The organism is Ancylomarina sp., from assembly GCF_041555295.1.
Lineage (GTDB): Bacteria > Bacteroidota > Bacteroidia > Bacteroidales > Marinifilaceae > Ancylomarina.
On record NZ_JBFFKR010000006.1, the window covers coordinates 1 to 41,219 of the forward strand.

The 41,219-nt window shown below is 36.1% G+C and carries 36 protein-coding genes and 1 pseudogene; 7 read left to right on the plus strand and 30 right to left on the minus strand.

What is annotated here, in order from left to right; translation table 11 throughout:
• Window positions 1–1,063 (plus strand): annotated as a pseudogene (locus tag ABY905_RS01195) (translational GTPase TypA); the annotation flags it as partial.
• A gap of 97 nt (window positions 1,064–1,160) precedes the next feature.
• On the opposite strand, the gene ABY905_RS01200 reads toward ABY905_RS01195, so the two are convergent.
• Window positions 1,161–1,562 carry a T9SS type A sorting domain-containing protein gene (locus ABY905_RS01200; protein WP_372639584.1) on the minus strand — a complete coding sequence of 134 codons (402 nt, stop codon included), beginning with the start codon at window positions 1,560–1,562 and terminating at the stop codon, window positions 1,161–1,163.
• A 226-nt stretch (window positions 1,563–1,788) separates the two neighbouring features.
• On the opposite strand from ABY905_RS01200, the gene radC reads away from it, so the two are divergent.
• Window positions 1,789–2,484 carry a DNA repair protein RadC gene (gene radC / locus ABY905_RS01205; RefSeq protein ID WP_372639585.1) on the plus strand — a complete coding sequence of 232 codons (696 nt, stop codon included), beginning with the start codon at window positions 1,789–1,791 and terminating at the stop codon, window positions 2,482–2,484.
• A gap of 10 nt (window positions 2,485–2,494) precedes the next feature.
• On the opposite strand, the gene ABY905_RS01210 is transcribed toward radC, so the two are convergent.
• The 8 genes from ABY905_RS01210 to ABY905_RS01245 all read right to left on the minus strand — a co-directional run bounded on the left by ABY905_RS01210 (window position 2,495) and on the right by ABY905_RS01245 (window position 14,803).
• Window positions 2,495–3,187: an OmpW family outer membrane protein gene (locus tag ABY905_RS01210; protein ID WP_372639586.1), complete on the minus strand. Its 693-nt coding sequence runs from the start codon at window positions 3,185–3,187 to the stop codon at window positions 2,495–2,497.
• Window positions 3,188–3,280: 93 nt separating this feature from the next.
• Window positions 3,281–4,471, minus strand: coding sequence for a glycine C-acetyltransferase (gene kbl / locus ABY905_RS01215; RefSeq protein ID WP_372639587.1), 1,191 nt, complete (start codon window positions 4,469–4,471; stop codon window positions 3,281–3,283).
• A gap of 196 nt (window positions 4,472–4,667) precedes the next feature.
• Window positions 4,668–5,507: an endonuclease I family protein gene (locus ABY905_RS01220; protein WP_372639588.1), complete on the minus strand. Its 840-nt coding sequence runs from the start codon at window positions 5,505–5,507 to the stop codon at window positions 4,668–4,670.
• Window positions 5,508–5,553: 46 nt separating this feature from the next.
• Window positions 5,554–6,399, minus strand: a complete 846-nt coding sequence (locus tag ABY905_RS01225; protein ID WP_372639590.1) for an endonuclease I family protein — start codon at window positions 6,397–6,399, stop codon at window positions 5,554–5,556.
• 87 nt (window positions 6,400–6,486) lie between these two features.
• On the minus strand, window positions 6,487–8,136 hold the full coding sequence (locus tag ABY905_RS01230; protein ID WP_372639592.1) for a DUF5689 domain-containing protein: 1,650 nt from the start codon (window positions 8,134–8,136) through the stop codon (window positions 6,487–6,489).
• A 369-nt stretch (window positions 8,137–8,505) separates the two neighbouring features.
• Window positions 8,506–10,464, minus strand: a complete 1,959-nt coding sequence (locus tag ABY905_RS01235; RefSeq protein ID WP_372639594.1) for a DUF5689 domain-containing protein — start codon at window positions 10,462–10,464, stop codon at window positions 8,506–8,508.
• A gap of 80 nt (window positions 10,465–10,544) precedes the next feature.
• Complete coding sequence (locus ABY905_RS01240) at window positions 10,545–11,948, minus strand: DUF5689 domain-containing protein (protein ID WP_372639596.1); 1,404 nt, start codon at window positions 11,946–11,948, stop codon at window positions 10,545–10,547.
• A 26-nt stretch (window positions 11,949–11,974) separates the two neighbouring features.
• Window positions 11,975–14,803 carry a carboxypeptidase regulatory-like domain-containing protein gene (locus ABY905_RS01245; RefSeq protein WP_372639598.1) on the minus strand — a complete coding sequence of 943 codons (2,829 nt, stop codon included), beginning with the start codon at window positions 14,801–14,803 and terminating at the stop codon, window positions 11,975–11,977.
• Between the two features lie 614 nt (window positions 14,804–15,417).
• Between ABY905_RS01245 and ABY905_RS01250 the strand changes: the two genes are divergently transcribed.
• A complete protein-coding gene (locus tag ABY905_RS01250; RefSeq protein ID WP_372639600.1) occupies window positions 15,418–16,461 on the plus strand; it encodes an endonuclease/exonuclease/phosphatase family protein in 1,044 nt (347 codons plus the stop codon).
• Window positions 16,462–16,578: 117 nt separating this feature from the next.
• Here ABY905_RS01250 and frr read toward each other — a convergent pair whose 3' ends face one another.
• The 16 genes from frr to ABY905_RS01330 form a co-directional block, all read right to left on the minus strand.
• The gene (gene frr / locus ABY905_RS01255) at window positions 16,579–17,142 is read right to left on the minus strand and encodes a ribosome recycling factor (RefSeq protein WP_372639602.1); all 564 of its coding nucleotides are present in this window, start codon (window positions 17,140–17,142) and stop codon (window positions 16,579–16,581) included.
• 186 nt (window positions 17,143–17,328) lie between these two features.
• The gene (gene pyrH, locus ABY905_RS01260) at window positions 17,329–18,039 is read right to left on the minus strand and encodes a UMP kinase (RefSeq protein WP_372639604.1); all 711 of its coding nucleotides are present in this window, start codon (window positions 18,037–18,039) and stop codon (window positions 17,329–17,331) included.
• 190 nt (window positions 18,040–18,229) lie between these two features.
• Window positions 18,230–19,054 carry a translation elongation factor Ts gene (tsf, locus tag ABY905_RS01265; RefSeq protein WP_372639606.1) on the minus strand — a complete coding sequence of 275 codons (825 nt, stop codon included), beginning with the start codon at window positions 19,052–19,054 and terminating at the stop codon, window positions 18,230–18,232.
• A gap of 26 nt (window positions 19,055–19,080) precedes the next feature.
• Window positions 19,081–19,938: a 30S ribosomal protein S2 gene (gene rpsB / locus ABY905_RS01270; protein ID WP_372639608.1), complete on the minus strand. Its 858-nt coding sequence runs from the start codon at window positions 19,936–19,938 to the stop codon at window positions 19,081–19,083.
• Between the two features lie 113 nt (window positions 19,939–20,051).
• Window positions 20,052–20,438, minus strand: a complete 387-nt coding sequence (gene rpsI / locus ABY905_RS01275; RefSeq protein ID WP_372639611.1) for a 30S ribosomal protein S9 — start codon at window positions 20,436–20,438, stop codon at window positions 20,052–20,054.
• 5 nt (window positions 20,439–20,443) lie between these two features.
• Window positions 20,444–20,899 carry a 50S ribosomal protein L13 gene (gene rplM, locus ABY905_RS01280; protein WP_372639613.1) on the minus strand — a complete coding sequence of 152 codons (456 nt, stop codon included), beginning with the start codon at window positions 20,897–20,899 and terminating at the stop codon, window positions 20,444–20,446.
• 414 nt (window positions 20,900–21,313) lie between these two features.
• Window positions 21,314–22,501: a hypothetical protein gene (locus ABY905_RS01285; protein ID WP_372639615.1), complete on the minus strand. Its 1,188-nt coding sequence runs from the start codon at window positions 22,499–22,501 to the stop codon at window positions 21,314–21,316.
• A 249-nt stretch (window positions 22,502–22,750) separates the two neighbouring features.
• Window positions 22,751–23,626, minus strand: coding sequence for an ATP synthase F1 subunit gamma (gene atpG, locus ABY905_RS01290; RefSeq protein WP_372639617.1), 876 nt, complete (start codon window positions 23,624–23,626; stop codon window positions 22,751–22,753).
• Window positions 23,627–23,698: 72 nt separating this feature from the next.
• Window positions 23,699–25,300 carry a F0F1 ATP synthase subunit alpha gene (atpA, locus tag ABY905_RS01295; protein ID WP_372639619.1) on the minus strand — a complete coding sequence of 534 codons (1,602 nt, stop codon included), beginning with the start codon at window positions 25,298–25,300 and terminating at the stop codon, window positions 23,699–23,701.
• Window positions 25,301–25,454: 154 nt separating this feature from the next.
• Window positions 25,455–25,988: an ATP synthase F1 subunit delta gene (atpH, locus tag ABY905_RS01300; RefSeq protein ID WP_372639621.1), complete on the minus strand. Its 534-nt coding sequence runs from the start codon at window positions 25,986–25,988 to the stop codon at window positions 25,455–25,457.
• 54 nt (window positions 25,989–26,042) lie between these two features.
• Window positions 26,043–26,537: a F0F1 ATP synthase subunit B gene (atpF, locus tag ABY905_RS01305; RefSeq protein ID WP_372639623.1), complete on the minus strand. Its 495-nt coding sequence runs from the start codon at window positions 26,535–26,537 to the stop codon at window positions 26,043–26,045.
• 110 nt (window positions 26,538–26,647) lie between these two features.
• Window positions 26,648–26,905, minus strand: a complete 258-nt coding sequence (gene atpE / locus ABY905_RS01310; protein ID WP_156190146.1) for an ATP synthase F0 subunit C — start codon at window positions 26,903–26,905, stop codon at window positions 26,648–26,650.
• A 60-nt stretch (window positions 26,906–26,965) separates the two neighbouring features.
• On the minus strand, window positions 26,966–28,054 hold the full coding sequence (gene atpB / locus ABY905_RS01315; RefSeq protein WP_372639625.1) for a F0F1 ATP synthase subunit A: 1,089 nt from the start codon (window positions 28,052–28,054) through the stop codon (window positions 26,966–26,968).
• 730 nt (window positions 28,055–28,784) lie between these two features.
• A complete protein-coding gene (locus ABY905_RS01320) occupies window positions 28,785–29,030 on the minus strand; it encodes an AtpZ/AtpI family protein (RefSeq protein ID WP_372639627.1) in 246 nt (81 codons plus the stop codon).
• The gene (locus ABY905_RS01325; RefSeq protein ID WP_372639630.1) at window positions 29,008–29,385 is read right to left on the minus strand and encodes a polymer-forming cytoskeletal protein; all 378 of its coding nucleotides are present in this window, start codon (window positions 29,383–29,385) and stop codon (window positions 29,008–29,010) included. The genes ABY905_RS01320 and ABY905_RS01325 overlap by 23 nt, the downstream gene beginning before the upstream one ends.
• A gap of 389 nt (window positions 29,386–29,774) precedes the next feature.
• Window positions 29,775–30,392: a glutathione peroxidase gene (locus ABY905_RS01330; RefSeq protein ID WP_372639632.1), complete on the minus strand. Its 618-nt coding sequence runs from the start codon at window positions 30,390–30,392 to the stop codon at window positions 29,775–29,777.
• Between the two features lie 217 nt (window positions 30,393–30,609).
• Between ABY905_RS01330 and hemN the strand changes: the two genes are divergently transcribed.
• The 3 genes from hemN to ABY905_RS01345 all read left to right on the plus strand — a co-directional run bounded on the left by hemN (window position 30,610) and on the right by ABY905_RS01345 (window position 34,308).
• On the plus strand, window positions 30,610–31,974 hold the full coding sequence (gene hemN, locus ABY905_RS01335; RefSeq protein WP_372639634.1) for an oxygen-independent coproporphyrinogen III oxidase: 1,365 nt from the start codon (window positions 30,610–30,612) through the stop codon (window positions 31,972–31,974).
• A 51-nt stretch (window positions 31,975–32,025) separates the two neighbouring features.
• On the plus strand, window positions 32,026–33,375 hold the full coding sequence (locus ABY905_RS01340; RefSeq protein ID WP_372639636.1) for a YihY/virulence factor BrkB family protein: 1,350 nt from the start codon (window positions 32,026–32,028) through the stop codon (window positions 33,373–33,375).
• Between the two features lie 150 nt (window positions 33,376–33,525).
• Window positions 33,526–34,308 (plus strand): hypothetical protein, encoded by a 783-nt coding sequence (locus ABY905_RS01345; protein ID WP_372639638.1) that lies wholly within the window; start codon window positions 33,526–33,528, stop codon window positions 34,306–34,308.
• Window positions 34,309–34,363: 55 nt separating this feature from the next.
• Here ABY905_RS01345 and ABY905_RS01350 read toward each other — a convergent pair whose 3' ends face one another.
• The 4 genes from ABY905_RS01350 to ABY905_RS01365 all read right to left on the minus strand — a co-directional run bounded on the left by ABY905_RS01350 (window position 34,364) and on the right by ABY905_RS01365 (window position 38,140).
• Window positions 34,364–35,380 (minus strand): branched-chain amino acid aminotransferase, encoded by a 1,017-nt coding sequence (locus ABY905_RS01350; protein WP_372639640.1) that lies wholly within the window; start codon window positions 35,378–35,380, stop codon window positions 34,364–34,366.
• A 126-nt stretch (window positions 35,381–35,506) separates the two neighbouring features.
• The gene (locus tag ABY905_RS01355; protein WP_372639642.1) at window positions 35,507–36,307 is read right to left on the minus strand and encodes a DUF2797 domain-containing protein; all 801 of its coding nucleotides are present in this window, start codon (window positions 36,305–36,307) and stop codon (window positions 35,507–35,509) included.
• Between the two features lie 24 nt (window positions 36,308–36,331).
• Window positions 36,332–36,841 (minus strand): peroxiredoxin family protein, encoded by a 510-nt coding sequence (locus tag ABY905_RS01360; protein WP_372639644.1) that lies wholly within the window; start codon window positions 36,839–36,841, stop codon window positions 36,332–36,334.
• Window positions 36,842–36,883: 42 nt separating this feature from the next.
• On the minus strand, window positions 36,884–38,140 hold the full coding sequence (locus tag ABY905_RS01365; RefSeq protein WP_372639646.1) for a peptidase U32 family protein: 1,257 nt from the start codon (window positions 38,138–38,140) through the stop codon (window positions 36,884–36,886).
• A 671-nt stretch (window positions 38,141–38,811) separates the two neighbouring features.
• On the opposite strand from ABY905_RS01365, the gene ABY905_RS01370 reads away from it, so the two are divergent.
• The gene (locus ABY905_RS01370; protein ID WP_372639648.1) at window positions 38,812–40,086 is read left to right on the plus strand and encodes a KamA family radical SAM protein; all 1,275 of its coding nucleotides are present in this window, start codon (window positions 38,812–38,814) and stop codon (window positions 40,084–40,086) included.
• A gap of 83 nt (window positions 40,087–40,169) precedes the next feature.
• On the opposite strand, the gene ABY905_RS01375 is transcribed toward ABY905_RS01370, so the two are convergent.
• Window positions 40,170–40,805 (minus strand): DEAD/DEAH box helicase, encoded by a 636-nt coding sequence (locus ABY905_RS01375; protein WP_372639650.1) that lies wholly within the window; start codon window positions 40,803–40,805, stop codon window positions 40,170–40,172.
• Window positions 40,806–41,219 lie beyond the last annotated feature (414 nt).

Here is a 41,219-nt window from a genome sequence, read left to right on the forward strand (position 1 = left end):
AAAACAAAAAATTAAGGAACTTCACGTCTTTACCGGTCTTGGTAAAGAGAGAGTACAATCAGTAGCTTCAGGTGAAATTTGTGCACTAGTAGGTATCGATGGTTTTGATATTGGAGATTCAATTTGTGATGTAGAGAATCCGGAGCCTTTAAAGCCAATTGCTATTGATGAGCCAACAATGAGTATGTTATTTACCATTAATAATTCTCCTTTCTACGGACAAGATGGTAAATATGTAACTTCTCGTCACCTAATTGACCGATTGACTAAAGAGCTGGAAAAAAATCTTGCTCTTAGAGTTGAGCCAACTGAATCTGCAGATTCATATATCGTATTCGGACGTGGTGTGCTTCACTTGTCTGTATTGATCGAAACAATGCGTCGTGAAGGTTACGAGATTCAAGTTGGTCAACCACAAGTAATCATCAAAAATATTGATGGTGAAAAATGTGAGCCAATCGAGATTTTATATATCGACCTTCCGGAAGATGTTTCAGGGAAAGCGATTGAGATTGTAACTCAGCGTAAAGGTGAAATGTTGACTATGGAACGTAAGAATGAACGTATTCACCTTGAGTTCCAAATTCCATCACGTGGTATTATTGGTTTAAGAAATCAAATGTTGACTGCTACTGCTGGTGAAGCTGTAATTTCACATCGTTTCTTAGAATATATGCCACACAAAGGTGTTATTCCTGGACGTATTAATGGTTCATTAATCGCTATGGAAACAGGATTGACATTTGCTTATGCCTTGAACAAATTACAGGATAGAGGAACTTTCTTTGTTGCTCCTACTACTGAAATTTATGAAGGACAAGTAATTGGAGAAAACAACCGTGCTGGCGACTTAGTTATAAATGTTACTAAAACTAAGAAACTAACCAACATGAGAACTTCAGGTACTGATGAAAAGGTGAGACTGTCTCCTCCAATCATTCACTCTCTTGAAGAAGCGTTAGAATATATCCAACACGACGAGTATGTTGAGGTTACACCGAACAATATCCGTTTAAGAAAAATCCATCTTAAAGAAACAGACCGTAAAAGATCTGGAAAATAATAAGACTTTAAGTTTAGATATAAAAAGAGCCTTTGAGAAATCAAAGGCTCTTTTCTGTTTATATGGGGGTTTGACTATTATTAAACTAATAATCAATCTACTTCTTCACTAACTTACGAGCAACTCGCTTGCCATCATTCATATCAAAATTAATCAGGTACATACCTTTCGCCAAATGACTTAGATTAATATTTTTCTTAGGTGTTTTGATATCGATCAGAGTTTTTCCTGTTAAACTAATCACCCGAACACGAATCACATTTTCTTGATTTATAAGATTTACAATATCTTTTACAGGATTGGGATAAAAGCTCGGCTCTTTCTTTGTGATATCGTCCAACTGATCCGCAGGTGTACTTATAATATAAAACCCGTTAGTATTGTTATTATCGCAAAAAGGAGAATACACAAGAGTATCTGCTTTTACAAAGGGAATCGATGTGAAAAGCAGAGCAAACAATAAGAAGATATATTTTTTTACGAGTAAAAGTCTCAGCATATGTTTCTTTTTTGAATACAATTCAAACTGTCCAACAAAATAGCTAGTATATAGATATCTTTTGCAAGATAATAATTTAAAGCCGAGCATCTCTACAAAAATATTATTTCCCATTTTTTATTATTCGACCGATTTTCATAACGAGTTGGTAAATAGGATTATTTAATTTAAAAACATTAAATTTAGTAGCCTGTTTCTTCACATAACCCGTTAATTATATCCTGTAATGAGTGAATATAAAAGTCTTAGTATAAAAAATTGGGCCTTAGAAGATCGTCCTCGCGAGAAGATGATGTATAAAGGCTCAAAGAGCCTATCTACTGTCGAATTATTAGCTATTATCATTGGTAGTGGTAATCGGAATCAATCGGCTGTAGAAGTGGCTAAAATACTCTTGGCAGAGAATCAGAACGACCTAAACGAGCTTGCTAAGAAATCGATTCGAGATTTAATGAAAACACCAGGGATAGGTTCGGCTAAGGCCATTGGTATTATTGCTGCCCTAGAGTTGGGCAGCCGACAAAAATCATTTCCCTCCAAACAAAAACTGAAAATCACCAGTAGTATGGATGCCTACGAAAGACTACAACCCTATGTAGAGAACCTAAGCCATGAAGAATTCTGGGTCATATATCTCAACCGAGGAAATAAAATACTAGAAATTAAGAATGTATCATCGGGTGGTATTACAGGAACTGTATTCGATATGAGACTGGTTTTTAAGGATGCTATTCTACTTGAATCAACCAATATTATCTTATGTCACAATCATCCATCAGGTAATCTAACACCATCTGAAGCAGACAAGGATTTGACCACTAAAACAAAGGAAGCAGGAAAATTAATGAGTATCGAAGTGCTTGACCATCTCATTATTGCTGATCAAGGTTATTACAGCTTTGCAGATGAAGGGCTTTTATAATTATTAATTGCTAGAAGCGATAGTACAGACCCACAGTAAGTGAGGTAGAAGAAATCTTATCGAATCCCAAATATCTGTATTTTTGCGTATCAGAGAGTTCAATATCCTTATCAACAATGGGTTTCACCTTCTTTTTTTCAAGTTTCTCTTCAAAATTGGGGATATAGGTCAATTTCAAATTGACATCCACAGCCAGTTTCTTACTCAAGTTGTACATGAAACCAACATTTGGCATTAATCCAATTTTATTAGTCGATACTGTGTATTCAGATTTTATAGGCGTGTAGGTATTCGTTGGAGTCGATTCAACATGATTCCTGTAAAGAAAATAACCAAACCCTAACGAAGCGTAAGGTCTGAAATCTAAATCATAAGCCTGAATAAAATAGGTCGCTGTAAAGACAATAGGGATAATCTGGTAGTTGACATCATTCTTGACACGGGTATCACCTGCCCAGAGATCATCATTCTGACCAAAATTCATATAGCCTAGAGAAAGTCCCACAGCTAATTTCTGATTCAAGAGCATTTTAGCGTTTAAACTCAAATCAGTTCCAAGACTACTCTCATCGGCAAAATCGCCCATAGGTTTCACCACTCCCGCATTTAAACCAACAATAAACCGATCGTCTTTATTGTAATACTGGGCAGTAAGTGAACAGGAAAAAAATAGACCTATGAATGCAAGCAGTAAAGTTCTCATGGCTTTGTTATATAAAAGCTGTCAGGTTTAATAGGCGGGATTAAAATAAACCTGACAGGTTAATATATGACCTGTCAGGTTTTATAATAGAGCTTATTCAATCACTTTTAGTTCTTTACCCACTTTAATGAAAGCAGCTAAAGCTTTATCAAGATGCTCTTGAGTGTGAGCAGCCGATAGTTGAATTCTAATACGAGCTTTATCCTTAGGAACAACAGGGAAATAGAAGCCAATTACATAAATACCTTCTTCAAGTAATTTTGCCGCAAACTGCTGAGACAAAACTGCATCGTAAAGCATAAGTGCATTAATTGCAGATTCCGAAGGCTTCACATCGAAACCGGCTTCTCGAAGTTTTGCTGAAAAATACTGAGCATTACTCATCACCTTATCTCTTAAGTCGGTTGAAGCCGATAGCATATCGAATACAGCGATTGAAGCGCCTACGATAGCAGGAGATAGTGAATTTGAGAACAAATATGGACGAGAACGCTGACGTAACATATCAATTACCTCTTTTTTACCTGTAGTGAAACCACCTAATCCACCACCAAGTGCTTTTCCTAAAGTTGATGTGATGATATCAACACGGTCCATACAATTGTGATGTTCGTGAGTACCACGTCCTGTTTTACCAATAAATCCTGAAGCATGGCTATCGTCAACCATTACCAAAGCATTATACTTATCGGCTAGATCGCAAATTTCGTTTAGTTTAGCGATATCGCCATCCATAGAGAAAACACCATCAGTTACAATAATTCTGAAACGCTGAGCTTGAGAAACCTTCAATTGAGCTTCCAAATCAGCCATATCGGCATGTTTGAAACGGTAACGAGCAGATTTGCTCAAACGTACCCCATCGATAATCGAAGCATGGTTCAATTCATCAGAAATAATGGCATCTTCTTTTCCAAAAAGAGGTTCGAAAACCCCACCATTGGCATCGAAAGCTGCTGCGTAAAGAATGGTATCTTCAGTACCGAAGAATGTCGCAATCTTTTGCTCTAACTCTTTATGAATATCGGTAGTTCCGCAAATGAAACGCACCGATGACATACCGTAACCATGAGAATCAAGACCTTTTTTAGCGCCTTCGATTACTGCAGGATGAGATGATAATCCCAAATAGTTATTGGCACAAAAGTTTAAAACTTCGTCACCAGCATTCACCTTAATCTCAGCTCCCTGAGCCGAAGTGATGATTCTTTCATTTTTGTACAAGCCCGATTCTTTAATCGATTCGATCTCTTCAGCCAAAAATTCTTTGAATTTACCGTACATAAGTATTAGTTGTTTAGATATAATTGTTCAAATAAAAGATTACAAATTTATAATTTTATGCTTTAATATAATATTTAAATTCGAACCAAAATTACAATAAAAAATCAGCTCAGAATTAAATCCCGAGCTGATTTTAAACATTTTAATTAAGAATAAAAAAAAGCCCTGATGTCGGAAAAGACAATAGGGCCATATTTTACCAAATATATTCAACCAATTCTGGATGATCGATAAATGGATTTCGATTACCCTGAATCTCAAAAATAGTTTGATTACGTTTCTTCTCAAAGGCATCAACAGGATCTTGCTTGTGCCATTTGAACAGAGTAGTCAACTTGCCAATATAAGGCTGTGTATAGTCACCTGATATATAATCATTCAATTCCAAATCGGGGTTGCCATTTTCACCTTCGTATCGCACCGCCATATAAAACATCATACGAGCCACATCGCCTTTTACGGCATCGCGAGGCTCCCAAGTAGATGAAGTATAATAACAGCCCGTAGCTTCGCTGTGTTGGCTCCCTCCCTCACCAAAATACTTGGTTGAGCGTGCTGTATTCACGCTACGGTCGGCTGGTCGTAAATGATGAATATCGGTAGAAGCAGGCTTAGAAGTGTTTGGAGAACCCCCAAAACCGCGTGATTTGGCCCAAACATGCTCACGATTCCAAGCATCATTATCATTCTGTCCATGATCTTTATACGTCTTTGCTTGTGATCGACCTGTATAAAGTAAAATCACATTATTGGGATTATTAGGATCTTCATCGGTTTCGTCCAAAGCATCCCAAACATCAAAACTAGACGAAGTATAAGGTAGCACCTTATTACCGTCAATCAGATCATGAAGTTCTGATTTTAAATCATCAGAATTAACCCCATCAATCAATTTATAATACGAATTATAAGCTGATGGATTTTCAATTTCAATTGTTCCTGATTTATTGGATTTTGGTTCACCAGGTGCATCGTCAGATGTGGTACAAGAAAATACAAAAGTCGCAATTAAAAGGTATAGTAATATTCTGCGCATGCTTTGTCAGTATTAATTCATGGTGGTTATTGACAGATAAATATTTTTAATTATCTGCAACAAAAATATAATTGGCAAAATCTGGAAAATCGATAAAAGGATTTCGATTGCCCTGAATCGTATAAATGGTTTCGTTACGTTTTGTTTCGAAAGCATCAACAGGATCTAATTTATTCCACTCCAACAGGGTAGATAAAACCCCATGATCAGGAGACTTATCATCAACTGGGGCATTTGTCAATTCTAAATCCAATCCGCCTTCAGCTTCATAACGAACAGCCATATAAAACATCATACGAGCAATGTCACCTTTTACGGCGGCGCGAGGCTCCCACGAGTCGGAATCTGTTTTGCAATCCTTGGCTTCGCTATGAAAGTTTCCACCATTGTCGAACCACTTGTTCCCACGAGCCGAGTTTACTGTTTTATCAGCAGGACGTAGATGATGCAAATCGGTTCCTGCTCCACGTGAGGTTCCAAAATCACCTCTCGATTTAGCCCAAACATGCTCTCTATTCCAATAATCGTTTTGGTTGTTCTGCGCCTTACTGGCTTTAGGTATTGATGTACCCAAATAAAGCAAAATCACATTATCCGAATTATTAGGATCTTCGTCAGTTTGCTCCAAGGCACGCCACACATCCATATCCGAACTGTTGTCGGTATATTCAAGCTCGGTATGTCCCTTAATCAGATTGTGTAGAACCGTTTTCAAACCTGCCTGCCCGTATCCGGTTACCGACTTGTAATAGCCATTATGAGGCGTATTAAAATCAACTGGTTTAGTTTCATCGGGTATAGTTACCTCAGGTTTTGTTTCAATATCACTGTCGCTTTTGCTACATGAGAAGGCAAATGTTGCGATAAGAAGGAATAATAATATTTTGCGCATAAGTATATCAGTAAATGGTTAGTGATTTTCAGTTGTCAGATATCGGTTATCAAACTGACAACCGATAACGGATAAGCTATATCATCTTTAATTCTTCCAGGTGGCTGTTTTTTTATCGCCGAAAATGTATTTTACCAATTCTGGATGATCGATAAATGGATTACGGTTATTCTGAATGCCATAAATCACATTATTTCTTCTGATTTCGTATGGATCAACAGGATCCAATTCGTTCCACTTTAACAAATCGACCAATTTACCATGACGTTCAGCTTTTCCTTGTCCGCCTAATTCGTCAACTGTGAAACCATAACGAACGGCCATATAAAAGATTGAACGAGCCACATCGCCTTTAGCACTCAATGGGGGCTCGTAGAAAGATCCGTTCTTCGTTCTTGGTCCACTTACATTGGCAAAGTCTAAAGCAGCCCTATTCCCATTCTCACGAGCATCTGAAGCTCTTAGGTGATGGCCATCGGTTCCAGGTCCAGCAGAAGTTCCAAAATCGCCATGTGACTTAGCCCAAACGTGCTCTCGGTTCCAACCCGTACTACCACTAACATGAGCTGATTTAGAAATTCCCTGTTCCTTATAGATTTGCCATACTTGAGATGCATTATCAGGATTTTGATCTCCTGATTCACACATATCCCAAACATCAGTTGATGAACTTGTGTATGGTAGTTTTTTAGCTCCTGAAGAAATAATGCTTTGTATTTGGCTTTTTAATTGAGCGCCCGATAGTGTCGAAGCTGAAGTATAATAATTATCAGGAACACGAACCGACATCATATGTTGTCCTTCTGATACCTGGCTCACATAATCCTTAGGCGTATATTTGACGATGATTTTACCATTGGCATCCACGTCAGCGGTCAGGTAATTTGTATGATCTTCGCCAGTATTGTTATCTCCTCCGCTATCGCCACCACCAACACGTTCACCAGTTAAAACAACATCCGACAAGCTACGAATAACAAGTTCATAAGTACCATTAACTTTTGTAAGGATACCAACAACCGAACCATTGCCTGTAGGGATTTTAGTATCACCAAAATCAGCCGTTTTTCTGATATCTAAACTCAGAGTATTCTCATCCTTATCGATAAGCGTTCGTATAGCATCAGTAGCATCATCGCCAAAATTCTTTTCTAAATCGGCATCAATAAATTGCACGGCATTAACTTTGATTAATGATAAAATCATATCGTCATTGATATCCGAAATAGCTGTCAACTTTGATTCTACTGAAAGGATGTCATCAGCCTTAACAATAAAGTCGAAAATTGAATTTCTATCTATAGCTCTCAATATGGTATTGCCATTTTCTACCAGGGTTTTGGCGCCTAAAATATCTTTGCCTAAAGAGAGTCCCTTACATTTTACGAATACTTTTTGACCAATCTTTAAAGAACGTCCCAATTCTTCATCAGCCAATAATATCTCGATACCCGAAAAATCGGCATTTGCCTTTGTATCGTTAATCACTATACTTTCGTAGATATTTTTTTCGTAGTCGCTCGAAATCACCTTGCCTTCAATCACCAAATCTTGAGTAATCGAGAAAAAGTCCTCGCTCCCTAACAAATCTTTAAGATCAGAAATTGTAGTATTCGACACCAGCTCAACAGGTACAATTGGTGTTGGATCAATTGGCTCTTTGTTGCTATCGCTATCCGAGTCGCAGGCATTCAAAAAGATGGATAGAAAAAATAATAGATAAAGTGCTTTTTTCATAGGGTTATAATTCTAAGTTTTATTCCCGATTTATCGGGAGAAGTCGCCAAATCAGCATCTTCCTGTGTGGAAAACTCTATACATGGCTCGTTTCATTTTATAAGTATCAAAATCCCAGAATATGGGATGAGTAATTGGTATCCAGATAAATATCGGGACACTAGAAAATTCATTCAGTAAATTTCAATAGAGTTGAGAGTAGCATACTGAACAGTACACTCTTGCTTATAAAATGGTGAAACAAAAATAGATAAAATCACCTGATTTTCAAGGAATCTCTAAGCTAATTGATTGTTAAAAAAACAGCAGAAACAAAAAAAGCATCCCCTAAGGGATGCTTTTTAAAATATTTTAAAGAATTAACTTCAATTAGTTCATGGTATGAGAACCCAAATTTGTTGCATATTCTTTATCATTAACTTCCCACTCAGCTGTATCCCAAGTTGCAGTAGGTCCAGTTACAGTAGCTTTTCTTACAAGAGTATGATCAGCAGTTGCAGTCGTGATATCACCAATTGCCCAGGCAGATCCAGGATCAACACCTTCAACACCAAATACATCAATAATAGTTTCACCTTTTATCAAAGCAATAGCATCATCACCATTAAAATAAGTAGCAGTTGTAAATTCTACAGAAGCTGTTTTTCCTTCTGGCAAAGTTAAAGCTGCACTAGAATTAGCTATTAGGAATGTTCCGCCGTTAGGAAGAGTTCCAGCAAGGACAATAGCTGTTTTCTCAGCAAAAGTCGATCCATTTGAAGCTACTTTAATAGAATAACCAGCAAGATCTACATCAGCACCAGTTCCATTATAGATTTCTAAGTACTTATTATTTGATCCTCCTTCAAGGTATTCCGAAATAAATAAGTCAGTTGCAGCGCTACCAGTGTAAGTTCCTGCATTGATCCCAGCAGTTCCTTCGCCTTCTCCTTCTCCTTCACCGCCTTCAGTTGTACCTTCGCCACGAATACCAATACTAGACCAGTAATCCTTATCTTTCACAATCCACTCATCAGTAGCTGTTGTCCAATCAGGATTTCCTGCTGTTACTGCTTCTTTACGAATGATAGTATGATCTGTAGCAGCTTCTGCAACACCGGCAACAGTCCATTTTTCTTGAGTTCCCTGAACACCGATTACGTCACATAAACTCCAACCTGCATCAACTTTCTTGAACAAACCTACTGCATCGTCACCATTAAAGTGAACTGGAGATGGGTAAGATAAAGTCAAGTTTGCTTTTGCGATAACTGAAGCATCTAATTGATCAGTAGCAATTACATACATTGCCTTATCAGCAAGAGTTCCTGTCAATTCAAGAACATCACCCCACTCACCACCATTAGGTGCAGTACGAACAGTGTAGTTAGCTAAATCAATATCAGCACCTGTTGCATTGTAAATCTCTAGATATTTATTGTTTGAAGAACCTTCTGCATACTCAGAGAAATAAACTTTTTCTCCAGTAGTTGCATCTGGCTCACCAGCTACAGCAAAACGCTCACCTGTCATAACAACTTCGTTAATGTCACGAATATATAACTGGTAATCGTTATTGTACTTACTAATAATAGCAGTTATAGAACCTTTACCTTGAGCAACAGCTGTTTCAGCAAAAGCAGCATACTGTGATGATCTAACAATGATAGATTCTTCACCTTCATTAACTAAAGTTCTGTTAGCAGCACTATAAATAGTACCGTCAGATTTCATATCGATACCATAGTTTTTAGTAAGATCTGCATCTACAAACTGAACAGCATCAATTGTAACTAAAGTATTCAAAAGCGCATCTGTTATTTCTGAAATAGCTATAGCCTTAGGAGTAACATCAGCACCACCTTCAGCTTTTACTAGAATACCTTTCAAATCTTCATTAGAAATAAGACCTACAGTATAATCAGCATCTGCACCCTTACCAATAATAATAGCACCATGAGATATCCCAATATGAAGTCCTTTAGCTTTTACAATCACTTTTTGACCAATTGTAAATTCCTTATAAAAGCTATCACCTTCATCAGCTTTATTAACACTCATTACAACACCGAATTCACCATTCTGGATGATTAACTTGCGGTAAAAGTTACTTGATTCTGTATCATTAGAAATAACAATACCATCAAAAATAAAATCTTCAGTAATTTCAACAGCAGAAGCATTCGCCAAAGCTTGAAGCTCAGCCATTGTTTTGTTCACTACAGGCAATTCTGGAGTAGGATCAACAGGATCTGGATCAATCGGTGAATCATTATCACTGCTACATGAAGTCATAGAAACAGAAAGTCCCATGATCAAAGCAAAAAATAAGTAATGTAATTTTCTCATTTTACAGTTCTTTGTTAGTTAGTAAATAGTTATAAAAATAAATAAGCAAGCCATTGAAATGACTTGCTTATGTAATAATTCTATTTTTTAAAAACACGAATATTGTCAACTAAATATCCTGTTGTTTTAGTTGTTGTTCCATTGTATTTAATAGCAATATGAATCTTACCTAGTAATGGTAACTCAACATCTTCAGAGTTGACAAAATTATATGCTTTGGTATCTTTTACTGCTTTGTTTGAAACACCAAGAGTTTTCCATGTCGCAGCTTCAACATTGCTGCCATCAAAATCTTCAGAATATAAAATCTCAATTGGAGACTCATCATCGTGTGCCCAATGATGCTGAGCAGTAGATAATGCAAAATATTTCTGAGTAGATGCATCAATCTGAGGAGTCACCAACCACGAAATCATTTCTGCATCACCTGTATTGTAATTAGAACAACTCGCATAGATATTTTCTGAAAATTTATCTTTCTGAACAAACCAAGTATGAGATCCCTTCTCGTCGTAATTTAACCAATCCGTTTTTTCAAAATTCACGCTTTGAGCATGACTTGTGAAATCTAACTTAAAATCGTACTCATAACCTGCACCTATCATTTCCACATCGCTCATTCGATTAATAACAAACTGAGCTGCTCCATTGTGATAGCTTAATACACCAGAAACATTAAAAAATCCTTCGGGTATAATCTCGTGTGCAAACTTTGAATAGTTAGATGTAAACAGAGGAAGGTTTCTTCCATTTGAGTCAACCATATTTACAGTTGTTTTAAATGGGAAAGCGGGATTATGTAGATCGCCTATAACTCCCCAAGTTTCACCAGGACTACTAAAACTTACATTTTCGAAAGTTATTAATGTAAATTTATAATCATTACTTCCATCAACTTCGGCTATGGTTCGTATTGCAGCGTTTATCTCTACAGGATATTTGTCTTTAAAAATATGAAAATCGATAGATGGCGTTGGAATAGGTGATAATCTATACTCCTTCATTTTATCCTGATCTCTATATTTATAAAAAACATAAGATCCGCCTAATTGGACTTCGTTTCCATATTTACCAAGAGTCAAGCCCTTGCATTTTACAAATATCTTTTGTCCTTGAGCGTAACTTGTAAACAATGATGACTCTCCTACTGAAATATTGATTCCTTGTGAATTTCCTTCAAGATCACCTTGAATCACAATATTTTTATAGAAATTCCCCTCTTTATCGTCAGAGATCACATAACCAGAAATGTAAACATCCTCTTCAACAGTTAGAAATTCGTCTGCTTTAAGATATTTCCCAGTCGAAGGAATAGTATTTGTATAAATAGCCTTAAGCTCATCAATTGAGATCAAGTTTGCATCTGCAGGCATCTCAAATGCAGGTTCTACTAGTGTTGGGTCTGCATAATCGTCATCAATACAACTATTCAAAAACAGCAAACCAAATAGTGCTACGATTATAGATAATGATATATTTTTCATCTTTAATTTCTTTTTATATCAACCGATTAAAATCTAAAACTCATGTTTAAGAAGAAATTTCTTCCGTAAGCATAATATAATTTAGGAGGGAATTGAGAAATATCGTATTCACTCTCATACTTACTATCTGTCTTAATTCTTGACTGCTCATAACCACCAGTAATGAAATCAGTGTTGTTAAGAACATTTGAAACAGATAAATTAATATTTATATAGTATTTGTAGTCGATTCTCCACGATTTACCAATATTAAGATCTAAAGTAAATTGATCATCTAATTTTGATTGACTTGTTACTTTATTTAATAGGCCTGTAAATAAATCCGAAGATTCAATATCATCTGAATAATCAGTAACATCTTTGTAACGATCAAAAGCCGCTTTTGTTCTACGTAAAGGGTTATAACTTAAATACATTTCACGGTAGTAGTTCGCATTAACACCAACCCACCAGTAATTGTCACTAGAGTATTTTAAACCGACAGTGTAAGCTTGCTGAGGATACCCTGTTTCTTTAAAATCGGTTACATAAACAGGCACTGCATCTTGTACAGGTTGGTCTTCATTATCCGCAATCATGGTTAGCAATGGACGAGAATCATATTTGTGCTCACCTACTGCAATGGCCCCAATTAATGATAATTCATCTAATAGTTTGTAGTCAAAGCCAATTTCAATACCCATATGTGTTTTATCAACACCTGATTGAATAGAGTTCACAAAAGTTCTTGATTCATCATGATAAAAACCCATGGTTTTAATCTGATCTTGGAACTTTGTGTAATAAGCGTTAGCTTTTAATTTAAAGTTTGGAGAACGATAAGAATAACCTAAATCAACAGTCATAATTTTCTCATCAGTATTCTGTCCTTTATCCTTAAGGGAAGTGTGACGAGTACGAGGTGATAAAAACACATTACGGAAAGTAGGTGCTTTAGTCATATAACCTGCATTTGCAGAGAAATAATTCTTACCATCCTTCTTGTAAGTTACACCAGCCTTTACGCCATAGTTGAAATAATATAATTTCTCACTTTCACCATAAGAGTTGTCCTTAAACAAACCTTTTCTAACCTTAGAGTCTCTCCACATGGCTGTTTGAGTCAAACCCAAAGAAGCATAGTAATCAAATTTGTCGTAAGAGAAATTAGCCTGAGCAAATCCTGAAATCTTATCTACATGAGCATCATAGTCGTGTCCATAAACATCGCCTTCTTTTAGCTTTTGAGCTTCACCATGTTCTTCAAAATAATCGTAATCATTTTGGACTCTATCAACACGCTCCTGGTTAGACAAGATCATTGCAGGGTCTTGTCTTGTCGCAAATTTATCGATGTTCCAGATAAAATCTGTACCCATCAAATCATCAACAAGCGTATAAGTGTGAGCTTTGTACGAATTGTAGTTAGCACCACCCACCAACTGAATGTTTTTATTCAATTCGTGTTTAACATTAACATCAGCAATAATCTGCTCAACATCTCGTCTACGATCTTCTATCATATAACGAGCATGCTTGCCATGATTTGTACCGTCAGCATCTATATAATCAGGATTATTATATAGATTTTTTTCATACATCTTATCCCAATTCAACTGTGAATTAGCCTTAAAATGATTTGATATTTCAGGATTATTCGCGTTAGCTGGATAAATAGCCAGATTACGATAATAATCAGGACGAGGATCAGCAGCATCAATCCAGTTCAAGGCAGTACGACCACTTTCACCATTCATGTATGCTAAGCTGGTTGTAATTTTGGTTTTTGAATTCAACTCCCAGTAATGCTTTAGTATTGCAACTGGTGTATGAGATTTTTGCATTTTGGCATTTCTCTTTTTGCCATCTTGCCATCCCCAGTTAGGATTGTAGTAGTTTGAACCAACTATATCGTAAGCAGCTTGTACTGATGCACCAGAACCACCTCTTGTACTTGGTGCTCCCATTACAGTTAAACCAATACTATGCTTTTCGTTAATTTTCTTCAAAGCTGAAAGGAAATAGCCATAAGCATCATACGAAGTACCTTTGATATAACCTTCCTCAGACCATCTTTTAGAAACAGAACCCGTTAATGCCCAACCATTTTCCATCATACCCGTAGAATGGGTAATCATAGTACGGTTACGGTATGAACGATTCGATCGTGAATAAACGATTTTAGTCCCTTTACGATAAGTATCTGCTCTAGAAATAATGTTTGTATTACCTCCAAAAAGGCCAAATCCATTGTTAGTAGGAGCTAATCCATCACTTACTTCCTGATTACGAGTGACGTCATTCAATCCTCCCCATAAAAACCAGTAGGCTCTTCCGTTCTCCATATTATTCATTGGAATTCCATTGAAAAACACACCTGATTCTTCAGATCCATATCCACGACGACGAAAACGAGCCGAGCTAAAAGTATAAGCAGCAGCTGAATTGAATGGATCTTTTGAAGAACTCAAAATACCTGAAACAGCCATATCACCTAAGTCTGCATCAATAACGTCATCAGTGATAGACATTACATCAAGTTCATCTAGTGATGGTAAAAATTTATTAATTTCCAGAACTAAAGTTCCAACAGAAGTATTTTTGCCTTCAACAACATCAATCGTTTCGGTCAAACTGATGAAACCTTCTTGATTTAATTCGATTAGATGTTTACCTGCAGGAATATCAACAATTGAAAATTGACCATCAGCATCTGTATACACCATATTACTTGTACCTAGAACCTGAACTTGAACACGTTCAAGAAATTGTCCATCCTTAGCACTTTTCACTTTTCCACTCACGGAACCAGTTTGGGCCTGCAAGGTAAAAGACATCAGAGCTCCTAGCATTAGGAACAGAAAAACCTTCTTCATAAGAATTATTAAAGTTTGATATAAATAGTCAGTGATAGTAGTTGGTCAATCGTGTCCATGTTTCCCCCGAAACACAATCGATTGCAAATACAATGACAGTTGAAATTTTACCTTAAATAAGATTGTGGAGTATAGTACCCTTTATAAACACGAATTCACATCTATTGTGAAGGTGCATGGATACTTGTATACTATACTTTTAATTGTATAGCCCGCTCAGGAATCGAACGGTATAAAATGGTGTTTAAGACTGGCAAAATTAACATTTTTTTTCATATTGCATGATAGTCTTTAAAAAAATACATCAATCTTTAACAAGAAGAATTTCAGCGAAATAATATAGATATTCTAAAAAATCGATAGCAAAGCCAAAAGAATTAGGCTGTTCACGAAATTTGTTTTAATTTCGCCTCTGAAAACAATCATTTATAGAGAAACATGCATAATATAATTCGATCCCCCCGAATTATTAAATTGTTTCCTATCCACTCCAATCGAAGAAAATCAAACTCAAATTATAATATTGAAGATAAGTTGTGATACTACAGATCTCGTTAGGATTCAAGTATAACAAAGCAATTTTTAATAAAGATTACAATAGAAAAAATAAACATATGAAGAATTTTAAATTCAAACAGCTTGGCTTATTAGTTCTTTTAGCAAGTTTCCTTTTAAATGTAAATGGAGTATCTGCACAGAAAAAAGAAAAAGAGATTTCCTGTATCGGTTTCTACAATCTTGAAAATTTATTCGATACCATTGATGATCCGGAAAAAATAGACGAAGAATATACGCCTAATGGAAAGAATCAGTGGACGGAAAGTAAATACAAAGCCAAGCTCTTTAATATGGCTCATGTTATTTCTTTAATTGGAAAAGAAGGCTCTAAAGATGGTTTTTCCTTACTTGGTGTTTCTGAAATTGAAAATCGTAAAGTTCTAGAAGACTTGGTTGCAGAACCTGCCCTTGTGAGTCGAAATCTTCAAATTGTACACTATAGCTCTCCTGACAAGCGTGGTATTGATGTTGGATTACTATATAATCCAAAGCGTTTTGAATTAATCGAATCTAAAAGCTTCAGATTAAATACACTTAGAAACGATGGTGACACACTATTTACCAGAGATCAGTTGTTGGTTACAGGGCTTCTTGACAATGAGAAAGTTCACGTCATTGTAAATCACTGGCCATCGAGAAGTAGTGGTGAAAAATTAAGTCGCCCATCGCGTAATGCAGCAGGTAAACTAAGTCGCTCAATTTGTGATTCTCTTAGTCAAGCTGATCCTGCAGCAAAAATTCTTGTAATGGGTGATTTAAACGATGACCCTTTCAATGAATCTGTAAAAAAATGCATGAACACTAAGGCTAAAATTTCTAAAATGGGAAGTGAAAATTTCTACAACCCATGGGAAAATATTTTAGCTAAAGGCTTCGGAACACTAGCTTACCGTGATACATGGAACCTATTCGATCAGATTTTACTATCTAATCCTTTAGTTGACAAAAAAACAAACGGATACAAATTCTTGACATGTAATATATTCAAAAAGAAATTCATGGTGCAGCAAGAAGGACGCTACAAAGGATATCCTAAAAGGCGTGAAGGTGGCTATTCTGATCACTTCCCAGTATATGTTTACTTGGTACGTAATAAATAACCTGCAACGTTGTTAAAACCGCCTAAGTTGGCGGTTTTTTTGCTTGAAAAACAATAAAACAAAAAGGCTACTTCAAATCATTTTGAAGTAGCCTTTAATATATGGTAAAACGGTCTATTAGATAGTCATGATATCTTTCTCTTTAACAATCATTAAGTCGTCTATTTTCTTAACAAAAGCATCAGTTAGTTTCTGAACCTCCACTTCAGCATCTTTTTCGAGATCTTCAGACAAACCATCTTTAACTAATTTCTTTAGCTCAACAATCGTATCACGACGTGCATTACGAATACTAACCTTAGCGTTTTCACACTCAGCCTTAGCCTGTTTTGCCAAATCGTTACGACGCTCTTCAGTTAAAGCAGGGATATTAATGCGGATTACCTCACCATTATTATCTGGATTAAAGCCTAAATTAGAATTCATAATTGCCTTTTCGATAGGTACAATCATAGCTCTTTCCCATGGCTGTACTGCAAGGGTTCTTGGATCTGGTACACTTACGTTAGCAACCTGACTCAATGGAACCATGCTTCCATAATAATCTACCATTACACCAGACAACATGGCGACATTAGCTTTTCCAGCGCGGATTTTCACTAATCCCGATTCAAGATGCGCAATTGCAGCATCCATCTTTTCCTTTGCATCTTCAAGATACATTTGAACTTCTTCATTCATAGGAGAAAGAGTTTATTCCAAATCCCAACAAATGTCGGGACGGATTGTTTTTATATAATTTCATTTCTTATGTCAGCCTAGATGGCCCAACACAAAAATAGTAAAAATTTCTTTACACACTTATTTCACATTTCAGAAGAACTCTATTTAATGTCGAGCTCATTGTTTAAAAAGGGCAAACAATAACTATGCGTGCACTAGAGTTCCAATATTCTCACCCATAATCACCTTTAATAGATTCCCTTTTGTGTCCATATCAAAAACAACAATTGAAAGATTGTTTTCTTTACACATCGTAGTTGCGGTCAAATCCATTACACGAAGGTTTTTTTGGTAGATTTCATCAAAACTGATCTTATCATACTTCGTTGCAGTTGGATCTTTTTCAGGATCTGCAGTATAAACACCATCAACACGTGTTCCTTTCAACATCACATCAGCTTCAATCTCAATTCCTCGTAGAGATGAACCTGTATCTGTCGTAAAATATGGATTTCCTGTCCCTGCAGAGAATATTGTGACATATCCCTCAGAAAGATAGTCAACAGCCTTTTGCTTTGAATAGAACTCACCTATTGGCTCCATTCTAATAGCAGTAAGTACTCTCGATTTACAATCCATAGCCTCAAGAGCAGAATTTAAAGCCAAACTGTTGATAACAGTTGCCAACATACCCATTGAATCGCCCTTTACTCGATCAAAACCTTTAGAAGCTCCACTTAAGCCACGAAAAATATTACCGCCTCCAATCACAATACCAACTTGCACCCCTTGGGCTACAATTTCTTTTATCTGTTCTGCATAGTCATTTAATCTTTGAGAATCGATACCGTATTGTTGATCTCCCATTAGCGACTCACCGCTAAGTTTTAGTAGGACACGTTTGTATTGTAACATTTGAGATAAAGTATTTTAGTAGATATGATATATATGAACCGATAACAATCGGACATATCAGATAAATAAAGTAAAGCTCAAGATAAGCATTTATAGCTTAATGCCTATACTTTAGAGAGATCTGAAAAAATATAAGTCCAAAAAAAAGAGTTCCTAAAAGGAACTCTTTTTATATGTAATAATAATTGTATTAAGCATTCAAAGAGTAACGCATCATAGCAGTAGCAGTTAAATCTTTATCTGCAGAAGCTAAGTATTGCTTAACGCTCATCTTACCGTCTTTTACAAAGTCTTGGTTTAATAAAGTAGATTCTTTGAAGAATTTAGCTAAACGACCTTGTGCAATTTTATCTAGCATTTGCTCAGGCTTACCTTCAAGGCGAGCCTTTTCCTTAGCAATATCTAGTTCTTTAGCAACAACATCTTCAGATACACCATCCTTATCAATAGCAACTGGAGCCATAGCTGCTGCTTGCATAGCAACATCACGTCCCATTTGTGCATCAATTGCTTGGTTGAAACCAATTAGCGTAGCTAACTTGTTACCAGCATGGATATATGCAACTGCAGCTTCTGCTTCAATTTTACCAAAGTAGCTTAAATCGATTTTTTCACCAATTATGCCAGTTTGTTCTGAAACATGCTCTTCAATTTTTCTTCCTTCTAAATCTAAAGCTTTCAAAGCTTCAAGATCAGCTGGATTGTTTGCGATAGCGATGTCAAGGATTTTACCTGCGAATGCAACAAAGCTTTCGTTCTTAGCAACGAAATCAGTTTCACAATTCAAGGTAATCATTGCACCAAGTTTTCCGTTTTCAGAAACTTTTGCTAAAACAACACCTTCAGAAGCTTCTCTGTCAGCACGCTTATTAGCAATAGCCATTCCTTTTTTACGGATTATCTCAACAGCTTTGTCAAAGTCACCTTCGGCTTCAACAAGAGCATTTTTACAATCCATCATTCCTGCGCCCATTGCTTTACGCAATTTGGCTACATCTGCTGCTTTAATAGACATCTTAATAGAAATTTATCAGTTAATAATTACTCCTTTTCTCCTTTTTTCTCTTCTGTAGCTGGTGCTACTGGAGTTTCTGGAGCAACCTCTGCTTTAGGAGCTTCTACTTTAGGGGCTACCACTTTAGGAGCCTCTGTTTTAGGAGCTTTTTTTGCTTTAGCTGTTTTCTTATCAGCATCTTCTTTTTCTTTCTCGTTCTTTCTTTCAGATAAACCTTCCTGGATTGCACCAGTTATTTTATCAAGAATGATAGATACAGAGTTAGCAGCATCATCATTAGCAGGAATAACAAATTCCACACCTTCTGGGCTTGAATTTGTATCTACCATAGCAAATACAGGAATACCCAAACGGTTTGCTTCTTTAACAGCAATATATTCTTTCATTACATCAACTACAAACAAAGCTGCTGGCAATCTGGTCAGATCAACAATGCTACCTAAGTTTTTCTCCATCTTAGCTCTCTGACGAGATACTTGTAGTCTTTCTCTTTTAGAAAGGTGGTTTAAAGTACCATCAGCTTCCATTTTGTCAATAGTTGACATCTTTTTAACTGCCTTTCTGATAGTAGGGAAGTTAGTCAACATACCACCTGGCCAACGCTCAGTTACATATGGCATGTTTACGTTGCTTACTTTTTCAGATACAATACCTTTAGCTTGTTTCTTAGTCGCAACGAATAAGATTTTTCTACCCGATTTTGCAATTTGTTTCAATGCTGCAGCAGCATCGTCTACTTTAACGGCAGTTTTATGTAAGTCGATAATGTGAATACCGTTACGCTCCATAAAAATATAAGGAGCCATTCTTGGATTCCATTTTCTAGTCAAGTGACCAAAGTGGCAACCTGCTTCTAATAATTCATCAAATGTAGTACTAGACATTTTGTTTTCTTTTAATTTGTTTACATTCGTTTTATGGCAATTGCTAGGTAGTTCTATAGTTTACAACTAATAGAAGTCTTAACAATTTAGATACTAAACCTGCCACAAAAATATTAACGCTTGCTAAATTGAAATTTCTTACGAGCTTTTGGTTGACCTGGTTTCTTACGTTCAACCTCACGAGGGTCACGTGTCATGAATCCAGCTGTTCTCAAAGCAGGTTTAGCCTCAGCGTCGATTTTTACTAGAGCTCTAGCGATAGCCAAACGAAGTGCGCCTGCTTGTCCTGTTACTCCTCCTCCATCAAGGTTAACCTTGATATCATACTTATCAGCAACCTCTAAAAGATTAAGTGGCTGTAATACAACATACTGAAGAGTCCCGGTAGTAAAGTACTCTTTAAGCTCTTTTTTGTTGATGGTAATCTGACCTTTACCTTCGCTAACATAGATACGAGCAACTGCCGATTTTCTACGTCCAATAGCATTAATAACTTCCATACCTATTATTTAATAGTGTTTAAATCCAATTTCTTAGGCTGCTGAGCCTCATGCTTGTGCTCTGAACCTGCATATACGTTAAGGTTTCTGAAAAGTTGACTACCTAAACGGTTTTTAGGAAGCATACCTTTAACAGCCATCTCAATCACTCTCTCAGGGTGCTTTGCAAGAACCATCTCTGGGTTTGCAAAACGCTGTCCGCCTGGGTATCCAGTGTAACGCACGTACTGCTTATCAGACATTTTCTTACCTGTCAAACGGATTTTCTCAGCATTGAGAATAATCACGTTATCTCCACAATCAACATGAGGAGTGTAACTTGGCTTTAATTTACCTCTTAGTATCAATGCTACTTTAGAAGCAAGACGTCCCAATACTTCGTTCTCTGCATCAATAACAAACCATTCTTTAACAACGGTAGCTTTATTGGCAGAAACTGTTTTGTAACTTAATGTATCCACTTTATAAAATTTTAATAATTTATACTTCAATTCAATTTGGCCTGCAAAAGTAACTGTTCCCAGTACATACACCAATTCTTCAACGACTTATTTATGAATAACTTAAACCCTGTGTGGATAATCGGGGCAATATTGGATCGTTAAGTTATTCCCACAAATCAAATTCGTGTACCTTAATGAAACTGATTGAAATACTTGCTAAGGGTAGTAAAACCAGCATCTTAAGATGAAAAAACAGGGCTTTTATTAGCCATATCGCATAAATGCTCTGCAAAAGTATAAAATTTATTTGGGATAGAAACTTTATTTTTCTAATTATTTTATCCTGACAGAGTTGAGGAATTAAAACTCTGCATGAATAAGGCCGTTTAGAAGAGTAATCCTAATAAATAAAGTTTATAAAAATGTGGTATATTATTTCCAGTCAAGCTTTTTCAAGAAAAACTCACCATTAATCTTAACGAATAAAGATGTCGCATAGGAGAAATCATGACTCGAACTCATATCAATGTATGTATCCACTTGTCCACCCAATATGATTCCTTTTGCAATAGATTTTTGAATTCGATATTTAGCCGTTACAATCTCACGTCGCTTTTGGATATAATTATTATCGATAACTGACATAGATTGAAAAAAGGCAGAGCCTCTTGAGGAGTTAAACTTATCCCCAATCCAGTAACCTAGCTTGAGACTAGAATGTTTTGTTTCTGCTCCAATACGAAAATCAAATCCCTTCCCCTTGCCATAAGCAAATTCTTTGATTGAGGAATTATCCCTAAAAAGGAAAACAAATGCTTCAATATTAATTTTTTTAAAAAACGAATTATCAAAAGCTTTACTATATGTCAAACCTGTTCCGAAGTGACCTATTGTTTGCTTAAAAGAGTCTGAGGAGTCAATTTCTCCTCCCCTATGTGTAAACAAAACTTGCAATGGTATAGTTAAAGAATGACTCGACTCAAGATTGATTAATCGAAGGCCTGCAGTCAATCCAAAAGTGAAGACTTCTTGAAAGGGATCATTTTGAAAGATAAACTGCTCCCAATTTATCCAAGTATCAAAATCCAAACGCTCAGACTTAAACAAAGCCTGAAGACCATTTTCGGCTCTATCTGCAAAAAATCTTTCTGGTTCGAAAAGAGCCTCATGTAAGTAATGATTATTATCTTGATTTAGGGTCCCCAGAATTAACGAGAGGCTACTACTGGCCTGATAATGAACTGAGAATACAGGCTCAGAATTTGGATATTCAGCAAGACCAGAATACTTTTGTAAACGAATACCCGCCTCAATTCTTAGGTCATCTGCCGGATAATAAACTATTTTGGGAGTGGCAACGTATCCAATGTAAGTAGCTCCTTTTACAAACTCACCTTTATACTCATCATTCTTTGCGAAATTTAAATTTTCAAATCTAAAAAATAATTTTTCCTTCGCGTCAGCTTTAAATTTTCCATAATGACAAAAAAAGGGATTAGTCTGTTGAGCCTGTAAAGAGAGATTCAAAAAGCCTAGTAAAAACAGTATGGTATAGAAAAATCTCTTTTGAAGCATAATTATAATCGGTTTGGTACGAGCAATATAAAAAAAGATATCCATGCTTTTAAGAAATTTTAACATTCCGTTAAGAAGGAGAAACTCTTTATTTCTCAATGTTTACCAATAGACTTAGAACTAAAGCTTAACAAAGCCTAAGAAAATGATTTTAGATCATACAATTATTAATTATGAACACTAAAAGGTTAGATTTAGATGAAACAAGAGTACATAATTTAATGAAATTATCGATTAGATACAAAAAATCCCCGCTCAATGAGCAGGGATGCAACGGTTTTCGTTGTTAATATTTTATTGAGCAAGAGCATTCGCGCCAGAAACAATCTCGAGGATTTCATTGGTAATTGCGGCTTGTCGAGCTTGATTATAATGCAACTTCATCTCTTGAATTAAATCAGTGGCATTATCAGTTGCCTTATGCATCGATGTCATTCTGGCTCCGTGCTCTGAAGCAACAGAATCCAGCATTGCGCCAAAAAACTGTGTTTTCAATGATTTTGGAATTAATTCGCCTATAATGGTTTCTTTTTCAGGCTCAAAAATATAGTCCGATTGAGCTGTGGAATCATCGCTTTCACTAGTAACAATTGGCAAAAACTGCTCATTAGTTAAAATTTGAACACCAGCATTTTTAAACCGATTATAAACTAGTTCAACTCTATCGTATTTACCAGCAACATACTCTTCCATTATAGAACTAGCAATCGCAGACGTGCTTTCGAAGTTCATATCATCAAAAAGTTCATTGTGGTGGCCAATTACTTGATGAACTTTAGATATATCTTTAAAGCCTTGCTTACCAATTGCTAGAATCTTAAAGTTTCCTTCAGTTTTCTGCTTTGAGTAAACATCTCTAGAGAGTTCATTTACACGCTTAAGAACATTTGAATTAAAAGCACCACACAAACCCTTATTCGAAGTTATGGCAACTAACAAAACCTTTTCAGCCTTACGTTCAGCACCATAAATATTATCCTCAGAATCACTTAAGCTTCCTGATAAATTTCCAAGTATTTCTTGTAATTTATCAGCATAGGGGCGAATTTGCACAATAGCATCCTGAGCTTTCTTCAGCTTAGCTGCCGAAACCATTTTCATAGCAGCAGTAACCTGTTTGGTTTTCTCTACGGATGATATTCTTGTACGTATTTCCTTTAAATTGGCCATTTCAATTTAATTAGTAATTATCAATTAGTAATTGCAAACTATTCATTACTAATTGATAATTGTTAATTGATACTATTTATACTTTTCAGTTACTTCAGCAGCAACTTTGCGCATTGTATCTTGTGCCTGGTCTGTATATTTTCCAGTTGCCAATTCGTTTAACACTTCCTTGTGCTTCAACTCCATCAAATCCAAGAAATCTTTCTCAAATTCCTTAGTTTTTTCAACAGGAACATGACGTAATAAACCTTGACTACCACAGAACAAGATAGCTACCTGTTTCTCAACAGAATAAGGTGAATATTGTCCTTGCTTTAAAATCTCAACATTTTTAGCACCTTTATTAAGCACCGATAGAGTTGCAGCATCCATATCAGAACCAAACTTAGAGAAAGCTTCAAGTTCACGATACTGAGCTTGATCAAGCTTAAGTGTACCAGCCACTTTCTTCATCGACTTAATTTGTGCATTACCACCCACACGAGATACCGAAATACCAACGTTAATTGCTGGACGAATACCTGCGTTAAATAGGTCTGATTCAAGGAAAATTTGTCCGTCTGTAATCGAAATTACATTGGTTGGAATATAAGCAGAAACGTCTCCTGCCTGAGTCTCAATAATTGGTAAAGCAGTTAACGAACCACCACCCTTAATAATTGATTCTCCATTCTCATCCTTAGCATCTATCAAACTCTGAGGCAAGTCATTCATCTGACGAGCAATATCATCAGAATTAATAATTTTTGCAGCACGCTCTAATAAACGTGAATGAAGGTAAAATACATCACCTGGGTATGCTTCACGCCCTGGTGGACGACGAAGCAATAGTGAAACCTCACGGTATGAAACCGCCTGTTTCGATAAATCATCATATATAATCAATGCTGGACGACCTGTATCACGGAAAAATTCTCCGATACAGGCCCCGGCAAATGGTGCGTAAAATTGAAGTGCAGCAGGATCAGCAGCCGTAGCCATCACAATAACTGTATAAGCCATTGCACCATGATCCTCGAGTGTTTTGGCAATATTAGCTACAGTAGAACCTTTTTGTCCAATTGCAACATAGACACAAAAAACAGGCTCTCCTCTGTCGTAGAATTCTTTCTGATTGATAATGGTATCGATCGCAATGGCAGTTTTACCTGTCTGACGGTCACCAATAATCAACTCACGTTGTCCTCTACCAATAGGAATCATCGCATCAACCGATTTCAAACCTGTTTGAAGAGGCTCGTTTACGGGCTGACGGTACAAAACACCTGGCGCTTTACGTTCCAGTGGCATTTCGTATGTTTCACCTTGTATTGGACCTTTACCATCTATAGGTTCGCCTAGAGTATTGATCACACGTCCTAACATACCTTCACCCACATTGATGGAAGCAATTCGTTTAGTACGTTTCACTGTATCGCCTTCTTTAATCCCTTGAGTTTCGCCAAGCAGTACCGCTCCGACATTATCCTCTTCAAGATTTAGAACAATACCTAACACACCATTCTGAAATTCGATTAGTTCGTTTGACCCAACGTGTGACAAACCGTAAATACGGGCAATTCCATCACCCACTTGTAGTACGGTTCCAACTTCTTCAAGTTGTGCTTCTGTTTTTAGACCTTCTAATTGCTGCATTAGAATTTCCGAAACTTCAGCAGGTTTAATACTAGCCATATTTTTTTGCTTTTGTTACGATTCAAGAATTATATATGAGATTCAAGATCCTCTTTAAAGTAGGGTCAAAGGCTAATATAACCTATCTTAAACATCAAAATTATTTAATTATTCATTGTCATAAAAAATAACTCTTAATTAGAGTCAAATTCTACTAGATTAATGCTCTCTTAATTTGATTCAATTGATTCGATACACTTACATCCAATTCCTGATCATCAACTCGAAGAATAAAACCGCCTATAATATCCTTATCAAGAACTTCTTCTAATTCAATTTGCGAATTAAAAGCTTTCTTAAGCATTTCACTTAGCTTCGTTTTATCATCCCCATCAACTAGACCAGCAGTTGTCAATTTTGCTGATACAATACCTTTGTCTTTTCGGCATAAATCAAAAAAATTACGTACCATATCCTTAATGAAAATTTCACGTCGATTTTCAAAGACCATGTCAATAAAATTCAGACTAATAGCATCAAGCTTATCAGCTAAGACCAATTTGACTGCCTTTCGTTTCTGAGATGTTTTAACCACCGGGCTTTCAACCATCAGCCAAAAATCTTTAACTGTACTGCAAAGCTCACCAACAAGTTTCATGTCACCCACCAAAGTGTCCAGCACATTCTTTTCCTTTCCTAATAGGAAAAGAGCTTTTGCATATCGAACCGAGATTTTACTTTCGTTCATATCTTCTAATTAATTGCAATCCTCAAAAGGGATAGATGTTCAACTTCCAGAGAATTAATTGATATTTACTTCCTTCATCAACTTCTGGAAATAATCCTTTTGTTGCTGATCATCTTCGAATTGGCGACGTAAAACTTTCTCAGCTATCTCTACTGAAAGATTAGCTACCTGAGTTTTAATTTCACTTAATGCTGCTACTTTATCGCTTTCGATAGCCTGACGAGCTGATTCAACAACCTTTTCTGCTTCTTCAGTTGCTTTAGTCTTGGCTTCCCTAACAATTTGTTCACCCAATTCCTTAGCCTCTTTAAGCATGCCCTCTCTTTCACGTCTGGCTTCTTTCAATATTATAAGATTATCAGCCTGCAATTTAGCCATCTCTCCTTTTGCAATTTCTGCAGAAAGAAGCGCTTCCTTAATAGAGTTATTACGTTCCTCAATTGCGTCAACAATTGCTGGCCAGGCATATTTCTTCAATAGAAAAAACACACTTGCAAAAGCAATAAACATCCATATGAAAGTTCCCAATTCGGGAGTTACTAAGCCCATAGTATTCTATATTAATAATTACAACTTGTAATTAATGATTTAAAATTGAAATGTTGGTACCCACAATTTGTCGCCGACAACCTCATTGAACAAATTGTGGGATAATACTATTAAAGTACGATAGCCAACAAACAAATGATAATTGCAAAGAAAGCAGCACCTTCAATAAGAGCAGCAGCAACAATCATGTTTGAACGAATATCTCCAGCAGCTTCTGGTTGACGGGCGATACTCTCAAGAGCAGATCCACCAATCTTACCAATACCGATACCAGCAGCAATAGCAGCTAAACCTGCGCCAATAGCAGCACCAAACTTTGCAAGACCTGCAGTTGCAGCGGCCTGAAGAATAATTGATAATGTAATCATGATAATTTAGTTTAAAATTTATAAAACTATAAAGTCTCCCGAAGGAGTTTGATTCAATTTTTAATGATGCTCTTCTACTGCCATTCCAAAATAAAGAGCAGATAAAAGGGTAAACACATAAGCTTGGATTAAGGCGACAAGCAATTCAAGCACATCCATGAAAATGACAAAGAATACTGAAATTACAGATGTTCCCATTCCAAGTGCTGGACTCATTTCTCCAAAAATAAAGATCAAAGAAACAAAGGCCAATACAATCATGTGACCTGCAGTGATGTTTGCAAAAAGTCGAACCATTAAGACGAATGGTTTTGTGAACACCCCCATCAATTCAACCAGTGGCATCAAAGGAATTGGGTATTTTAACCACCAAGGCACCCCAGGTGTATTAAAAATATGTTTCCAATAATTTTTATTACCATTTACTGTTGTGATTATAAATGTAAACAGAGCTAAAACCATCGTAATGGTAATGTTTCCTGTCACATTAGCTCCACCTGGAATAAATGGCACAAGTCCCATTAAATTATTCAACCAAATAAAGAAAAAGATGGTTAACAAGAATGGAACGAATTTTTTATATTTCTTTTCGCCAATTGCAGGTTTTGCAATTTCATCAATTACAAAAACAATTATAGGTTCAAGATATGCCTGAAGACCTTTAGGCTCCAACCCTTTTCTTTTGGTATACGCTTTAGCAACTGATAGGAAGACCCATAGAAGAAAAATCATAGATAATAACATCGACACAACATTCTTTGTCATGGAAATGTCAAAGGGACGTACTTGATGACCGTTAACCATCTCAACGACCTTGCCTCTATATTCACCTTCCTTAGCCAGTTCAAATCCTTTATAAGATGAATGCCCGTGATGAAAATTGCTCGACATGAAAACATGAAAACCAGACTGCTCAGAATAAACAATGACTGGCAAAGGGGCTGTAAAGTGGAAATCTCCATAGGAAAAGACATGCCAATCGTAAGCATCGGCGATGTGATCCATTATAAAGTTTCCGGGTTCAAATTTCTTTTTTTTGTGGCTTTCCTGCTGAGTCTCATGTTCATGCTCATTACTAACTGAAGCAAAAGCAGGAGTTAGACAAGTAAAAAAGAATGCGATAAGTAAAAGTCGATGAATGTGCTTCATTCCATTCGAAAATATCAGATTAATAAAACGGTCGCTTACTTGCTAATGACACAAGACAAAACCGGAAATAACTTAAAATCAACCAAGAACAGTTCATGGTGAAAACATGATGTATTTCTCTTCTTTTAAGGCCCTTTTTTTAAGCCCTCCAAATTTAATAAAAAAAAGACATAAGATACCAACTTGTCTTTATTTATCTCACTTTGACTTCAAACTCTTTACTAAAGACGTGACTTCGAATACAGTATAAAAGATGTAACAGACGGCAAAATAGATTACAAAACTAAGAGCTTCCAATCTATTAGTAAGAACAAAAATTATTATAATCGTCAGATTTAGGAAAAGTTTAATAGCAAACCATGCCATAAAACTAGTATTAAAAGCCATCGGGCTTTTTTCTTTCGTCTTGACTAAGGCAGAATGTTGAATCAGATTAAAGACGAAAAAATATAGTAAAATGAAAGGGAAAATAGGATTGAACCAAGGATTTAGTGTTTCATAAAACAAAGCTACAGTAAGAACTAAAAGAAATAAGGTCAGAAGTCCCAGGCGGGAAATATGTTTTTTCATGTATTGTATTTTTTTAAAGATCACATGGAAGTCGCCTAAATAAACATTGCTGTGTATTATTTTTTTCAAATGGCTCGTTTCATGAGTTTCAGGATTAAATTGTTTTTTAAGCTATACAACTGCTCAAAATTTTCATGAAAATACATAAAGTCCTCATATTTTAACTATCCTTTTTAAGAAAATCCTTTAGGGCTATATATAAAGAAAGTATCACCCCCAGAAATGCACCAAAAACTGTAAAACCCGGGAAATCGTTTCCCAAATATTTATCAGCTTGCATACCTGCGAACAATACTAACAATATAATGGCAATCATTTGAAATGCTAAGCCTGAATACTTAGCAGCTTCTCGTAATTGCCTTTTTTTCTTTTCGGCGTCTAGCTTATTTGACTGCTTTTTTTTCATCCTTTACGACTGCTTCATTTCCCATCTTACAAGTTCCAGTAAATTTGGCACCTGGTTCTACCGAAATTTTAACGGTATTGATATTACCCAAGACTAGAGCTGATGATTTAAGGCTAATAATTTCACTGACGTGAACATTTCCTTCAATACGACCAGAAACATCAAGTGTTTGACATGTGATATCGCCTTCAACCTTACCAGTAGGACCAACAACAACCTTACCTTTAACAATGATTTTTCCTTTTACAAAGCCATCAATTCTAATATCTCTTGACGCTTCAATATCCCCCGTGATAGATGTTCCATCACAAACTAAATTAACTGCTGTTGTTTGTACTTCGTTATTTCTGCTCATTTTATTATTGCTTTTAAACATTTTCATCTTCAATTTTTGAGTCTAGCTAAATAATCCTTCAGTCACATCAATTTTTATCAAGCAGGAATCTAATCCTATAAAAACAGAACGCTTATCCATTATGAATGAGTATTGATCAAAATATCGCATCGTATTTTCTAGTTCCACAAATATAAAAAAAGCAAACATACCTACATCTTTTTTTAGCTTTTTTTAATTTTCACTCCCTGCTTTCTGTTAAACCCATTGTACTCTTACTAATTTATCCTTTAATTTCGCTTCATATCATTAACGAACTAATTGACACTTAATTGAGAATATTTCAAAAATAATGCCCTTAAAAAAGGGCATTATTTATTTTAAGAAAAAGGTCTTCAAGCTTGGTCTGTCTATAAATCGCTTAACATACCAGCTATTTCTTTTTCAAAATCTTTTGGAGCAATATTGGGCTCAATACGACGAACAAGCTTGCCGCTCCTATCAAAAACAAATTTGGTAAAATTCCATTTTACACCATCACCTTCATAAATTTCAGGGAATTTTCCACTTAAAAATGATTTGAATTTTTGTCCTGATGCAGAATCATCAAAACCCTTAAAAGGTTTTTCAGTCGTCATCATCTTATATAAAGGGTGAGCATTTTCACCTCTTACTTCAATCTTTTCAAACATTGGGAAACTAACACCATAGTTCTTTTGACAAAATGCAGCAATATCGGACGAGCTACCTGGCTCCTGTTCTAAAAACTGATTGCAAGGTATACCTAAAATAACCAATCCTTGACCTTTATATTTCTTATACATGGTTTCCAAACCTTTGTACTGAGGGGTTAAACCACAATTACTAGCCGTGTTTACTACAATCACAACTTTCCCTTTATAAGAACTCATTGGGACCTCTTCACCAGATAAGGATTTAAGCTTATAATCGAAGAATTTATCTTGAGCTTGTAATGGCAGTGTAAATAAAACGGCCAAAATTATTGTGCAAATACTTAGTGCTTTCATTTAATCTATCTTTAAAAATTCAAAATGCAAGTTATTCAATAATCATGAAATAAAAGACATTTACATCTTAAATTTTAGTAATAAATGATTACTAATGGAAATTCTCTCAGAAAGAAAATCAAGAAAACAGAATCGAAGCGTAAGTTTCAACATTCGCAAAAAAAGATATCTTTGTATCAATCAGTAATGAATTTGCTAACGGTCAAGTCAGAATATTATGGATAGAGAAGCATTAATAGATAAGTACAACGTTCCAGTTCCAAGATACACAAGTTACCCAACTGTTCCGTTTTGGGGAGATGATAAACCTGATGTTGATAAATGGTTCCAGCTAGTGAAACGTTGCTTTAACGAGTCGAATAAAACTAAAGGGATCAGTATCTATATACACCTGCCTTATTGTGAACGTTTATGTACCTATTGTGCCTGCACCAAAGTAATCACACGCGATCATAAGGTTGAAGATTCTTATATTGATGCTCTCCTTCAAGAGTGGAACATCTATATGGAGCAGTTTGACGAAAAACCTATCTTAAGAGAACTCCATTTAGGTGGTGGAACGCCAACTTTCTTTAATCCAGAAAATCTGAAACGGTTAATCAACGGAATTAAATCGAGTGCTGATTTGCATCCTGAGTACGAGTTCAGTTTCGAAGGTCATCCAAACAATACAACTCGTGAACATATGCAAGCTCTTTATGAGGTTGGTTTCCGTAGAGTTAGTTTTGGAGTACAAGATTTCGACCCTGAAGTCCAAAGAGTTATCAATCGAATTCAATCTTACGAAACAGTGAAAGAAGTAACTGAGATTGCTCGTGAAATTGGCTATCATTCGGTGAATTACGATTTGATTTATGGTTTACCTAAGCAAGAGATAGGCTCAGTAAAGGATACTTTTGATAAAGTTTCTGAACTTAAACCAGATAGAATTGCCTACTATTCATACGCTCATGTACCCTGGAAGAGTAAGGGACAGCGTTTATTTACTGAAGAAGATATTCCAGATAGCTCTGGTAAAAGAGCTCTTTACGAATTAGGTAAAACAAAACTTGCTGAACTTGGTTACGATGACGTTGGTATGGACCATTTTTCGTTGCCTCATGATAATTTATATCAAGCTAAACTTGAGAAGCGTTTACACAGAAACTTTATGGGATACAACACATCTCATACAGAACTATTGATTGGTTTAGGCGCCTCATCTATTTCTGATGCGAAATATGCTTACGCACAAAATCCTAAAGAAATTCATTTATACAAAGCCGCTTCTGAAAAAGGGGTGCTCGATTTGGTTAAAGCTTGCTATCTAACGGATGAAGACTTGCAGGTTAAAAAGGCTATTCTCGATATTTCGTGTAGAAGAGAACTTGTTTTTTCTAATGACTTAAAGCCATATCTGCCTGAAACAATTGAGAAAGAACTCCGGGTTATGTCAGATGAAGGCATCTTAAGTTTCGATTCTAATAAACTAGAAGTATCTGACTTAGGAATGACTTTCTTAAGAAACATCTGTAAGCTCTTTGATAATAGATTGAGAAATGCCAAATCTGGTGAAAGTAATATGTTTTCTAAAGCAATCTAATTTTGTAGCTTTACATAGCAACAGACAATTGTTATCTAAAACATCAGCATAATGATCAACAAAATTAAAACCCACTTCAACCAACTTATGAACTTCCTGAGTCAGGGTGTTTGGAGTATGCGTTTAAAAGATCTATCAGGATCTCGTTACTTTCTATTGAGACAACTGAGAATCTACTTATTAGCTATTAAGGGTTTTTACGAGGATAAGTGTCAGTTGAGAGCTTCGGCTCTTACCTTTTATTCGCTTTTATCCATTGTTCCTGTTTTGGCTATGTTTTTTGGGATTGCCAAAGGTTTCGGAATGGATAAGCTTCTCGAAAAAGAATTGACCAAAAGCCTTTCTGGTCAAGAGGAAGTGTTATCCTGGCTAATTGAGTTTGCCAATAAGATGCTTGGGAATACCAAAGGAACATTAATGGCCGTTCTTGGTTTTGTGATTCTATTTTGGGCTGTTGTTAAAGTCCTCAGTAATATCGAAGAGGCTTTTAACGATGTATGGCAAATAAAAAAAGGGCGTAGTTGGGGGCGTAAATTCTCAGACTACACCTCTATCATGATTTTTGGTCCTATTTTACTTGTAGGATCCAGTGCTGTTACTGTTTTTATCAAATCTCAGGTCAGTGGTTTTATCGATGGAAATACCATCCTTGAGATGGTTGGTCCCCTGTTATTTTTCTTAATCAACTTGATTCCTTATATCCTTGTTTGGGTACTTTTTACAATTATATATGTGTTTATGCCCAATACCAGAGTTAGCCTCAAGTCTGGTATTTTAGCTGGTGTTGTGGCTGGAACTATTTATCAAATCCTACAGATTCTTTATATCGAATTTCAAGGAAGTGTGACGTCATACAATGCCATTTACGGTAGTTTTGCTGCCCTTCCATTATTTCTCATGTGGCTACAATTAAGTTGGCTTGTGGTTCTCTTTGGTGCTGAAATCTCCTTTGCTGAGCAAAATGTTGAGAGCTATGAATTCGAGGCCGAGTCTACACAAATCTCCTACAGTTTCCGTCGATTACTGAGTTTGATAATTACTCATAAGATTGTCCGAAATTTCACTCAAGACAATCGTCCTTACCGTTCAAAAGATATTTCACATGAATTAGAATTACCTATACGTTTAACACGAGAAATATTATTTAATTTAGTAAATTGTGGTCTGATTTCAGAATTAACAACAGAAAGAGATAAGGAAATGGCCTATGCACCAGCCTTTGACATTTCAGATATGAGTTTAAATAGAGTGATTAATTCATTGGAAGAATATGGCTCAGATGATATTCCGGTGAAAAAGGATAGAGTTTTTGATACCTTAACTCATCTAATAAGTGGGTACAAGACAAGTTTTGAACAACAAAGTGGAAATGTGCTGTTGAAAGATGTTGAGATGGATTGATAATTTGTTCAACTATTAAAAGAATGATGTAAATGGGAAAACTCAATATCTAAATTGAAACAACTGGACCCATCACATTTCCATCTATTGATTGATTTGAGAAAATAAAAGGACTATAAGTATATCACATTTATACTAAACGAAACCCTCATGATTCGATTAATATCAATACTCTTAACGTGCTTCATATTAAACACTTCTTGTTCTTCAAAATCTAAAGAACAGACAAAGCATAACTGCCCAAAAAAAAAGGAAGACTGCCCTGAGCTTGTGGAATTCAATTCACTCGACTCCCTTAAAATCTCAGCTCATCTCTATCAAATTGATGATAGCTCACCTGTTATTTTACTTTGCCATCAGGCTCGTTTTAATAAATTTGAATATGCTGGCATCGCAGAGCGCTTAAATAAAATGGGTTATAATTGCATGGCAATAGATCAACGTTCTGGTGGCCCAATAGGCGATAAACAGAACCTCACTTATCTAAGAGCTAGAAAACTAAATAAAAGCGTTGACTATATAGATGCCGAACCCGACATTAGAGCCTCCGTTCTATATTTATCAGATAAATTCAAATCAAAAATTATTCTTTGGGGAAGTTCTTACTCGTCAACATTAGCCTTGTATTTGGCTGCGGACATGGTTGAAGTCAGTACTGTGCTTTCATTTAGCCCTGGAGATTATATGGCTGATAAAAAGGGAAGCTTGGTAAATGTCCTCAAAGATTTTGAGAAACCTATGTTTTTAACAAGTTCAAAGCATGAAGCTAAAGGTGTCAGTCAATTGCTCGATAAGCACAAACTAACAAAAAATCAAATTCAATTTATCCCAGAAGGAAATGGACATCATGGTTCCCGCACCCTTTGGATCAATCAAATTGGAGGTGAAGAATATTGGATAGCAGTAGCCCTATTCCTAAAACAACTGAAATAAAAAAGAGGGAGTTCAATATGAACTCCCTCTCCTGTATTTATCTAAATCGAATTGATTAAAATTCGATGATTGTATTCCAATTATGCTTATCTTCAATAGTTCCGTACTGAATTCCACGTAGTGTTTCGTACAATTTGAAACTTGTTTTACCAGCCTCATCACCATAGAAATAATCTACATTCTTATCAGCATCAACAATCTTACGGATTGGAGAAATAACTGCAGCAGTACCACAAGCACCCGCTTCAGTAAAGTCAGCCAATTCTTCAACAGTAATTGGTCTGCGCTCAACAGTCATACCCATATCTTCAGCAATCTGACACAAACTTTTGTTTGTAATAGAAGGTAAAATTGAGTTTGATTTTGGAGTTACATAAGAGTTACCCTTAATTCCGAAGAAGTTAGCAGGTCCACACTCATCGATATATTTCTTTTCCTTAGCATCTAAGAAAAGTACTGCAGAATATCCCTCATTATGTGCACGTGTTCCACCTCTTAAAGATGAAGCATAGTTACCACCAACTTTGATAGTACCTGTTCCCTGTGGAGCAGCACGATCGTACTCACGATAAATCACGTAGTCAGTTGGCTTGAAACCTTCCTTAAAATAAGGACCTACTGGCATTACAAATACAGCGAATGTGTATTCAGGAGCTGGGTTAACACCCACCTGAGGACCATTCCCGAAAAGAACTGGACGAATATAAAGAGAAGCTCCAGACTCATATGGAGGAATCCATCTTTCATTCAATTTGATTGCTTTAGTTACCGCCTCCTGGAACAAGTCCAAAGGCATTTCAGCCATCATGATACCGTTAGATGAATTCTGAAGACGTTTTCCATTCTCATCGATACGGAATACTCTTACTTTTCCATCAGGACCTTTAAATGCTTTTAAACCTTCGAATGCTTGCTGTCCGTAATGTAAGCCTGTAGCAGCAATGTGCACATTTACTTGATCAGATGAAGATATTTCTAATTCTCCCCATTTTCCATCACGATAGTTACAACGTACATTATAATCAGTTTTAGTATAACCAAAACCAAATTCTTTCCAGTTTATATTTTCCATTTTACTTCAGAATTTTACGATTAGTAAAGGATATTTATTGTGTTTTGTTTTATTTAAGTATAAAATACTCAAGACAAAGATATTAAGAAATCTGATCTTTTTACCTTCAATTTATCTCATTTTTCTCTATTCTACTTTCAATTCAACAAAATATCCATTGTGTTTCCGAATATTCATAACTTTACCGCCTTTAAACAATAGGTACTGCCCTTTAATTCCCTGCAATTCTCCTTCGAAAGAGTCGACTTTATCAAAACTAAGGCTGGTAACTTTCTCAGGATATTGCTCGACTGGATAATTAAGATCATAAACGTTATCATCATCACTCACATATTGCTGAAGTTCAAGGTGAAGTAATTCAGCCGCTCTTGCCTTTTCAAGCTTTAGGTCAACTGTTACCTCTCCTTCGTTTTTTAGCATGGCTCTCCAATTGGTCTTATCAGCAAAATGTTCTTTCAAAGCAACCTCGATAATCCCCGCAATATGACGATTAGGTGTTTTAGCAAGCTTTATAGCAGCTACAGCTCCCTGATCAATCCATCGGGTTGGGATTTGTGATTCACGTGTTACACCCACCTTTAAATTGCTCGAAAAGGCCAAGTAAACGTAGTGAGGTTTCAAAGAATGCTCCTTAGACCATTCCATATCACGTGAAATTCCCAAATGGGATTCATCTAGTTCAGGATTCATGATGCTTGCATCGGTTTGTGGCAAACTTGTGAAACAAGTATAACAATACCCCTGAGAGAATGATGTTTTGGTTTTCTTACCACAATGCACACAGTTGATTTGGTGCTGATAAGTCCAGGTCAGTTTTTTACCAATGAGCGTGTTCATATCAACAAAATCATCACCTATAGGAAGTTCGTATATTATAACATCCTTAAGCTGTGTACGCATCTTAAACAAGTTCCCTTTATATTGCATCGTTAAGTCGAATTAGTTTTAAATCTATTCTTTTATTGCCTTTTCAATTATCATCATCATTTCATCAAGCTCTTTTTGTGAGAAGCCTTTTCCCTGAAAAATAATCTGCCCTTCTTTGTTGATGATATAATTTCGTGGGATGTATTTCTCAGCATATTTCGCATAAATCTGACGTTGTGGATCAGCAGCAATTGGGAAAGTGAATTTCTTCGCAGATTGAAACTTTTTTAATTCTGCTTTTGTATGCTCACGGCCAATAGAAATCATCTTAAAATTCTCATTCTTAAATCGAGGCCACAACTGATTTTCAAGCTCAGGTAACTCATTCATACAAGGCCCACACCAGGTTGCGAAGAAGTTTACAAGAACAACTTTCCCTTTCATATCTGAAAGCTTAAACTGCTCACCGTCCAAACTTGTCACCGTAAAATCGGGTGCAACTTGTCCTTTTTTGGTTAAGTTACCTTCATTCTCATCAGCCCATAAACTAGTTGTAAAAACCAAGGCAAGTACTAGTAATAAAAATCTTTTCATTAGTCAGCTTTTAGTTGTTTGGTGGTCGGGTTATTTCATTGTTTATTGACGCAAATCATCATGAGCATCAACAATCTTATAAAGTTTATCTGATCGGCGAATCACAGTATCAAGCGCAATAGAAAAACTATCTCCTTTAACGGCTTTTTCTACAGGTTTTAAATCCACACGAATCTCTTCTATAGTCGTTTCAACAACTCCAGTTGTTGGACCCGTGATCAGAATTTTATCACCTACAAATAGTTCCTGAGACTCTAATAAAAACTCTGCTACCTTAATTTTATTAAAATAGTTGGTTCCTTTTCCAATCAACATCTTACGTTTGGTCGCACGATTTCCGTACTCCGAACTCCATTCGCCAATTTTCTGTCCCATGTAGTAACCATCCCAGAAACCACGGTTGAAAACAGTAGATAATTCTTCTTTCCAAACGGCTATCTTCTCTTCACCATATGTACCATCCAGATAGGCGTCTACAGCTTCATTGTAACAGCTCAATACAGTTTTTACATATTCCGGAGAACGGGCTCGGCCTTCAAACTTAAGCACTCGAACCCCTGCATCTATCAATTTATTTACAAAACCAATAGTGCACAAATCCTTTGGAGACATGATGTATTGATTATCAATCTCAAGTTCATTTCCTGTTTCCTTTTCAGTTACAGTATAAGCCTTTCTGCAAGTTTGCATACAAGCCCCTCTGTTGGCAGATGAAGATTTTTCGTGAAGACTCAAGTAACATTTACCAGAAACGGCCATGCACAAAGCACCATGTGCAAACATCTCAATTTGAACCAATTCTCCCTTAGGACCTCGAATATCTTGCTTGACAATTTGATGGTAAATATTGGCGACCTGATCCAGGTTCAGTTCTCGAGCTAAAACGACCACATCAGCAAACTGAGAGTAGAATTTTACCGACTCGATATTGGTAATATTACACTGTGTTGAAATGTGCACTTCAACACCAATAGAACGAGCATATAAAATAGCAGCCACATCGGCAGCAATAACCGCAGTAACTCCATTCTCTTTAGCCGAATCGATCACTTCATGCATTAAATTCATCTCGTTATCGTACAGAACCGTATTCACTGTCAAGTAGGTTTTCACCTCATTCTCTTTACAGATCTTAACGATTTCGCGAAGATCATCTTTGGTGAAATTATTCGACGATCGGGCACGCATGTTCAATTGCTCAATGCCAAAATAAATGGAATTGGCTCCTCCTTGTATGGCTGCCATTAAGGATTCATATGATCCTACGGGTGCCATTAATTCTATATCTGTACGCTTCATGAATTTCTAATATGAACTATCAGATTTTACTCTTGATATGTAATGGAAAAGGTATACTTGAATTTTTTGCGATTCATCAATACCTTGTTAAAGTTTATTAATATAAATCAAATACTCCAAGTCTCAATAAAACAAGCTTAAGGAGGCTGAATTCCTGATTTTCAGCAAAAGTAATCTTTATCGGGCACTCATGCAAAATATTAAAAGAAAGACAAGTCTTTTATTTTAGTGTAAAGCTCACATCTATATTTGCTTAAAGCCCACAATTATTGTATTTTCGCCGCTAGCTATTATTGATTCTCGGAATTATCATCTTCCTTATTCACATTCGTTGAAAATTATTACAGGGAATAATTCCACTTCCGTACTATTTTATGGAACCTTATTGAAATATTTTCGTCCACTACATTAGGACATGTATCTTCATTATTGTTTTTGCTGATAGCTTTTTTAAGATTGTTTACAAGAAAATTGCTCTTGAAATAATTGTCATTTTATCCTAATCTACAGGATGGAATGAAGCTTTATTTTCTGACGCATAAGCTTTTTTCATATCGGAAACAGTCCATTTTAAACAGCTTCAGATATTCAATGCTTAATCGAAAAAGATTTGCCTCCGTTTGTCTGACGAATAGTATGAATAAGTTTACAACTAAAAACATATTTTTTTGATGAAGTATAAAGTTTATACACAAAAGACCTTTAAAAATATCCCTCAAATTAATCATCTAAGTGCTTTACAGATATTTGATATTGAAGTTTTAGGAGAGGTATTTCCATTTAAAGTAAACAACTATGTGATAGATGAATTGATTGATTGGGATAACTTTAGCGAAGATCCTATTTTTCGTCTAACTTTTCCGCAGAAGGGTATGCTTTCGACAAAACATTTCGATAAAATGGCTGAATTAATTCAGGCTAAGGCACCATTTAAAGAAATTACAAAAGCATCGAACGAAATCAGATTAACATTGAACCCAAACCCATCGGGACAGGCACATAATGTTCCCGAGTTGAATGGTGAAAAATTGATGGGTGCTCAGCATAAGTACAACGAAACGATGTTGTTTTTCCCAACTCAGGGTCAAACCTGCCATGCCTATTGTACATTCTGTTTTCGTTGGCCACAATTTACCAATCTGGAAGGTCTAAAATTCGCGATGAAGGAAATCGACCTGGTGATTGCCTACTTGCAAGAGCATACAGAAATTACCGATTTTCTGTTTACTGGTGGTGATCCCATGGTGATGAAATCGAAAGTTTTCAAAGCTTATGTTGATGCGATTCTTGAAGCTGATTTACCCAACCTTAAAACCATACGTATCGGTTCAAAGACGCTGGCTTACTGGCCATACCGATACACCAAGGACGAGGATGCGCAAGAACTACTTGGTGTATTCAGATCGATTACAGATGCAGGATTAAGCCTATCATTCATGGCACATTTCAATCACCTAAGCGAACTAAAAACCGCTGCTGTTGCTCTTGCAACTAAAGCTATTCGCGAAACTGGTGCTGTCATCAGAACGCAATCGCCTCTATTGAAACATTTGAACGACGATGCAGATATGTGGGCAAACATGTGGCGCAAACAGGTAGACATGGGTATGATTCCTTACTATATGTTTATGGCTCGTGAGACTGGAGCACAAGAATACTTTGGCTTAACTTTGGAAGAGGCTTGGAACATCTTTCGCGATGCTTATTCACAAGTGAGTGGTATTTGCCGAACGGTTCGTGGACCCGTTATGTCGGCAGATCCTGGTAAGGTTCAGGTATTGGGTATCACCGAAATTAATGGTGAAAAGCAATATGCTCTTAACTTTTTGCAAGGACGAAATCCGAAATGGGTAGGACAACCTTTCTTTGCTAAATATAACGATAAAGCACTTTGGTTAAGCGATCTTGAACCTGCATTTGCAGGTAAGTTCATGTTCGAAGACTAAGCTCAAAACAGACTAAACAGAAAGCCATCGCTCTATATAGAACGATGGCTTTTTATATTTTTCAGAAATTTCCTTTTCTCCTATTAGACTTCTTCTTCGTTAGCCTCTTCTTTAATTTCCACAATCTCTGGAGCAATCATATAATATTCCAAATAATCTTGAATGCGAACATTCATCTCCGTCGTAAAAACAATACGCTGAGTATTAGGCGTACTTGTTGTTAATCGATCTATCTGAGATGTGATTTCATGCTTAAACACCGCGTATCCATCGTCGACAATATACATTTTTAAACCATTCAAGTTCATTCCCGAATTGGAATAAAGTTCATTTAAGAATTTAGCAGGCCCAATTAACACATCGCAACCGGCATAAACTCTGTCGCGTTGCTTAAGTATATGCTCACCCTGAAAAACGGCAACTACACGTAAGCTGGTATCCTCAGTTAATAAATCGAACTGCTCTTTCATGGCCTCAGCTTTCGCTCTATCTTCCACAACGATTAAAGCTCTGGGAACATCCTCAAGAGCTTCTTTCAATTGCTGAATAACGGCAATAACAATGGCAGTGGTTTTACCTGATTGCTCAGGAGCGATAAACAGACAGTCGCGCCCACTTTTCATCTTACCTATTGACTTCTTTTGTATGGGAGTTGGCTTTTCGAATCCCTCTTGTTCGAGAGCAATTGTAAGCTGTTCGTCTAGTTTCTTTAAAAACATATCTTCTAATTAATCTGGTGCCATCAACACAACCCTTAAAATTAAGAACGATTGATGTCTAATTCAGGCACAAAGATGGCAATTATACCTAGCAAAGAGAAATTTAGGAGGAAAATAGCTTATTCCTTGTTCTTTAATCTTCGTTTTCGAATACTTTATTTTACAAAAAAAAAACACATAAAACCCTATCTTCAAGTATTTCCACAACCCAACTTTCAAACAAGCAAAAAGCCCACTACTACTACAACACACTAAAAATCAACACGCCTAATTAAAGAAATATTTCTTTTTTTTATTATCATTTTGTTAGACAGATTGAAAATCTTTTTAACTTTAATATAGATTATCACACTATTCTTTCTTATTCTAATCCTAAAAATTTATGTTATGAGCATAGAAAACAAAGTTAAAATA

Excerpts from the sequence above, each read along its gene's own strand:
- ABY905_RS01200 (WP_372639584.1), bottom strand. The coding sequence starts at position 1,562 with ATGCTGAGACTTTTACTCGTAAAAAAATATATCTTCTTATTGTTTGCT.
- radC (WP_372639585.1), top strand. The coding sequence starts at position 1,789 with ATGAGTGAATATAAAAGTCTTAGTATAAAAAATTGGGCCTTAGAAGAT.
- ABY905_RS01210 (WP_372639586.1), bottom strand. The coding sequence starts at position 3,187 with ATGAGAACTTTACTGCTTGCATTCATAGGTCTATTTTTTTCCTGTTCA.
- kbl (WP_372639587.1), bottom strand. The coding sequence starts at position 4,471 with ATGTACGGTAAATTCAAAGAATTTTTGGCTGAAGAGATCGAATCGATT.
- ABY905_RS01220 (WP_372639588.1), bottom strand. The coding sequence starts at position 5,507 with ATGCGCAGAATATTACTATACCTTTTAATTGCGACTTTTGTATTTTCT.
- ABY905_RS01225 (WP_372639590.1), bottom strand. The coding sequence starts at position 6,399 with ATGCGCAAAATATTATTATTCCTTCTTATCGCAACATTTGCCTTCTCA.
- ABY905_RS01230 (WP_372639592.1), bottom strand. The coding sequence starts at position 8,136 with ATGAAAAAAGCACTTTATCTATTATTTTTTCTATCCATCTTTTTGAAT.
- ABY905_RS01235 (WP_372639594.1), bottom strand. The coding sequence starts at position 10,464 with ATGAGAAAATTACATTACTTATTTTTTGCTTTGATCATGGGACTTTCT.
- ABY905_RS01240 (WP_372639596.1), bottom strand. The coding sequence starts at position 11,948 with ATGAAAAATATATCATTATCTATAATCGTAGCACTATTTGGTTTGCTG.
- ABY905_RS01245 (WP_372639598.1), bottom strand. The coding sequence starts at position 14,803 with ATGAAGAAGGTTTTTCTGTTCCTAATGCTAGGAGCTCTGATGTCTTTT.
- ABY905_RS01250 (WP_372639600.1), top strand. The coding sequence starts at position 15,418 with ATGAAGAATTTTAAATTCAAACAGCTTGGCTTATTAGTTCTTTTAGCA.
- frr (WP_372639602.1), bottom strand. The coding sequence starts at position 17,142 with ATGAATGAAGAAGTTCAAATGTATCTTGAAGATGCAAAGGAAAAGATG.
- pyrH (WP_372639604.1), bottom strand. The coding sequence starts at position 18,039 with ATGTTACAATACAAACGTGTCCTACTAAAACTTAGCGGTGAGTCGCTA.
- tsf (WP_372639606.1), bottom strand. The coding sequence starts at position 19,054 with ATGTCTATTAAAGCAGCAGATGTAGCCAAATTGCGTAAAGCAATGGGC.
- rpsB (WP_372639608.1), bottom strand. The coding sequence starts at position 19,938 with ATGTCTAGTACTACATTTGATGAATTATTAGAAGCAGGTTGCCACTTT.
- rpsI (WP_372639611.1), bottom strand. The coding sequence starts at position 20,438 with ATGGAAGTTATTAATGCTATTGGACGTAGAAAATCGGCAGTTGCTCGT.
- ABY905_RS01285 (WP_372639615.1), bottom strand. The coding sequence starts at position 22,501 with ATGGATATCTTTTTTTATATTGCTCGTACCAAACCGATTATAATTATG.
- atpG (WP_372639617.1), bottom strand. The coding sequence starts at position 23,626 with ATGGCCAATTTAAAGGAAATACGTACAAGAATATCATCCGTAGAGAAA.
- atpA (WP_372639619.1), bottom strand. The coding sequence starts at position 25,300 with ATGGCTAGTATTAAACCTGCTGAAGTTTCGGAAATTCTAATGCAGCAA.
- atpH (WP_372639621.1), bottom strand. The coding sequence starts at position 25,988 with ATGAACGAAAGTAAAATCTCGGTTCGATATGCAAAAGCTCTTTTCCTA.
- atpF (WP_372639623.1), bottom strand. The coding sequence starts at position 26,537 with ATGGGCTTAGTAACTCCCGAATTGGGAACTTTCATATGGATGTTTATT.
- atpE (WP_156190146.1), bottom strand. The coding sequence starts at position 26,905 with ATGATTACATTATCAATTATTCTTCAGGCCGCTGCAACTGCAGGTCTT.
- atpB (WP_372639625.1), bottom strand. The coding sequence starts at position 28,054 with ATGAAGCACATTCATCGACTTTTACTTATCGCATTCTTTTTTACTTGT.
- ABY905_RS01320 (WP_372639627.1), bottom strand. The coding sequence starts at position 29,030 with ATGAAAAAAAAGCAGTCAAATAAGCTAGACGCCGAAAAGAAAAAAAGG.
- ABY905_RS01325 (WP_372639630.1), bottom strand. The coding sequence starts at position 29,385 with ATGAGCAGAAATAACGAAGTACAAACAACAGCAGTTAATTTAGTTTGT.
- ABY905_RS01330 (WP_372639632.1), bottom strand. The coding sequence starts at position 30,392 with ATGAAAGCACTAAGTATTTGCACAATAATTTTGGCCGTTTTATTTACA.
- hemN (WP_372639634.1), top strand. The coding sequence starts at position 30,610 with ATGGATAGAGAAGCATTAATAGATAAGTACAACGTTCCAGTTCCAAGA.
- ABY905_RS01340 (WP_372639636.1), top strand. The coding sequence starts at position 32,026 with ATGATCAACAAAATTAAAACCCACTTCAACCAACTTATGAACTTCCTG.
- ABY905_RS01345 (WP_372639638.1), top strand. The coding sequence starts at position 33,526 with ATGATTCGATTAATATCAATACTCTTAACGTGCTTCATATTAAACACT.
- ABY905_RS01350 (WP_372639640.1), bottom strand. The coding sequence starts at position 35,380 with ATGGAAAATATAAACTGGAAAGAATTTGGTTTTGGTTATACTAAAACT.
- ABY905_RS01355 (WP_372639642.1), bottom strand. The coding sequence starts at position 36,307 with ATGCAATATAAAGGGAACTTGTTTAAGATGCGTACACAGCTTAAGGAT.
- ABY905_RS01360 (WP_372639644.1), bottom strand. The coding sequence starts at position 36,841 with ATGAAAAGATTTTTATTACTAGTACTTGCCTTGGTTTTTACAACTAGT.
- ABY905_RS01365 (WP_372639646.1), bottom strand. The coding sequence starts at position 38,140 with ATGAAGCGTACAGATATAGAATTAATGGCACCCGTAGGATCATATGAA.
- ABY905_RS01370 (WP_372639648.1), top strand. The coding sequence starts at position 38,812 with ATGAAGTATAAAGTTTATACACAAAAGACCTTTAAAAATATCCCTCAA.
- ABY905_RS01375 (WP_372639650.1), bottom strand. The coding sequence starts at position 40,805 with ATGTTTTTAAAGAAACTAGACGAACAGCTTACAATTGCTCTCGAACAA.